Annotated in this window: 43 protein-coding genes and 2 pseudogenes (1 of these 45 only partly in view); 33 read left to right on the top strand and 12 right to left on the bottom strand. The window is 38.5% G+C overall.

Translation table 11 applies throughout. The annotated features are described in order from the left end of the window. The 5 genes from OOA_RS06400 to rnd all read left to right on the top strand — a co-directional run. Positions 1–980: the 3' portion of a DNA repair helicase YoaA gene (locus tag OOA_RS06400; RefSeq protein ID WP_008911324.1), read on the top strand. The gene continues 946 nt to the left of window position 1, outside the view; 980 of the gene's 1,926 nt are visible here — the last part of the coding sequence; the start codon falls outside the window, past its left edge; it ends in the stop codon at positions 978–980. A 123-nt stretch (positions 981–1,103) separates the two neighbouring features. Beyond that, positions 1,104–1,799 carry a tRNA (adenosine(37)-N6)-threonylcarbamoyltransferase complex dimerization subunit type 1 TsaB gene (gene tsaB, locus OOA_RS06395; protein WP_008911323.1) on the top strand — a complete coding sequence of 232 codons (696 nt, stop codon included), beginning with the start codon at positions 1,104–1,106 and terminating at the stop codon, positions 1,797–1,799. A gap of 417 nt (positions 1,800–2,216) precedes the next feature. Beyond that, positions 2,217–2,813 carry a Slp family lipoprotein gene (locus tag OOA_RS06390; RefSeq protein WP_008911322.1) on the top strand — a complete coding sequence of 199 codons (597 nt, stop codon included), beginning with the start codon at positions 2,217–2,219 and terminating at the stop codon, positions 2,811–2,813. A 472-nt stretch (positions 2,814–3,285) separates the two neighbouring features. Then, positions 3,286–4,974 carry a long-chain-fatty-acid--CoA ligase FadD gene (gene fadD / locus OOA_RS06385; protein WP_008911321.1) on the top strand — a complete coding sequence of 563 codons (1,689 nt, stop codon included), beginning with the start codon at positions 3,286–3,288 and terminating at the stop codon, positions 4,972–4,974. An 87-nt stretch (positions 4,975–5,061) separates the two neighbouring features. Continuing rightward, complete coding sequence (rnd, locus tag OOA_RS06380; protein ID WP_008911320.1) at positions 5,062–6,186, top strand: ribonuclease D; 1,125 nt, start codon at positions 5,062–5,064, stop codon at positions 6,184–6,186. Between the two features lie 693 nt (positions 6,187–6,879). Here the strand turns inward: rnd and minE are convergent. Genes minE through minC form a run of 3 tightly spaced genes read right to left on the bottom strand, consistent with a single transcriptional unit; the run spans position 6,880 to position 8,720 of the window. Beyond that, complete coding sequence (gene minE, locus OOA_RS06375; protein WP_008911319.1) at positions 6,880–7,158, bottom strand: cell division topological specificity factor MinE; 279 nt, start codon at positions 7,156–7,158, stop codon at positions 6,880–6,882. Positions 7,159–7,161: 3 nt separating this feature from the next. Beyond that, positions 7,162–7,977 (bottom strand): septum site-determining protein MinD, encoded by an 816-nt coding sequence (gene minD, locus OOA_RS06370; protein WP_008911318.1) that lies wholly within the window; start codon positions 7,975–7,977, stop codon positions 7,162–7,164. A 23-nt stretch (positions 7,978–8,000) separates the two neighbouring features. Beyond that, positions 8,001–8,720 (bottom strand): septum site-determining protein MinC, encoded by a 720-nt coding sequence (minC, locus tag OOA_RS06365; protein ID WP_008911317.1) that lies wholly within the window; start codon positions 8,718–8,720, stop codon positions 8,001–8,003. Positions 8,721–8,849: 129 nt separating this feature from the next. On the opposite strand from minC, the gene OOA_RS06360 reads away from it, so the two are divergent. The 9 genes and pseudogenes from OOA_RS06360 (at position 8,850) to OOA_RS06320 (ending at position 18,002) form a co-directional block, all read left to right on the top strand. Continuing rightward, positions 8,850–9,122 carry a YcgL domain-containing protein gene (locus tag OOA_RS06360; protein ID WP_008911316.1) on the top strand — a complete coding sequence of 91 codons (273 nt, stop codon included), beginning with the start codon at positions 8,850–8,852 and terminating at the stop codon, positions 9,120–9,122. Between the two features lie 46 nt (positions 9,123–9,168). Continuing rightward, entirely contained in the window at positions 9,169–10,257 is a 1,089-nt protein-coding gene (locus tag OOA_RS06355; RefSeq protein WP_008911315.1) for a lytic murein transglycosylase, read from the top strand. A 20-nt stretch (positions 10,258–10,277) separates the two neighbouring features. Continuing rightward, the gene (locus OOA_RS06350) at positions 10,278–10,934 is read left to right on the top strand and encodes a fumarylacetoacetate hydrolase family protein (RefSeq protein ID WP_008911314.1); all 657 of its coding nucleotides are present in this window, start codon (positions 10,278–10,280) and stop codon (positions 10,932–10,934) included. A gap of 17 nt (positions 10,935–10,951) precedes the next feature. Next, positions 10,952–11,398, top strand: a complete 447-nt coding sequence (locus OOA_RS06345) for a YcgN family cysteine cluster protein (RefSeq protein WP_148284499.1) — start codon at positions 10,952–10,954, stop codon at positions 11,396–11,398. 801 nt (positions 11,399–12,199) lie between these two features. Continuing rightward, the gene (locus OOA_RS21250; protein ID WP_008911312.1) at positions 12,200–12,565 is read left to right on the top strand and encodes a hypothetical protein; all 366 of its coding nucleotides are present in this window, start codon (positions 12,200–12,202) and stop codon (positions 12,563–12,565) included. 10 nt (positions 12,566–12,575) lie between these two features. Further along, the gene (locus OOA_RS06335) at positions 12,576–12,980 is read left to right on the top strand and encodes an ASCH domain-containing protein (protein WP_040691178.1); all 405 of its coding nucleotides are present in this window, start codon (positions 12,576–12,578) and stop codon (positions 12,978–12,980) included. A gap of 827 nt (positions 12,981–13,807) precedes the next feature. Next, positions 13,808–15,226, top strand: coding sequence for an NAD(P)/FAD-dependent oxidoreductase (locus OOA_RS06330; RefSeq protein ID WP_008911310.1), 1,419 nt, complete (start codon positions 13,808–13,810; stop codon positions 15,224–15,226). Positions 15,227–15,369: 143 nt separating this feature from the next. Further along, positions 15,370–16,830: pseudogene (locus OOA_RS06325) on the top strand (IS1182 family transposase). A gap of 659 nt (positions 16,831–17,489) precedes the next feature. Continuing rightward, on the top strand, positions 17,490–18,002 hold the full coding sequence (locus OOA_RS06320; protein WP_008911309.1) for a membrane lipoprotein lipid attachment site-containing protein: 513 nt from the start codon (positions 17,490–17,492) through the stop codon (positions 18,000–18,002). A 381-nt stretch (positions 18,003–18,383) separates the two neighbouring features. Here OOA_RS06320 and chaA read toward each other — a convergent pair whose 3' ends face one another. Further along, positions 18,384–19,478, bottom strand: a complete 1,095-nt coding sequence (gene chaA, locus OOA_RS06315) for a sodium-potassium/proton antiporter ChaA (RefSeq protein WP_419177159.1) — start codon at positions 19,476–19,478, stop codon at positions 18,384–18,386. 470 nt (positions 19,479–19,948) lie between these two features. Here chaA and OOA_RS06310 point away from each other — a divergent pair, with 470 nt between their 5' ends. The 3 genes from OOA_RS06310 to grxB all read left to right on the top strand — a co-directional run bounded on the left by OOA_RS06310 (position 19,949) and on the right by grxB (position 21,515). Beyond that, positions 19,949–20,101 (top strand): hypothetical protein, encoded by a 153-nt coding sequence (locus OOA_RS06310; protein ID WP_040690847.1) that lies wholly within the window; start codon positions 19,949–19,951, stop codon positions 20,099–20,101. Between the two features lie 119 nt (positions 20,102–20,220). Next, the gene (locus tag OOA_RS06305) at positions 20,221–20,628 is read left to right on the top strand and encodes a RidA family protein (RefSeq protein WP_040690845.1); all 408 of its coding nucleotides are present in this window, start codon (positions 20,221–20,223) and stop codon (positions 20,626–20,628) included. A 248-nt stretch (positions 20,629–20,876) separates the two neighbouring features. Further along, positions 20,877–21,515 carry a glutaredoxin 2 gene (grxB, locus tag OOA_RS06300; RefSeq protein ID WP_008911306.1) on the top strand — a complete coding sequence of 213 codons (639 nt, stop codon included), beginning with the start codon at positions 20,877–20,879 and terminating at the stop codon, positions 21,513–21,515. A gap of 208 nt (positions 21,516–21,723) precedes the next feature. Here grxB and OOA_RS06295 read toward each other — a convergent pair whose 3' ends face one another. Continuing rightward, on the bottom strand, positions 21,724–22,164 hold the full coding sequence (locus tag OOA_RS06295) for an META domain-containing protein (protein WP_008911305.1): 441 nt from the start codon (positions 22,162–22,164) through the stop codon (positions 21,724–21,726). Positions 22,165–22,176: 12 nt separating this feature from the next. Continuing rightward, positions 22,177–23,175 carry a 2-hydroxyacid dehydrogenase gene (locus tag OOA_RS06290; protein ID WP_008911304.1) on the bottom strand — a complete coding sequence of 333 codons (999 nt, stop codon included), beginning with the start codon at positions 23,173–23,175 and terminating at the stop codon, positions 22,177–22,179. A gap of 357 nt (positions 23,176–23,532) precedes the next feature. Between OOA_RS06290 and OOA_RS06285 the strand changes: the two genes are divergently transcribed. Genes OOA_RS06285 through OOA_RS06275 form a run of 3 tightly spaced genes read left to right on the top strand, consistent with a single transcriptional unit; the run spans position 23,533 to position 26,661 of the window. After that, positions 23,533–26,121: a YdbH family protein gene (locus OOA_RS06285; RefSeq protein WP_008911303.1), complete on the top strand. Its 2,589-nt coding sequence runs from the start codon at positions 23,533–23,535 to the stop codon at positions 26,119–26,121. Between the two features lie 43 nt (positions 26,122–26,164). Next, positions 26,165–26,338, top strand: coding sequence for a YnbE family lipoprotein (locus OOA_RS06280; protein WP_071524230.1), 174 nt, complete (start codon positions 26,165–26,167; stop codon positions 26,336–26,338). Next, a complete protein-coding gene (locus OOA_RS06275; protein ID WP_008911301.1) occupies positions 26,335–26,661 on the top strand; it encodes a YdbL family probable chaperone protein in 327 nt (108 codons plus the stop codon). Before OOA_RS06280 ends, OOA_RS06275 begins: the two co-directional genes overlap by 4 nt. Positions 26,662–26,722: 61 nt before the next feature. On the opposite strand, the pseudogene OOA_RS06270 reads toward OOA_RS06275, so the two are convergent. Continuing rightward, positions 26,723–27,320: pseudogene (locus tag OOA_RS06270) on the bottom strand (NAD(P)H-dependent oxidoreductase). A gap of 229 nt (positions 27,321–27,549) precedes the next feature. Between OOA_RS06270 and hrpA the strand changes: the two are divergent. Beyond that, the gene (gene hrpA / locus OOA_RS06265) at positions 27,550–31,440 is read left to right on the top strand and encodes an ATP-dependent RNA helicase HrpA (RefSeq protein WP_008911299.1); all 3,891 of its coding nucleotides are present in this window, start codon (positions 27,550–27,552) and stop codon (positions 31,438–31,440) included. A 998-nt stretch (positions 31,441–32,438) separates the two neighbouring features. Here hrpA and OOA_RS06260 read toward each other — a convergent pair. Then, the gene (locus tag OOA_RS06260; RefSeq protein WP_419177165.1) at positions 32,439–33,776 is read right to left on the bottom strand and encodes an amino acid permease; all 1,338 of its coding nucleotides are present in this window, start codon (positions 33,774–33,776) and stop codon (positions 32,439–32,441) included. 552 nt (positions 33,777–34,328) lie between these two features. Next, a complete protein-coding gene (ydgH, locus tag OOA_RS06255) occupies positions 34,329–35,279 on the bottom strand; it encodes a DUF1471 family protein YdgH (RefSeq protein WP_008911297.1) in 951 nt (316 codons plus the stop codon). 384 nt (positions 35,280–35,663) lie between these two features. On the opposite strand from ydgH, the gene pntA reads away from it, so the two are divergent. Both pntA and pntB read left to right on the top strand, forming a co-directional pair. After that, on the top strand, positions 35,664–37,196 hold the full coding sequence (gene pntA / locus OOA_RS06250) for a Re/Si-specific NAD(P)(+) transhydrogenase subunit alpha (RefSeq protein WP_008911296.1): 1,533 nt from the start codon (positions 35,664–35,666) through the stop codon (positions 37,194–37,196). Positions 37,197–37,209: 13 nt separating this feature from the next. Beyond that, positions 37,210–38,598: a Re/Si-specific NAD(P)(+) transhydrogenase subunit beta gene (gene pntB / locus OOA_RS06245; protein WP_008911295.1), complete on the top strand. Its 1,389-nt coding sequence runs from the start codon at positions 37,210–37,212 to the stop codon at positions 38,596–38,598. A 417-nt stretch (positions 38,599–39,015) separates the two neighbouring features. On the opposite strand, the gene uspE is transcribed toward pntB, so the two are convergent. Then, on the bottom strand, positions 39,016–39,960 hold the full coding sequence (gene uspE, locus OOA_RS06240; RefSeq protein WP_008911294.1) for a universal stress protein UspE: 945 nt from the start codon (positions 39,958–39,960) through the stop codon (positions 39,016–39,018). A 129-nt stretch (positions 39,961–40,089) separates the two neighbouring features. Beyond that, positions 40,090–40,845, bottom strand: coding sequence for an FNR family transcription factor (locus OOA_RS06235; protein ID WP_008911293.1), 756 nt, complete (start codon positions 40,843–40,845; stop codon positions 40,090–40,092). Between the two features lie 343 nt (positions 40,846–41,188). Between OOA_RS06235 and OOA_RS06230 the strand changes: the two genes are divergently transcribed. The 4 genes from OOA_RS06230 (at position 41,189) to OOA_RS06215 (ending at position 46,782) form a co-directional block, all read left to right on the top strand. Further along, a complete protein-coding gene (locus OOA_RS06230) occupies positions 41,189–42,199 on the top strand; it encodes an NAD(P)H-quinone oxidoreductase (RefSeq protein WP_008911292.1) in 1,011 nt (336 codons plus the stop codon). A gap of 408 nt (positions 42,200–42,607) precedes the next feature. Beyond that, the gene (locus OOA_RS06225) at positions 42,608–44,548 is read left to right on the top strand and encodes a pyridoxal phosphate-dependent decarboxylase family protein (protein WP_008911291.1); all 1,941 of its coding nucleotides are present in this window, start codon (positions 42,608–42,610) and stop codon (positions 44,546–44,548) included. A 21-nt stretch (positions 44,549–44,569) separates the two neighbouring features. Continuing rightward, positions 44,570–45,778 (top strand): tyrosine transporter TyrP, encoded by a 1,209-nt coding sequence (tyrP, locus tag OOA_RS06220; protein ID WP_008911290.1) that lies wholly within the window; start codon positions 44,570–44,572, stop codon positions 45,776–45,778. Between the two features lie 461 nt (positions 45,779–46,239). Continuing rightward, positions 46,240–46,782 carry a PadR family transcriptional regulator gene (locus OOA_RS06215; protein ID WP_008911289.1) on the top strand — a complete coding sequence of 181 codons (543 nt, stop codon included), beginning with the start codon at positions 46,240–46,242 and terminating at the stop codon, positions 46,780–46,782. A 504-nt stretch (positions 46,783–47,286) separates the two neighbouring features. Here the strand turns inward: OOA_RS06215 and OOA_RS06205 are convergent. Beyond that, positions 47,287–49,032: an ABC-F family ATP-binding cassette domain-containing protein gene (locus OOA_RS06205; RefSeq protein ID WP_008911288.1), complete on the bottom strand. Its 1,746-nt coding sequence runs from the start codon at positions 49,030–49,032 to the stop codon at positions 47,287–47,289. Positions 49,033–49,415: 383 nt separating this feature from the next. On the opposite strand from OOA_RS06205, the gene OOA_RS06200 reads away from it, so the two are divergent. The 6 genes from OOA_RS06200 to ahpF all read left to right on the top strand — a co-directional run bounded on the left by OOA_RS06200 (position 49,416) and on the right by ahpF (position 57,599). Further along, the gene (locus OOA_RS06200; protein WP_008911287.1) at positions 49,416–49,892 is read left to right on the top strand and encodes a GNAT family N-acetyltransferase; all 477 of its coding nucleotides are present in this window, start codon (positions 49,416–49,418) and stop codon (positions 49,890–49,892) included. A gap of 351 nt (positions 49,893–50,243) precedes the next feature. Then, positions 50,244–51,314 carry an HlyD family secretion protein gene (locus tag OOA_RS06195; RefSeq protein WP_008911286.1) on the top strand — a complete coding sequence of 357 codons (1,071 nt, stop codon included), beginning with the start codon at positions 50,244–50,246 and terminating at the stop codon, positions 51,312–51,314. Further along, the gene (gene rbbA, locus OOA_RS06190) at positions 51,311–54,067 is read left to right on the top strand and encodes a ribosome-associated ATPase/putative transporter RbbA (RefSeq protein ID WP_008911285.1); all 2,757 of its coding nucleotides are present in this window, start codon (positions 51,311–51,313) and stop codon (positions 54,065–54,067) included. The genes OOA_RS06195 and rbbA overlap by 4 nt, the downstream gene beginning before the upstream one ends. A 6-nt stretch (positions 54,068–54,073) precedes the next feature. Continuing rightward, positions 54,074–55,198 (top strand): ABC transporter permease, encoded by a 1,125-nt coding sequence (locus OOA_RS06185; protein WP_169316243.1) that lies wholly within the window; start codon positions 54,074–54,076, stop codon positions 55,196–55,198. 180 nt (positions 55,199–55,378) lie between these two features. Beyond that, positions 55,379–55,942 (top strand): alkyl hydroperoxide reductase subunit C, encoded by a 564-nt coding sequence (ahpC, locus tag OOA_RS06180; protein ID WP_008911283.1) that lies wholly within the window; start codon positions 55,379–55,381, stop codon positions 55,940–55,942. Positions 55,943–56,024: 82 nt separating this feature from the next. After that, complete coding sequence (gene ahpF, locus OOA_RS06175; protein WP_008911282.1) at positions 56,025–57,599, top strand: alkyl hydroperoxide reductase subunit F; 1,575 nt, start codon at positions 56,025–56,027, stop codon at positions 57,597–57,599. The last annotated feature ends 72 nt before the right edge of the window (positions 57,600–57,671 follow it).

The following is a 57,671-nucleotide window of genomic DNA, read 5'->3' as shown; positions in this document are numbered from 1 at the left end:
AGCTCTGCTACGAGGTGGTCAAAGCATCATTAGGGCGCTCTCAGAGCTTAGACTCTATTTTTGAACGTGTAACCATGTACCGTAATCGCTTGAATAGGCTTAAAGATGTGACTATTCCAGGCTACAGTTATTGGTTTGAAAGTTATGGACGTCATTTCTTATTAGCTTTAACTCCGCTAACAGTTGCAGATAAATTTGGTGAAATGATAGCAAATACGCCTGCTAGTTGGATTTTTACCTCTGCAACACTGTCTGTTAATGATCAACTCAATTATTTTACTGACAGACTTGGGTTAGCATCAGCAAAAACACTGTTATTAGCAAGCCCATTTGATTATCAAAGCCAAACGTTACTTTGTGTGCCACGCTTTCTACCAGAAACAAATCAGAAAGGAATAGCTCAGAAGCTAGCAGCAATGTTAAGGCCTTTAATTATCAAAAACCAAGGGCGTTGCTTTTTCCTGTGCACGTCCCACATGATGATGCGTGAATTAGCTGAAGAATTTAAATCAACGCTGACCTTACCCGTCTTCATGCAAGGCGAAAGTAGCAAGAATAAATTATTATCCCAATTTATTGCGGCGGGAAACGCGGTGCTAGTGGCAACCAGTAGCTTTTGGGAAGGTGTTGATGTGCGAGGGGATGAGCTTACATGTGTGATCATCGATAAACTACCTTTTACTTCGCCTGATGACCCTCTATTACGTGCGCGTATTGAGGATTGCCAATTACGAGGCGGAGATCCTTTTGCGGATGTCCAGCTTCCTGATGCTGTGATCACATTGAAGCAGGGAGTTGGACGGCTTATTCGTGATACCAGTGATTATGGTGTAATTGTTATTTGTGATAACCGTTTAGTGACGCGCCCTTATGGTGAAACTTTTTTGGGTAGTTTGCCACCGTCACCAAGAACTCGGAGTTTAACAAAAGCAATTGAGTTTCTTGAGAAAAAAAGATCTGAAGTTAATAACAATAGTTAAACCAAAGCAGTAGAATCGTTTTTATGCTGTTTAGCTATTGGTTTATGCTACTATAAACACCCATTTTCAGGTTGCCATGAGAGCGTGGTGACATCAAATTTAATCATTTGCCGGAGTTGTGGCATGTCGAGCCGTATTCTTGCTGTCGATACAGCAACAGAAGCATGTTCAGTCGCACTATTATGCGACGGAGAAATTATTTCTCGTTTTGCAATCTCACCTCGTGAGCATACTCAAAAAGTATTGCCGATGGTTGAGGAAGTACTATTGCAGGCTGGAGTTACATTGAATCAACTTGATGCGTTGGCATTTGGTCGTGGTCCTGGTAGTTTTACGGGCGTGCGTATTGGTGTCGGTATTGCACAGGGGTTAGCATTGGGAGCCAATTTACCTATGATTGGAATCTCATCACTGATGACATTGGCGGAGGGAGCCTACCGCATCAGTGGTCAGTCAAACATATTAACTGCTATTGATGCTCGAATGTCAGAAGTATATTGTGCAAAATACCAGCGTACAGAAAGTGGGATATGGTTGGGTGAGGAAAGCGAAGCTGTCATGAGCCCTGATGTCTTTCGAGATAAAATGACCAGCTTAGAAGGTCTGTGGGGTCATGCAGGTACTGGATGGCAGGCTTATCCACAACTTCAAGATAGCAACCTAACATTAATTGATAGCACAGTAGAACTTCCAGCCGCACAAGATATGTTACCTATTGCCGAGCGTTTATGGCTCGCAGGCACAGTGCAATCCGTTGAAAATGTAGAACCTACTTATTTACGCAATGAAGTGACGTGGAAAAAATTACCAGGTCGTTAATATCTATTGTTATAAAATAACTTTTACATTGGCTATATTTATTTTAAATTTGAGTGAAATATAGCCGATTTTTTATATATATCTATCATATCTAAATATTTTCCTATTGATTAAGCCTAATAATCCTAAATTTATTGATTTAGGATAGCGAAACTTGTTATCTATAGGTATCTGATATACCCATAAATGAATTTCATTCTTCAAAAAATGGGGCATCTGTGATTCCACATCAATTAACGAGTTTTATCAGATGATTAAAATGGTCATTGCAGTCACTCAAAGAAAATCTAATGAGTCTAGTATTGATTTAATCATGGGTTAATTATTACTTTTATTGAACATATCGTGTTATCGTAAATGATATTAATGTTAATATTTAACGTATGAATTTATAATAAAGCTAAACGGAGGTGGTATATGGAAATGAAAATTAACTGCCGCTCTGCACTTAAAGCAGTTTTATTTGTAGGTGTATTAGCGCTAACAGGTTGTGTATCGATACCTTCATCAATTCAGGGGGGATCAGCAGACCCAGCTGTTAGTTTAGAATCAGTCCAAAATGCACCAGAAATGTATATTGGGCAAGAAGGTCGTTTTGGTGGAAAGGTTATTTCTGTATTTAATGAACCTAATAAAACCCGCTTAGAAATCGCAGTTATGCCACTAAGCAAATATGATGCAGCCCCTGAACTTAATACTGCCTCTACAGGCCGTATTTATGCCTATGTAAATCGTTTCTTAGAGCCTGTTGATTTTAAGGGGCGTTATGTCACGGTAGTAGGGACTATTTCTGGCGAACAAATAGGTAAAATTGGTGAAATACCGTACAAATATATTACCTTGAATGTAACAGGCTATCAACGCTGGAATTTAACGCAAAGTGTTGTTTTACCACCTGCGGGTCCTTGGGGATACGGTTATTATAATGACCCTTATTATCATAATTGGGGTTATGGCTATGGATATGGCTACCCTGGCGGGGTTGCGCCCGTTCAAACTTATCTGACGGAATAGATTTTGTTCTCTAAGAAGGGGGGCGATTGCTCTCCTCTTATCTTTTTTACCCATCCTAAATGATATTTGCTTATATCACTCAATCATTAAGATCACTTTATTCACTATATATTTATTCTCTATATTGAGAAAGATTTGCTGATGGCAAATTTATGACTTCCAGTTTTTATACATCTTTTATGACAACACAGACTATCAAGTTTATTCGTTGATATTGCGTGAATTTCTCCAAAACTCGTTGAAAAATGTGTATCATTAAGATATTCAAGCCAGATATCAATCTGGAATAATGTACTAAAAACAGCAGTAGTCGGTATTGATCGTCTACTGCTGTTTTAAATGAATGGAATTTATTTAGTGATAGACCTCTCAACCTTAGCACAGGGTATTTTTCAAACTGGTACGCTGAGTTAATAATTTGTTAAATTGATGTTTGGGGAATATTACTATTTTAAAATTCAGGAGTCATACTTTGGAAAAAATCTGGCTAAAAAATTACCCAAGCGATGTGCCGGAAGAGATCGATCCTGATCGCTTTGCTTCTTTGGCGGAGCTACTTGAAAATTCGGTTTCGCAATATGCAGATCAACCTGCGTTCATTAATATGGGCGCAGTGATGACATACCGTAAATTAGAAGAACGAAGTCGTGCTTTTGCTGCTTATCTACAAAATGGTTTAGGATTAAAAAAAGGCGATAGGGTCGCATTAATGATGCCAAATCTTCTGCAATATCCTATCGCATTATTTGGTGTATTACGTGCCGGTATGGTGGTTGTTAATGTTAATCCACTTTATACACCAAGGGAGTTAGAGCATCAATTAAACGATAGTGGTGCCACTGCCATTGTTATTGTCTCCAACTTTGCACATACTCTTGAAAAAATTGTTTTCAATACGAAAGTTAAGCATGTGATTTTGACGCGGATGGGTGACCAACTTCCTCGTCCGAAAGCGACATTGGTCGATTTCGTTGTCAAATACGTTAAGCGTTTAGTACCAAAGTACAATTTGCCTGATGCTATTTCATTTCGCCGTGCCATGCATTATGGCTACCGTATGCAGTATATAAAGCCTAATATATCAGGTGATGATCTTGCCTTTCTTCAATACACGGGGGGAACTACTGGCGTAGCAAAAGGTGCTATGCTGACTCATCGTAACATGCTGGCTAACATAGAGCAGGCGCGAGCAGCTTATGGCCCTGTATTGAAAACTGGTGCAGAATTTGTTGTCACTGCGTTACCGCTGTATCATGTTTTTGCTTTAATGATTAATTGCTTGTTATTTATTAATGTGGGCGGAGTTAACTTATTAATCACTAATCCACGGGATGTAGCTGGTACGATCAAAGAGTTAGCTCGTTATCCAATCACATCAATAACGGGTGTGAACACTTTATTCAATGCATGGTTGCATAATGCAGAATTTCAAAAATTAGATTTTTCTAAGCTAAGGCTTTCTGTCGGTGGGGGAATGCCGGTTCAAAAAGCAGTTGCTGAGAAATGGCAAAAACTGACAGGTAAGCATTTATTAGAGGGTTATGGGCTAACAGAATGTTCACCGCTGGTCACTGGAAATCCGTATAATCTATCGACTTATAGTGGTAGTATCGGTTTGCCTGTTCCTTCAACAGATATTAAACTGGTCGACGATGATGGCAATGAAGTCGCATTGGGGCAACCCGGTGAAATGTGGGTTAAAGGCCCGCAGGTAATGAAGGGATATTGGAACCGTCCTGATTCTACTGCTGAGATCTTGCAAGATGGCTGGTTAGCAACGGGTGATATCGCTGAGATTGATGATGAAGGGTATATACGCATTGTTGATCGTAAAAAAGATATGATTATTGTTTCTGGTTTTAATGTGTATCCCAACGAAGTCGAAGATGTAGTCTCAGCTCATCCTGATGTGATTGAATGTGCAGCTATTGGCGTGCCCAGCGATAGCACAGGGGAAGTGGTTAAGGTATTTGCGGTAACTAAAAACCCAAGCTTAACTTCGGATGATTTAAAAACCTTTTGTCGCCGTTCACTGACTGCGTATAAAGTACCGAAAATTTTTGAATTTCGTGACGAATTACCTAAGTCTAATGTTGGTAAAATATTGCGTAGAGAACTACGCGATGAAGAAATGAATAAAAAGGATAAATCAATGAGTTAATTTCGATTTGTTGTTTTATCCCCCTGTGAGTAACGCCGGTTTTTACCGGCGTTACTGTGATGAAGAATATAAGAAGAGAAATTTGTTTTGAATTATCGTTTAGTAACAACTGATAGCGAACTTGCACAAGTCTGCTTGCAGGCAAGTGAAACCAAATGGATAGCATTAGATACCGAATTTGTCCGTACTCGAACTTATTACCCTCAATTAGGTTTGCTACAGCTTTATGATGGAAAACAAGTTTCATTGATTGATCCTTTATCTATAAGCGATTTTTCGCCATTTAAAGCTTTGTTGATGAATAAGAGCGTCGTTAAATTTTTACATGCAGGAAGTGAGGATCTTGAAGTTTTTTTGCATGACTTTGAATGCGTTCCAGACCCTATGATTGATACGCAAGTTCTTGCCGCATTTTTAGGCTATCCAATCTCTTGTGGTTTCGCCACCTTAGTTTTAGAGCATCTAGGAATAGAATTAGATAAAAGTGAATCTCGCACCGATTGGTTAGCACGACCACTGAGTGAAAAACAGTGTGATTATGCTACAGCAGATGTTCTATATTTGTTGCCCCTAGCAAAAATGCTAATGCAAAAAGTCGAAGAAGCTGGTTACCATGATGATGCGAAGGAAGAATGCCAAAGAATGGTGTCTCGCAGGCAAAAGGTTGTTGATCCTGCACTTGCATATCGCAGTATTACTAATGCTTCGCAATTAAAAGATGAGCAATTGGCTTGCCTACAGATATTAGCTGAGTGGCGATTAAATCAAGCTAAAGCGCGCGATATGGCAATTAACTTTGTAGTCAAAGAAGAACATCTATGGAAAGTTGCTCGTTATCTACCAGGCTCATTAGGGGAGCTAGATGCGTTAGGGCTGACGGGGCAAGAAATACGTTGTCATGGTAGGCGGTTATTAAGCATTGTGGAACAAGCTCAAAAGATGGATGAGAGTGAGTATCCTCAGCCCATTGCTAATCTTAATGAACAGCCTCAGTATAAAACGTTGTTTAAAGAGATTAAGGCAATTGTCAAAGATATTGCTGAAAACGAGAAATTTAATGCTGAATTACTTGCATCAAGAAGACAAATCAATCAATTACTCTCAGTACATTGGGGGATTAAAGCAATATCTAACCCTCCAGAGCTAATCGACGGTTGGCGTGGAAGATTACTCGCAGAGCCAATTTCAAAATTATTGAGCCCGGCTCACTAATTTTATTTAGTCCAATGTTGAGTATCATTCTGAGCTATCTTGCCGTAATCCCTATCCAATGAGATTAGCGGTTACGGCAAGATAGCTCAAATCTTTGAATTTAAAATCGCATATATCATATAAAAGTATAGAATTAGCTTGAGCTCTAAAAGAATTTAAAGCCATTTCTTATCGAATTTGTGCAAATAGATTACCGTCTAGGAAACAAAAAATCTCGCCCGGCTAAGTTGGTAAAAAATCATAATTGGATAATTAAACCCACTTTTTCTTATATCATATCTATTTAATTCGAGCAGCTAAGTGTCTTAATCTATTTATCACATATAGCTTTTAATAGATGAATGCGATAAATGTGTTATTGGTTATTTTCATATTAAGATGTTCAAAAAGATATAAAGTAAAAGAGTATAAATAATCGAGAAATATCATGATAAGAAAAGAGCTATATAAATAGTGACATTTATATACGACTAGTTTGTTGTTATTTTAAGATGAAACTTCAGCGTTATTTTTTATGATATTCATCACAAAATTTGACCAGAAATACAATTTTAGAGAATAAGAAACCTTAGCCATAAAATAGAAAAATGATAATTCATTTCTATAAAATGACAAAATAAAATTTTGTTGTGTGAAAAATAACAAAAGCAAGCCGCCATTTATAACTCAGTAACAGCGGCTACTTTGCAATGATTATTTTTCTGGAACCTTAATGTCATCACCTTCAGGCAATGTCACATTTAGTTCAAGTACAGAGATATCATCGCCTTTTTGTTCAAATTGCACAGAAAGCATTTCTGGATCAACTTGAACATATTTACAAATAACTTGCAAAATATCTCTTTTCATATCAGCAAGATATGGTGGTTCACTATCTCCACGGCGTCGTTCTGCGACAATGATTTGCAATCGCTCTTTTGCGATATTCGCTGTCGGCTTTTTTCTCGACAGAAAGAAATCCAATAAAGCCATTATTTACCCCCCAAATAGGCGTTTTAAGAAGCCTTTCTTCTCTTCTTCAATGAATCGGATAGGGCGATCTTCACCTAAAATACGGTCAACACAATCACTGTATGCCTGACCTGCATCAGACTCTGCGTCTAGAATAACCGGTTCACCTTGGTTAGATGAACGTAAAACAGACTGATCTTCAGGGATCACGCCAATTAATGGAATACACAATATTTCCAGAACATCTTCCATACTTAACATATCACCGCGGGTTACACGCCCAGGGTTATAGCGAGTTAGAAGTAAGTGCTCTTTAATTGGGTCTTGCCCTTTTTCTGCACGGCGTGATTTTGATGCAAGGATACCTAAAACACGGTCAGAGTCACGAACAGAAGACACTTCCGGGTTGGTAGTAATAATTGCTTCATCAGCAAAGTAAAGTGCCATCAATGCGCCACTTTCAATACCTGCAGGAGAGTCACAGACAACAAAATCAAACGCTAGATCGTTACTTAATTCATCCAGTATTTTTTCAACACCTTCACGGGTAAGGGCATCCTTGTCACGTGTTTGTGATGCAGGAAGAATAAAAAGATTATCTGTGCGTTTATCTTTAATTAATGCTTGGTTTAATGTGGCATCACCTTGAATGACGTTAACGAAGTCATACACTACTCGGCGTTCACACCCCATAATTAGGTCGAGGTTACGTAGACCGATATCAAAATCGATCACAACGGTTTTTTTCCCTCTTTGTGCTAGGCCTGTAGCAATGGCCGCGCTTGAAGTGGTTTTACCAACGCCACCTTTACCAGATGTAACAACAATTATGCGTGCCATGAATAATTCCTTGTAAATAAGGTCTAAATTAAGTTTTCAATATTTAATCTGTTATCAACGAGACGAAGTTTCGCTGCTTTGCCAAGAAATTCAGAAGGGATCTGATCACTCAGCCAGTATTCACCTGCAATAGACACCAATTCGGCTTGCAAATGGATACAATAAATTCGACTTTCAGTATCGCCTGATGCGCCAGCTAATGCACGACCTCGCATAACACCATATATATGAATATTACCATCTGCGAGTAATTCTGCACCTGCGCTAACATTGTTTGTTACAATGAGATCGCTATTTGGCGCATAAATTCGTTGGCCTGAACGAACTGGCGTATTAATAATACGAGTTTTGCGATAATTAAATTCAGGTTCCGATGTTGTAACTGATTCAGTAATAACTCGAACTGGTTCAGATTGAATTTCAGCGGGTTTGTGGCTTTTACCTTCATTCAGAACAGGTAAGCCCGCATCATTGACTTTTTTACGTAATAAAGGGTCGGTGCAACCGCTTACTCCGACTATTCTCAGGCCAACAGAAACAATTGCCTTATGAATACTGTATAAATCAGCTTTTGCCGTTAAATCAGCAATATTAATAACGACTGGCGCATTTTTAAGGAAGTCTGGAGCTTGACTTACTTTATCTTGTAGCGCTTTTTTGATGAGTTTGGGCTCTTCACTTCGTAGGTGAAGAACAGAAAGAGTAAAACTACTGCCTTTGAGTTCTATTGGCGACTGTGACATCTATCCTGGCTCAGCAAATTAAAATATCCGAAACAAACTTCGGGTGACGATATTCTGTAAAACAATAGCATGTTATAGTTACTGTATTCGTCAAGCAAGCCAATGAACTAAGAAAAAGAGTTAAATATAATGATTTGTGCAATATATCGTAGTCCTACCCGTGAACAAACATATCTTTATATTGAGAAGAAAGATGATTTTTCTCGAATTCCAGAGGAGCTGATGAAACAATTTGGTGTTCCTCAGTTTGCTATGATGTTATCGCTATCAAAGCGCGATAAGCTGGCAAACGCAGATATTGAAAAAGTAAAAGCTGATCTCTCTGAGGTTGGTTATTATCTTCAATTCCCACCTCCCGTTGAAAATTTACTCTCAGAATATAGAGAATTATATAACGAGTAAAATTAGGAAAATCCTTAAATAAAAACTAACAGGTGGGAAAGATTATATGAAACCAACTTTATTATTTACCTTATTAGGTAGTATTTTTTTAGCTAGCTGCTCGGCAAAACCACCGGTATCAGCTGCTCCGAAAACCCTAACGGCTCAACAGGATGCCGCTATTGTTAAAGAGGTTGAGGCTTTAGATAAAGCTTTTCCAATTGAAAATCGCGAACCGTCACAATTTCCTGCTTATGTTGAGTTATTGAAAGAACATGCTTTAGCTCAAGGTATCAAACCATCCACTATTGAACGCGGGTTTGCGAATATTCATTTTATTGAGAGAGTAGTTAAAGCTGACAAAGGTCAACCAGAAAAAAGAGCGACCGTCACGCTAGATAGCTACTTAAAAAATGTGTTACCCGCTTCTCGGATTAATGCGGGTGCAGAAAAATATCGGGAAAATGAAGCCCTATTAAATGCGATGAGCAAACGTTATGGCGTTCCACCGCAATATATCGTTTCTTTGTGGGGGCTAGAAAGTGGCTTTGGTCGTTCTCAAGGTAAAGAAGACGTTATTTCAGCATTAGCGACGCTGTCATTTGAAGGGCGCCGCGAAGCATTATTTAGCAAGCAGATACTTGCAGCTTTAGAAATTATGGATAAAGGCTATATCCCAGAGGAACAGCAATTAAAAGGTTCTTGGGCGGGCGCAATGGGGCAGAGCCAATTTATGCCTACATCTTACTTAGCCTATGCCGCAGATGGTGACGGTGATGGTAAAATGGATATCTGGAATAACAAAGCGGACGTGTTTGCGTCGATAGCGAACTACCTTTCTACTGAAGGGTGGCAATCGTCGCTACCTTGGGGTTATCAGGTCAATTTACCTACTAATTTTGATAAACAACTTGAAGGCGTCAAAGCAGAACAGGGTAAAACAGTTGCACAGTGGGAACAACTGGGTGTGAAATTACCTGCATTTATCCAATTATCGCCTGATGTGAAAACATGGGTTGTTATCCCTGATGATCCTCAGGGGCGCACTTATTTAGTTACTGAGAACTTCCGTACCATTATGCATTGGAATCGCTCATATTATTTCGCTTTGAGTGTTTGTTTAATGGCTGATGGCGTTGCTCAAAAAATACAATAACGATAATAGGAGTTACAACTATGTACCAACATCGTGACTGGCAAGGTGCTTTACTTGATTTTCCTGCAAACAAAGTTGTTTGTGTCGGTAGTAACTATGCCAAACATATTAAAGAAATGGGTTCAGCACATCCTGAGGAACCTGTTATTTTTATTAAACCTGAAACGGCATTGTGTGATGCTAATCAGCCTATCGTCATTCCTAAAGATTTAGGTTTAGTTCATCACGAAGTTGAATTAGCGATACTGATTGGCATGCCTTTAAAAAATGCTGATGAAGATAGAGTTTCTCGTTCAATTGCAGGTTTTGCTGTTGCATTAGATTTAACGCTAAGAGACCTACAAGCAAAATTTAAGAAGGCAGGACAGCCTTGGGAAAAAAGTAAATCATTTGATGGCTCATGCCCAATATCAGGTTTTATTCCTGTAAATAGTTTTGGTGATCCTCAAAGTGCTCAGCTTTCCTTGGAAATTAATGGTGAGATTCGCCAGTCCGGTTCGACCCATGATATGATCACACCAATTTTGCCTCTTATTAGCTATATGTCCCGCTTCTTTACCCTGCGTGCAGGGGATATTATTTTGACGGGAACACCAGAAGGCGTCGGACCGTTGACTTCTGGTGATATGTTAAAGCTATCGATTAACGATCACTCGCTGACGACTCGCGTGATTTAAGTATAGGATTAAAGAGTATTATGTCTCAGCCTTTCTGGCAGGTAAAAACGTTAGATGAAATGACCGACAATGAGTGGGAATCTCTGTGTGACGGTTGTGGTCAGTGTTGTTTACATAAATTGATCGATGAAGACACTGATGAAATTTATTTTACTAACGTGGCTTGTAACTTGTTAAATATCAAGTCCTGCCAGTGTAAACACTACGAAAATCGTTTTGATTACGAAGAAGATTGCATCAAGCTTAATCGACACAATTTAGAAACGTTTGAGTGGTTACCACATACATGTGCTTATCGTTTGCTACTTGAAGGTAAAACATTGCCAGCATGGCATCCGTTGAAGACGGGATCAAAGGCTGCGATGCATGGTGAACGAATTTCTGTTCGCCATATCGCTGTCAGAGAAGCCGATGTTGTCGAGTGGGAAGACCACATTTTGAACAAGCCCAAGGGCAGGGGCTAATCTATTGATTTTACTTAGTTAATTAGTTGCTTGTTTGTTACTTGAGGCATGACTGGGGCATTATCTTCAAAACTTTGGTTTAATAATACAGGATGGCTGTCATTTTATCCGATATCCATTTTCATAAGTGTTATAAATCATCTGTGCTGAAGTGTACTCCATTTGATTTGTTATAAAACTGGGATTTGCATCCGAATAAAGAGCCTAGTATGCATCTGTATGCTGTGATTCATAATTTAGGTGTCTAATCCCAGCTTTTTATTGCAGCATGTCACGTTGCAGTTATCGACCCTGCTGAGTAATAGGCTCCGCCAGTATTGTTATTGCGAGATAATATGGGAGGGAATATAAATGTACATATAAATTAAATTCCACATCCCCCTAATCTTTAACATTGTATCTGCTATCTCGTACACTGTTTTAGCAATGTAACTCTCCATCCCTGTTAGCGACGTCAATAGTGGTAACGCAGAAGTGATAATAATTGCATTCATCGCCGCTTTAGCGAATTCATCACGCGCTCGCCATTAACTCAGATTCTTTATCATCATGACGTTACAGCAAGTCATAATCACTGACATCATCAATGCCCGTTACTTCATACTTCCAGCGATGGCTTTTGAACTCGAAAGTTACAGAAGTACCAACTGTTTACGGTCTTGTTTTGAGGGATTTTTCGTTGCTATATTCTTCGCACTCTGGCGAGTTTTTATATACTTTCAGTGTTATTGCCATACACCCTCCGTTATTAACTCAAATACTGATATAACCCATTCAATTTAAATAAATGGATTTATGGTTATGAAATACTTGAATAAGTCTGAATCAAGTAGAATAGATGAAATATCAATTCGAAAAATGATAAGAATAGATTATATTGCTTTGATCATTTTCTTTATTATCCCAGTATTACCGTATATTTTAAATGGAAGCACATTAACAATTTATTCGATATGTATTATGTCTATTTATGTCCTTGGGTATATTTTTTATTTCTGGAAGCAAACAGCAAGATTAAATAATCCATGTCTTAAAAGAAAAACAAGAACACCTGATCAGCAAAATCACTGTGCGTTTTACATTATTTGTATGTTAATTATTACTTTCTTTGTTATCACAGGTATAGCTTGGAGTATCAATGCTATTATTACTATTGAAAAATATTAAGAGATGGATTATGAGTGTTTTAGGTAAATTAAAAGGCAAATATCCCGACGCTTTAGTATGGTCGTTTGGAGATAGCTCTGAGTTAGCGGATGAGCTAGTTAGCCTTGTAATAAGTGGTCGTAAAACTGCATCATGTTGCTCATTGAAATCTTACTTATCCGAAGGCGCGATAATCAAAATTGGCGGTTTGAATATCATTCTTAATGGCAATCAACAGCCAGTATGTGTTATTCGAACTACATCACTAAAACTTGTTAGGTTTAATGATGTAACAGAGGAGTTCGCCAAAAAAGAAGGTGATTTGAGTTTTGAAAACTGGCGAGAGGGACATAAGGATTTTTTCTCTCGTGAGGGCAGTTTTTCTGATGACATGGAATTAGTTGCTGAAGAATTTGAGCTGATAGAGATTACTTAACGACATAAAAACAAAAGCCATAATAACCCGCTAAAAAGTGCGGGTTTTTTATTGGGATAAAAGTTTGAATTCTGTCCCTTTAAAGGGATATCGAAAATCACGAGAACGCTCTCAATTGGAATGTCTTAGTTAATGGGGCGTGGACATTATCGTTTCTATTTATGTATTAGAGATAAATCATAAAGTTCAAAAGCGTTATCAACAGGCTTGTAGCCTAATGTTTTAATGGTTTTTGTCAGACTAAATAGTTTAAATCGATTATTTGATATACCGAAACCTATAAAAAATTGAATAAGTCGCCAAGATCAGCGGCCCCAAGCATTTAGCTATGTAAATTTAAATATACTTAAAGTAGCAGATACAAGTAGTATCGATTCTCACTCCTCTCTTTATTTAATAACTCCAAGAATGTCACTTTAATCCATATATATTATTGATTGAACATGTTACATGTTTGAAGAAATAGATAATTAGTTATTGCGATTTTTTTAAAAAATGAAACTTTCTACTATAGCTTGCATATCAACACACCCGATGTTCGCTGTTAACTCTATTTAGTTTATTAATATCAAGTGCTTACCCTAAGATCTTATCAGTTCATTTAGGTTGGGTGTAGTCTAATTTAGTTCGGTTTTTATATGTTTATGCAATGGGCTTTAGACTCCTATGTTAAATCTATCAATGAATTTCAATTATTTTTAATATCTTGTTGAAATTTTTTAAATTAAATTGATGTTGGTTTACATTGAATTTACAATTATAATAAAAAATATAATAACTATAGAAACAATTGTTATAAATCTATTCAATATAAGGAACTATCAATAATGGCTATTACTAGACGAAAATTTCTTATCGGTGGGACAGTCGTTGCTGTCGCTGCTGGTGCGGGAATTTTAACACCAATGTTAACTCGTGAAGGTAGGTTCGTTCCCGGTTCACCGAGACATGGTTTCGTGGAAGGAACTGAAGGAGCTCTGCCACAACAGGCAGATGTAGTTGTTATTGGTGCTGGAATTTTAGGATTAATGACAGCAATTAACCTAGTAGAACGCGGTTTATCCGTCGTTATTGTTGAAAAAGGTAACATTGCAGGCGAACAATCTTCACGGTTTTATGGTCAAGTAATGACATATAAAATGCCAGATGAAACATTTATGCTTCATCATCTTGGAAAAGAACGTTGGCGAGAAATGAATGCTAAAGTTGGTGCAGATACTAGCTATCGTACACAAGGTCGAGTGGAAGTTCCTCTGGATGAAGAAGATTTAGTTAGTGTCAGAAGCTGGATTGATGAAAGAAGTAAGAATGTAGGCTCGGATATTCCATTCAAAACCAGAATCATTGAAGGTGCAGAGCTAGACCAACGTCTTCGTGGTGCAAAATCAAACTGGACAATTGCTGGTTTTGAAGAAGATTCTGGTAGTCTAGATGCTGAAATTGCCACTTTTGTAATGGCAGATTATGCAAAAAGAATGGGCGTTAAGATTTACACAAATTGTGCAGCAAGAGGTTTAGAAACTCAAGCTGGTGTTATCTCTGATGTCGTTACAGAGAAAGGAGCTATCAAGACTTCGCGAGTTGTTGTTGCAGGAGGAGTATGGTCTAGACTGTTCATGCAAAATCTTAATGTTGATATTCCAACATTGCCAGCATACCAATCTCAACAACTTATTAGCGGTTCTCCTAATGCGCCAGGTGGTAACGTTGCTTTACCAGGTAATATTTTCTTCCGTGAACAAGCGGATGGAACCTACGCAACATCACCTCGAGTTATTGTTGCTCCAGTAGTGAAAGATTCCTTCGTCTATGGATATAAATATATCCCACTGCTGTCTATGCCTGATTTCCCAGTCCATATTTCTTTGAATGAGCAGCTGATTAATTCATTTACACAGCCGACACATTGGAATTTAGATGAGATTTCACCGTTTGAGAAAAATAGGGATATGACTGCATTGCCTGATCTTCCTGAACTAAATTCTTCATTTGAAAAATTAAAAACTGAGTTCCCAGCATTTAATGACTCTAAGTTAATTGATCAATGGAGTGGTGCTATGGCGATAGCACCTGATGAACACCCGATAATTTCAACAGTTAAAGAATACCCTGGACTGGTTATCAATACAGCAACAGGTTGGGGCATGACTGAAAGCCCTGTTTCATCAGAATTGACGGCAGATTTATTACTTGGTAAAGAGCCATCTTTAGATGTAAAACCTTTTAGTCTTTCAAGATTTAGCTAATATTTTTAAAAACAGTTTTAATTTCATTATCGATATAATTAATAGCCCTCAAATAGTGAGGGCTTCAGACTGCTGACAAAGTCCTAGCTTTTTAGTTAGGACTTTGATCTAATAAGGTTAGTACAAATAATGAGCTAACCGATATATTAAAAGAACCTTCTCCCCAACAATATCAATTCGAAACCGTCACACTTGATGAACTCGTTCCTGAAGACCATCTTGTTCGTAAAGTCGATGCCATTATGGATTTCGAATTTATTCGCGATGCCGTTGCTCACCTTTATTGTCCCAATAACGGGCGACCTGCGGTTGACCCTGTTCGATTGATTAAAATGATGTTATTAGGCTATCTGTTTGGTATCCCATCAGAGCGCAAACTGGTTAAAGAAATCCAAGTCAATATGGCTTATCGCTGGTTTTACGCATGGGATTAACGGAAAAAGTGCCAGATGCATCTACCCTTAGCCAAAATCGTATCCGTCGCTTCAATGACAGTGATATTTTCCAACAGATATTTGACCATGTCGTAGAGCAGGCCATCAGTGGTGGCATGGCGAATGGGCGCGTTCTTTACACCGACAGTACTCACTTAAAAGCAGATGCTAACCCGCGTAAAGCCATTAACGAAGAGCGTCCCATTGCACCAAGTGAATATATCGAACAACTCAATGCTGCCGTTGAAAAAGACCGGAAAAACCATGCAAAAAAGCCCTTACCCGACGTAAAAAAACCCAACGAAAACAGCGCCGTCAAAAACACTAAAGTAAGTACAACTGACCCTGAAAGTGGTTTTATGCATCGGGACAATAAACCGAAAGGCTTCTTTTATCTTGACCATCGTACAGTTGATGGCAAACATGGCATCATCATGGATACGCATGTCACGGCCGGCAATGTCCATGATAGTCAACCTTACATTGGTCGATTACAACGACAAATTACTCGCTTCAACCTCAATACAGTGGCCGCAGGTGTGGATGCAGGCTACTTTACCGCCCCTGTTTGTCACCTTGCAAAAGAAATGAGTATCGCGCTTGTTCCTGGTTATCGACGACCAAATAAAGGGAAAAATGATTATCAAAAGAAACACTTCCAGTATGATGCACAGCGCGATGTCTATGTGTGCCCAGCGGGAGAACTACTTACTTACAGTACAACCGATCGCAATGGTTATAAGCATTACAAATCAAACCGCCAGCAATGCCAGCTCTGTGAACATCGTTCATCCTGTACTCAACGAAAAAACCATCACCCGGCATGTATGGGAAGAGGCCAAAGAATGGTCAAATGCGTTAAGGCTGACGAAATGGGGTAAAAAAGTGTATGCAAGGCGAAAAGAGACAGTAGAAAGAAGCTTTGCCGATGCTAAACAACATCATGGTCACCGCTATGCGCGGTTCCGTGGGCTAAGTAAAGTTCAGATGCAATGCTTATTAGCGGCAACGGCGCAAAATATCAAGAAGATGGCGCTACTTTTTTACTTTTTTAGGTTAATGCAAAGGCAATTAAAGGCATATAGAACGGAATATAGCTTGAGAAAGTTATTGATGATGGGATATTTAGAAAAATATCGCGCTCGCGACCTTCGGTCGCTCAAACAATAAACCCCATGCTAAAAACATGGGGTTCGTCAGCAATCTGTAGCCCTCAAATAGTGAGGGCTTTTTTATGGTGCGCCTTGATTGGTGCTGTCTGTTGACTGTGGAGGTTAACAGATGACTTGGAGGTAAAAGTCCTCTATACGCGCGCAAAGAAGTTAATGTTAGCGGATCTAAGCGAGGAGCGCGCAGGGAGTTCAGCATGCAACCAACGAGGAGCGTGGTGGAACTCGGGAGCCAGCCATATGAACCAAGCGATAAAAGTCGCGATGTTACGTAGGGCTGGCTTACTATCATTGTTGGAACAGCAACGGCAGTTCCAGAGTTAACATGAACCGCCGTATACGGAACCGTACGTACGGTGGTGTGAGAGGACGACGGGAGTGATCCCGTCTCCTACTCGATCCTGAATTAACTTAATGTTGATATTGTTATTCAATTGGTTATTTTTAATTGCTCGCTTTTTACGTGGTCATTGATAGTTCAAAAATGGCATTGTAAATATAGAGCATATGGTTCGTTTAACTGCGGTTATTATGCTATTAACTATTCTTGTGATTAGATAAAGAAAAAAGGTTAACAAAATCAAAACGAGGCATTGTCGCCTAGCGTCTTAAGTCTCCACAATTTAGAGTAGGAGATGATGTCAATAAAAGGTATTGGTGATGAAAAGAACATTAATAGCAATTGTATTTGCATTTGTAGTTACTGGATGTGATAACAAATCCGATGCTCCATTCGGTTTAAAGTGGGGTCAACCAGTGGATAGCATCAGTTTTATTAAACAAGATGATTGCCAGAAAGAAGCGGATGTGATGACGTGTAAGTTTACTAACCAAGAGCCATTTAATCCGTGGTCTTGGTCAAATGAATTACAGTTTGACCGTAATGGGTTAGCGCAAATCAAGATATCGATAGTGGGTACAGATGGTTACTCTCCAAGTTTTGATAATTTTAAGGATAATTTACATGATGAACTCAAGTTTTTGTCCGAAAATGGATTTAACAAGGAATCAATCGCAAAAATAGAACAGAGATGTGAAGAAGAAGCATCTTGCGATGGAACTAGTGAAATGGGGCAAACAAATGTTGGCGAGGCTAATATATGGCTCACAACGTTTCCATCAAGTGCAACCCCAGTAGGTATAGTCACAATCTCAAAAAATAATTTAAACTAATTACAAGACTGAATTATCCCTGCCATTCGGTAGGGGTATACTACTTTTGATAATAACCTTATCTAACTGACATTGCTGAATTTTTATGATTAAACTAAATTTATATATTGAGTTTGAAGGTGAAATCGCTTTTGTGATGGCAGATACCAAAAATGATTTTGCTATATCTGATAGCAATAAACAACTGACGGAACAATGGACAGAATGTAGGAAAAAATAATTCTAGCTAAATTGCCCAAACACCAGAAGGATTATTGATCGTTAGGACAGAAAAATAAAAGAGGCGAAATTGGTATAAATAGGGCTTCAAAAGTAAAGTAGATACAGAAGGCGACGTGGAATTAGAAGCCGTTCAATGATGAACGGCTTCAATTAAATGTTTTAATACATAATGGTTAATATATAACCAACGAATAATGCGAGTAGGGAAGCACCATTCAGGCTATTTGTTCTGCCAGAAGAGAATGAAATATGGCATAAAATGAGGGTGGTACTTAGAATCACTATTTGTGGTAATTCAAGACCAAAAACTATTTCCTGATCTGTTAGTACTGAAATTAAAACAACAGCGGGAACAGTTAATGAGATAGTCGCTAGTATAGAACCGAAAAAGATATTCATAGCGCGCTGTACTTGGTTTAGTAAAACAGCTTTGATCGCGCCGAGTCCTTCTGGTGATAGAATTAATAAGGCAATCAGAAAACCTGTGAATTGTTTTGGTGCTTCAACAGTTGTTAATAAGAAATCGAGGTTATCTGCATTGAGTTTTGTGACAGCAATAACTGCAACTAAGTGTATTATTAACCAGAATGCGTGACGCCAATTGCTATGACTAGATGGCTTTCCATGATGAGGGTCACCGTCATCACTGTCATCTTCATATTCATAGACAAATAATTGTTTATGTGTCCTTGTTTGTATTATTAAAAACACAAAGTACATTAAAGCAGATATACAAGCTAAAATGATAGATAAAGATTTATCAACGCCGTTGTCAAGTAAGGAGCTTGGGAATACAAGTATCAGTATTGCTAAAGGAATAATCGCAATTAAGTACTGCTTAATTCCAGCCAAATTGACATACTGTGTCGCAAATTTATATCCACCTAATAGAAGAGAAAAACCGACTAACCCGGTCATTACAATCATCATGATGGAATATAGCGTATCTCTCATTAACTCAGGCTCGGAACTGCCTGTTGCCATTAATGCGGAAATTAAACCCACTTCAAGAATAACGACAGATAGGCTGAGAATTAATGATCCGTAAGGTTCGCCCAATCGATGAGCAAGAACATCTGCATGTCTTACTACGCTAAATGCACTGGAAAGGATGGCAACTAATGATATTAAATTAATAGCAATTGATAGTGTTAATGACTCTGGTGTGCTATTCAAATAAAGATAAATTATAATAATTACAGGGAGTAATAGCGAATATTCTTTATGTCGTGTTTTTGGCATTGATATTTTCATAATTAACCCGATTGCTTGTGTTAACTATAATAGTACCTTAAATTCTATTAATTCATCCAGCCTCAAATTTAATGTTTTTGTCAATATGCCAATTTAGGTTTATTTTTTCATTATTATATTTGCGTAAATTCTTTATGATTTTCATTAATCATCGTATTACATTTTTATGTTTACCATAAGTAACCCCAATATGGCGCCATACGTTAAATCGTAAGGTATGCAAGGTATATATTAGCTCCTCATATAATCCATGCTTTCAATTCTCAGATAAGTTAATAGTATCCATTCGATACTGATATGCAACGCGAATTATTTTGGGTAAATTGCCAGATTTTTATGTTACCTATTAATTTCTTTCTTAGATGACTATTTGTTTCTTTATGTATCATTTTGTAAAAATAAGTAATTAAGACCTGTCCTTTTAATGAATATGGCATGGTTTACACTTCAAAAAAGATAGGTAATATAAAATGAAGACTGAAGTTATCGTTATACGTTTAACCAAGCAAGAAAGAGCTGAGTTAGATGCAAAAAAAACAAAACCAATCCTTTCAGAGTGGCTTAAAGAGCTAGCGTTTGCAGCACCAAGTAATGAAAGTGGGTCTTCAAAAGAATCTAAATAGTTTATGAGGGTGACAAAAATGATTACCATTAGCATTGCAATCAGTAGTGCACTCTCTGAAATGGATAATATTAAACTTAACTATCTGTAATATAAGAATTATTAAAAAGGATATTAAATTTGTCTGATAGGAAAATTATTATCCCATCGTCCATGCAAAATTTAGCTAAACGAGCGGGTTACGCACCAGCTGTTATGGTTGGTAATACGGTTTACTGTGCAGGGCAAGTTGGGCGTACAGAAGATTTGAATGTGATTTTAGATCCTAAAGCTCAGTTTATTGCGTGTTGGGAGAATTTACGTATTGTTCTCGAAGCGGCAGGATGCTCTTTTCAAGATGTAGTTGAAATGACAACTTATCATGTTGATATGAAAAAGCATATGGATATATTTCGTGATGTTAAAGATACAACTTTTCCTCGAGGTCATTGTGCTTGGACATGTATCGGAGTTTCTGAACTAGCTCACTCAGGGTTACTCGTTGAAATTAAATGCATTGCAATTAAACAATCATCAACAACAAGCTAGGTCTATATTTATATATCGGTAAGTAAGTGGATTTGGGTTTATGACTAAATTAGCTACATAAAAGAGCACATTATTATATTGTTGTCATCTCAATCAATCGGTGCAGTAAAATAAGCAGTAAAGTTCAACAATCCTAAGATATTATGACCTTAACGTTTATTTTTCAGCACTGATCTAATGAAAGATTTACAGTCCATATAATAAGGGCTATGTTTAATTGTACTTACTTCACTAAAGAGGCTTCCATAATGAAACTCTATCTTTATGATCATTGTCCATTTTGTGTTCGTGCTAGAATGATTTTTGGTTTTAAAAATCTGGATGTCGAGTCGATATTTTTGATGGATAATGACAATGAAACGCCCACTAAGATGATTGGTCGTAAAATGCTGCCTATCTTACAAAAAGAGGATGGGAGTTACTTACCAGAAAGTTTAGATATTGTGCACTATGTTGACGGCTTAGCTGAACCAAAAATTGCAGAAAATCCAGTTTCACCTGAAATTGAAAAATGGTATAACGCTGTTTCAGATACTATCTATCAGCTTGTTGTACCACGTTTTACTCAAGCAAACTTCCCAGAAATAAACACACCTGAAGCGAGAGCTGCTTATGTTGCGCGTGAAGAGCGAGTGTTTGGTGATCTGAGTATTTTATTGAAAGAAACACATACTTTAATTGTTGAGCTTGAACCACATATGGATACTTTAGATATATGGTTAGATCAGCGTGAAGACACTATTAATATTGATGATTTTATTATCTTTCCAGTATTACGTAGCTTATCAATTGTTAATGATTTACCTTTCAGTACGACAATACTTAAATATATGGAAAACATTTCTAAAACAACAGGTGTTAATTTATTATTCGACCAAGCACGATAAAACAAAAGGGTGTAGGTTTATTAACGGTGCTTTTATAGCGACTCATTGAAACTACCTCGTTGGGTCATACGCTGATACGTCTTGTGATCAAAGCTTCATTCAAAATCATTTAGCGCACACAACAAAACCCCATTATTAATAGATAATAATGGGGTTTATTTTGAGCGTTATTATGGTAGCGTCAATGATTATTGATAAATCAATTTTGCTAATTTACATAATCTTTTAAGGTATAAACAAGCTTAGAACGACCTTGTGATAAGGTTAACTTTTGGTCATTATATGAAATAACTGCGCCATCAGTTAGCATGCGTTTTATCAGTCCATCCCATTTTGATAAATCTTCATCAACACATTCTAGTTCTGTTTTTGACAAATGCTTAACCGTCAAAGCTGCGTTATTGATTCGTCCCATACCGTTAAAATCATTACACATTGTCGCGGAGACAAACATTTTTTCGCCAAATGATATTGTTGGGGTGCTTGCTTTACCAATAATATGCTCCCCGTCAATTTCGGTTAAAACAAAGTTGTGATGCATTAATTGTTGTTCAGTCACATTATCATTGTTGTCCGCATTAACATTCTGTGTTTGGCAAGCTGCTAACAATAACCCTAACAGTGTTAAAGGAATTACCCGTTTCATCATAACTTGTCTCTATTAAGCTTTTACTATATTAGGGCAAGCATCACCATCGATGAGTTGACGGATATTTCCTAAAGTCGTTTCACTGATACTGGTCAGTGCTTCATCGGTTAAAAAGGCTTGGTGCCCAGTAAACAGCACATTATGACATGATGAAAGTCGGCGGAAAATATCATCTTGAATGACATCGTTAGATTTATCTTCAAAGAAAAGCTCACGTTCATTTTCATAAACATCCATACCTAATGAGCCAATCTTCTGTGCTTTAAGTGCATTAATTGCGGCAACTGAATCGATAAGGGCGCCACGACTGGTATTGATGATCATCACACCATTTTTCATTTTATTAAAGGCAACTTCATTTAATAAATGGTGATTCTCTGAAGTGAGTGGGCAGTGTAATGAAATAATATCGGCATTCTCATATAGAGTATCTAAATCGACATATTCAGCGCCTAAATCAAGAACAGCTTGGTTTGGGTATGGGTCATGAGCTAATAAACGCATACCAAAGCCTTTGAGAATACGAAGAGTTGCTTGGCCAATCTTGCCAGTACCAATGATACCGGCAGTACGGTTATGCATATTAAAGCCAGTTAAGCCTTCTAGTGAGAAATTCGCATCACGAGTGCGTTGATATGCGCGATGGATCCTGCGATTAAGGCATAGCATCATACCCACAGCGTGCTCGGCGACAGCTTCTGGAGAATAAGCGGGAACGCGAACGATTTGAATACCAAGTTCTTCGGCGGCAACCAAATCGACATTATTAAACCCTGCACAACGTAATGCAAGAATACCGATATTGAGTGCTGCAAGTTCTTCTAAGACTTCACGGCTTGCATCATCATTAACAAAAATGCAAACAGCATCAGCCCCAACAGCATTTTTTGCTGTTTGTACCGTTAATGGAAAATCAAAGTATTCGATGTCAAAATCAAATGCGGATCCTCGATTGACTTGATCCATATGTTTGCGATCATACTGCTTAGTACTATAAGAAACGATTTTCATCTAAGAAACTCCGTGTACTATTTAGAAATTAGGAACCTGAAATAAGTTGGTAGTTCAAATAAGTTGCTACCAAGAACTCAGGTCAGAATAAGATAATTATTACTGTAAATCACTAAATAAATGACGAAAATTACCTTTGTTGATGCGATGTTCTTTATTATAGCCAGTTAATGGCAAGTGATAGATTGCTTTGATTAATAACTACCAACAATAGTAATTAGTATATACTCGTCAGACTTAAAGTGATATGGCGTGCAATATAGATAGAATGCAGCTGTTTTTTCTCTAATTCATGTCTTTTGCGCTAATATTCAACTTAAATTATTTTGAGTATAGATCAAATAAGGAAGCGGTTTAATGAAAAGGGCACTTAAAATATTACTCTTAGGCATTGGGGGATGTTTTGTGCTCTTATGTGTTTTATGGGTGACGCTCACCCGTTGGATCCCTATTGTTGCAAAAGCATATTTACCTGAGAATGTGTCATTATCATTTAGTCAGCCAGTATTTAGCCATAACCAATTAACCATTGATACCATACAGTTGAAAGCGAGTGATTGTTTATGGTTTGATGCTAAAAATAGCCGATTTTCTTTTTTTCCACTACATTTGAGTATTCATCAATTTACTGAAGATAATCGCTGTTTAAATGAATTACCTGCTCAGGGGCAAAACGATAGTTCGCCACTTTCAGTTTCAGATATAATCAGTAATTTGCCGACATTTTCACTTGTTATTGATGATATAACGGTATCACCTTGGTCAGATTACCAAGGTAGTCTCTGGCTTCATCGTAATAATAAAACGCCCCTTGCCTTAGATTATCGAGGCGATAAATTATCTCTTTCCGCCCATATTACCGCGAATAATCAACTCATCATCGAAAGCCTTTCGGCTCAATTACCGCAGCAAGAACAACGAATAAATTTGAATGGCGAGCTGGCTTTACCATTAACGACCGATACCTTGCCTGAAAATGGTGTGATAACGACTGCGTTTGCATTGACCCAGTCGAAAAAGTTACTTAATGCAAAATTTGAATGGCAGCATGATAAAGGGACATTTACTGTTTTTGATACGCACACAGGAATGGAAATTGTGCATCTCCCTTGGCAAATTGCACCGCAAAAAATCAATATTATCGATGGGCGCTGGTACTGGGAGGAAAAAGGTCTTCCTTTACAAGGCGGTGTTTCGCTGCAAGTCGACAATTGGAATACTGGTCTTGCTGACATGATAATTAGTGGACGCATGAATATGGTGACCGAAGCTCGAAAAGGGAAAGCCAATCTCGTGCTAACGCTGCTACCAAGTAAAATTAATTTGTTGTTTGCCGATATTAGCTTTAGGTTAAATGGGCTGCTTAAATATGATGACATGGTGCTGGATATCAATTTACCGGCGCAAATCTCAAGTCAATTAGTTTCCCCGACAGTTACTTTCCAACCAGGATCACTTTTGAGAGCTTATGGTCGAGTTTCTCCAACGCTATTATTAGAAGAAGCGCGTTTACCTCTTGCTGGGACATCATTGAGTGCTGAAGGGATATCAGGAAGATTACAAGCTATCTTAAAAGTGAAGGAACGCTACTGGGGCAACTTTGCCGTTCATTTAGATGGTCAAGCAAACAAATTTTCTAAAGATAAAGGCAAATGGTTTTGGAATTATTGGGGTAATGCTCAACTTCCATCACTTGCGGCGCGTTGGGATATTCAAGGACGAGGTAGCTGGCAGGATACATTGATTACGCTAAACACGCTAAATACTGGGTTTGATCAAATAAAATATGGTTTGCTATCAATGACCACGACACGGCTAGTGTTGACTAAACCATTAATGTGGCAGCGAAATACCAGTAAAGAAAATTTTGAAGGCGCATTGCAGCTTACCAGTAATCGTATGCAATTTGGGGCAGCTAGCTATTTACCTAAAATAACAGTAAATGCAGATGTTACAGGCAAATCGCCAACCGATTTTCAACTAAAAGCAGATCTCAGCACCAAAGATGTTGGGCCGATCGTTATTTTCAGCCGCTGGGATGGTGAACGGTTGAGAGGAAATGCGCGTTGGCCGGAACAATCAGTTAATGCATTTCAGACATTAATTCCTATTGATTTGGGGATTACACTACGAGAAGGGAAACTCTTTTCTCAAGCTGCATTTTCTATTGCTCCAAAAACAGGGTTTATTGCTGGAGGGCATTGGCGAGTTGAAAATACCCGTTTATGGCTAGAAGATGGTGAAGTGAGAGGGCTCAACTTTGTTTTACCGTGGAAACTGCAAAATAGCATGTGGACCTTAGGAGGCAAATCGCCAGTTAAATTACGCATCAAGCAGTTGACAAACTTATTTGAATTAACCGATATTCGAGCAGATTTGTCAGGTACTTACCCACCAACAGAATCGATGCCGTTAAATCTTAGTGAGGTTGGTTTTAATTTGTTGGGTGGTGAAGTGAAATTAGATTTACTACGTTGGCCACAACAACAGGCGGCGACAATCAGACTTCACCAAATTGATTTGAGTCAGTTATTTACCATACTGAAGGTGAGTCAATTTGCTGTTTCAGGCAAAGTGGATGGTGAGCTTCCTTTTTATCTTGATAATCCCGAATCGATTGTGAAAGATGGTTGGATGGAAAATAGTGGGCCGCTGGCTTTACGCCTTGATCCTCAATTTGTTGAATCTATTAAAGCAGATAATATTTCAGCCGGATCTGCGATAGGTTGGTTACAGTATTTGGAAATATCTCGAAGCCGTACAGATGTCAATATAACTAATTTAGGGTTATTAACGATGAAGACCCTTCTTGAAGGTTTTAATTCTCAAGAAACTAAAAAACGAGAAGTACATCTGAACTATACGCACGAAGAGAATATATTCCAATTATGGCGCAGTTTACGTTTTGGCAGCAATTTGGAAGAGTGGCTGGAAAAAAATCTATAAAGGAATAAGAGTGAAAATACTAACCACGAGCACATTCACATTAATGGCTATAATGTTGACGGGATGTTTAAGAGTTGAAGTAGCAACACCGGATAAGCCAATTAACATCAATATGAATGTGAAAATTGAGCATGAAATACAAATTAAAGCTGACAGGCAGGTCGAAGATTTGTTGAAAGAAAATAGTGACCTTTTTGGTAAGGTAGACGCTAAATGAAATACGTTCATCAAGCTATCATAGTATTGAGTTTGTCTATTTCTTCTGCATTCGCGTTAACAGTGGATGAAGCGAAAACCCAAGGACTGGTAGGTGAAACATTATCGGGGTATTTGGCTATCGTAAATACCAACAATGCGGTTGCCACCGAATTAGTGAATGATATTAATCACGAACGAGAAGCAAAATACGGTGAAATTGCTAAAAAAAATAATCTACAAACTCGTGAGGTAGGAAGAATAGCAGGGCAAAAACTGATTGAACGAGCAAGGACTGGCGAATATGTACGTGGTATTAATGGTCAATGGTTAAAGAAAAAGTAATGTACGCACAATTAGAGTCGTGCGTACTATTGAGTATCTATTCAAAGCAAGATTTTGTGATTTAAGCGATTGCTGTATCAATTGATTGACGAGCAAGCAGTTGTGCTTTTTCTGCAAATTCTGCACCTAATGCGGTGCCTTCAGCAAAAATAAACTCGATATGTTGATACCAACAAAATTAAGAAAAAGTGTCGAATACGGTACCATAGTATCGATAGGGGTATCTTTATGGATACCACCTCGGCTGGTTAACACGAATGCACGCTTGTTTTCGATCAATCCAACAGGACCTTGTTCAGTATATTTAAATGTTTCCCCTGATCTGGCGATAAAATCGAAGTCATTTTTTAACTGGGAGGGGAGCGAAAAATCGCACATAGGGCTGGTGATCACAATAACATCATGTTGTTTTAATTCGTTGATAAGCTGATTTGATAGTGCTAAATATGCTTCTTGTTGCTGAGTTTTGCTGCTCCCAGGCGCGAAAGCTGCTAGAATTTTGGCATCAATTGCTGGAATTAGGTTGTTGACTAAATCGTGTACAGTTATGCTGTCCGCTGGTTTTTTTCCTGTCACTGTTCAATAAAGTAGTCTGCCATTTTATTGCTGTGAGAATAGTCTGCCAGAATACTTGATTTCAACAATAATACTTTACTCATTATTTAACCTTAGAACTGATTGAAAACATATTGCTAATTATTATATAGCCACTGATTATCATTGATATAAAGAAAATTAGACAACTTAAGTCAAAGAAACTGATGATAGTCTTTTTTGTTCTAAAAATAGACAAAAACTAGCCCTAATTCTCGTTGCAATTTTAGCGTGGTTAGATCCATTAAATTGCATGAAATAGTATAAATAATAAGGATTTAAAGAGTGAAATCCATGCTGACGGCCTTAGAAGCGGATATTGGACAAACTTCATTACGTGACCAGTGGTTGCTGAAAAAACGTCTCCAAGGAGCAGCTAAAATTCGTGATGAAAAATCTCGAGTTGCTGTGCTGAATACGATAAAAGTAGATATTGAGACTGCAAAGCAAAAAGTTGCCAGTAAACTGCTTAACCCACCTAAAATCATTTATCCTGAAAACCTCCCTGTTAGCCAGAAAAGACAGGTAATCTATGATGCGATAAAACAACATCAAGTCGTTATTATTGCGGGAGAAACGGGATCAGGGAAAACGACACAAATCCCTAAAATATGCCTAGAGCTTGGTCGAGGTGTAAAGGGTCTTATTGGTCATACGCAGCCAAGAAGATTGGCAGCGCGTGCTGTTGCTACACGTTTAGCGCAAGAGCTTGAAAGTGAATTAGGCACGACGGTTGGTTATAAAGTGCGCTTTAGCGACCAAGTTGGTGATAATACACAAGTCAAACTAATGACTGATGGTATTTTGCTCGCAGAATTACAAAATGACAAACTACTACTACAGTACGATACGATCATTATTGATGAAGCCCATGAACGTAGTTTAAATATTGATTTTATATTGGGTTATCTGCGTCAATTACTGATAAAGCGGCCCGATCTCAAAGTTATTATTACCTCGGCAACCATCGACCCTGAGCGTTTTTCACGCCATTTTAATCATGCACCTATTGTTGAAGTATCAGGTCGTACTTATCCAGTTGAAGTTCGATATCGCCCAATCATAGGCGTTGATAATGACAGTGATAGGGACCAAATAGACGGTATCATCGATGCGGTTAATGAACTGGGGCATGAAAGCCAAGGTGATATTCTTATTTTCATGAGTGGTGAACGTGAAATTCGAGATACAGCAGACGCCTTGTCTAAATTGCAATTACGGCACACAGAGATCTTGCCTTTATTTGCAAGATTGTCGAATAGCGAACAAAACCGAATTTTCCATCCTCATGGTGGCCGACGTATTATTTTAGCGACTAACGTTGCTGAAACCTCGTTGACTGTACCGGGTATTAAATATGTTATTGATACTGGATACGCCAGGATAAGTCGTTATAGCTTTAGAACCAAAGTTCAGCGTCTTCCGGTCGAAGCTATTTCTCAAGCATCAGCAAATCAGCGTAAAGGCCGTTGTGGTCGTGTATCTGATGGTATCTGCATCCGTTTATATTCTGAGGAGGATTTTTTAGGACGTCCAGAATTTACCGATCCTGAAATCTTAAGAACCAACCTTGCTTCTGTTATCTTGCAAATGACTTCAATTGGTTTGGGAGATATTGGTGCATTCCCATTTGTTGAAGCGCCAGATAAACGGAATATCCAAGATGGGGTGAAGTTGCTCGAAGAGTTAGGTGCGATCAAATCCCATAAAGAAACAGAGCGTGGGTATATTCTGACTGATGTTGGGCGTCAATTAGCACAATTACCTGTCGATCCACGTCTTGCCCGTATGGTGATAGAGGCGAGAAAACAGGGCGCTGTTCGTGAAGCAATGGTTATTGTTGCAGCTCTATCCATTCAAGATCCAAGAGAACGCCCGTTAGATAAACAGCAAGCCTCAGATGAGAAGCATCGTCGGTTCCACGATAAGCAATCAGACTTTTTGTCGTTTCTTAATTTATGGAATTACTTAAAAGAACAGCAAGACATTTTATCGAATGCTCAATTTAGGAAAATGTGTCGGCAAGATTTTTTGAATTATTTACGTATTCGAGAATGGCAAGATCTCTACACTCAATTACGACAAGTTGTTAAAGAGCAAGGCTTCCCTGTTAATAGTGTAGAAGCAGATTTCCGTGGTATTCATGTTTCATTGCTTGCAGGTTTGTTGTCTCATATCGGGCAAAAAGATGTCGAAAAGCCTGAGTTCACAGGGGCAAGAAATGCGAGATTTACCATCTTCCCTGGTTCTGGGTTATTTAAAAAACCACCTAAATGGGCAATGGTAGCTGAACTTGTTGAAACATCGAAATTATGGGGAAGGGTTGCAGCATCTATTGAGCCAGAATGGATTGAGCCGTTAGCACAACACCTTATTAAACATCATTATAGCGAGCCACATTGGTCAAAGTCGCAAGGTGCTGTCATGGCATCTGAAAAGGTGACCTTATATGGGTTACCGATTGTTGCGGCACGTCAAATTAATTATGGCGAAATAGATCCCCTATTATGTCGTGAATTATTTATTCGCCATGCTTTGGTTGAAGGTGATTGGGTTACTAGGCATGCTTTCTTTAGGGAAAACCGTAAATTATTAGCCGAAATAGAAGACTTAGAGCATAAATCCCGACGTAGAGATATTCTCGTCGACGATGAAACGCTGTTTGTGTTTTATGATCAACGGATCCCAAATGACGTGATCTCCTCACGTCATTTTGATAGTTGGTGGAAAAACGCCTCGAAACAACAGCCTGATTTGCTTAATTTTGAAAAAAATATGCTGATTAAGGAAGATGCGGCGAATGTTTCATTACTTGATTACCCTAACCATTGGTATCAAGGTGAGCTTAAGTTCCGTTTAAGCTATCAGTTTGAACCCGGGACAGATGCAGATGGCGTCACAGTTCATATTCCACTTGCGATACTCAATCAGGTTCAAAATACTGGCTTTGATTGGCAAGTACCGGGTTTACGTCAAGAGCTTGTGATCGCGTTGATTAAATCACTGCCTAAGCCTATTCGCCGTAACTTTGTGCCAGCACCTAATTATGCTTCAGCATTCCTTGAGCGGGTGGCCACGCCTGATGGCAGTATTCTGGATAAACTTGAGCGTGAATTGCGTCGAATGACCGGTGTCACCGTGGATCGCGAGTCTTGGCAACTAGACCAGCTTCCAGTCCACTTAAGAATGAATTACCGTGTTGTTAATGAGAAGAATAAAACAATTGCTGAAGGTCAAGACCTTGATGCATTAAAAAATAGCTTAAAGGAGAAAGTTCAAGAGACACTTTCTGAAGTCGTCGACGATGGTATCGAGCAAAATGGTCTGCATATCTGGAGCTTCGGTGAGTTACCTCAGCGCTATGAGCAAAAACGTGGCGGTTATTCAGTAAAAGCTTACCCCGCCTTAGTTGATGAAAAAAATAGTGTAGGGATACGCGTTTTTGAAACCGAGTTTGAACAACAGCAAGCCATGTGGGGGGGAGTACGTCGGCTATTATTATTAAATATTCCATCTCCGATTAAGTATTTACATGAGAAATTACCCAATAAATCTAAGCTTGGGTTGTATTTCAATCCATATGGCAAGGTTTTAGAGTTAATTGATGATTGTATTGCCTGCGGTATAGATCAACTTATTGCCAAATATGGTGGGCCTGTTTGGAATGAAGAAGGCTTTAGCAAGTTACAAGATTTCGTACGCGCTGAGCTCAATGATGCTGTTGTACAAATTGCTAAACAAGTTGAACAGATACTGACAGCTGTATTTGCAATCAATAAACATTTGAAAGGGCGGGTTGATTTTTCAATGGCAATGGCGCTTTCCGACATTAAAGGACAGTTGTCTGGTTTAGTATTCAAAGGCTTTGTGACGGCCCATAGCTGGAAACGTCTTCCTGATGTGCTGCGCTATTTGAATGGTATTGAACGCCGATTTGAAAAACTGGCTATTGATCCGAATAAAGACCGAGCTCAAATGAATAAAGTAGAACATGTCACTAATATGTGGCAACAATGGAAAGCAAAGCTGACTCCTGCTCAACAATTATTACCAGAAGTACAAGACATTCGTTGGATGATTGAGGAGTTGCGCATCAGCTTATTTGCACAGCAGCTTGGAACGCCTTATCCAATCTCAGATAAACGGATCATTCAATCGATGGATAGCCTTGCTCAGAAACTCTAATGTTTATGAGCAAAATATAAAGATCACAATCAAAAAACACCCCAAATGCTGTTTTCAACTTAGGGGTGTTTTTTATTAATGAATACAGTTTAAATATAATGTGAACTGTTTTATTCGATAAATATGTTTCAATCGGTCAGATAAATTAATTGTCTATGACAAATCATACTTATGAATTCTATCGATGGATTCTAATATATTCACGCACTTTGTTTTAGTTACAACATACTATCTATGTTATAAAAATATAAACTCATGTAACATCTGAGTCAAATACAATAGCCAAATTCAAAACAAGCTCGCTAGTTGATGAAGGGAACAATTGAGTACTTATTTAATAATTAACCTAATTAACTATAAAAAGTAAAGCATAATAAATAATAAGAAATTTCTGTTCGTCCATGAATGAGCTGGCTTTTATGGCGAGGTAACGTAATAATTTGGATGCGAGATAACAAGGGGGAGCGAAAAGTAAAGTTTTTGATAGCTAGTGGGTTTATTTACTTTTTTATAATGGGGATTTGAATGATGCTATAATTATTTTAAATAATGGTGACTGAAAAGAGTATCATGATAAAGATGTAATCAACTGAAAAAATAGAATTATTCTTGAATTCTCACGCTATGAAAAATATTTTCCACCAAAAAACGTGACATGTCACTACAACATAATTATCAACAAAATCGCATTTTCACCATCTTATTACGATCGCCTCGTTCACGCCCATAACGGAAATAGAATTATATCTTCATCTTATTGGGAGAGGGTTTACAGGCGACTAACTAAATTCATGTTAATAATATTTTCGCTGATGTCTTAAGTTTATTTAAGGTTAAATAATTACTTTTAATTGGTCATATTGCTAGTTCATTTGTGCATTAGCGGCTTCAATCACTGAAACAATGAATTGATTCGGGTAGCCCTTAGTTCATAACCAATGTATATGTTGAATGCCTTGGAGGACAGGACATATTAAACGCCCTCCAAGAAAAACGCACTAGATAAGATAATAGGTTGCAGGGATAGCACCAACAAAAATAATAAAAGCAGTAATTTTTTCGAACAATTTTAACGGTACTTGTTTTGATTGTTGTGAACGAGCGTATAAGAATACTAAAATACCTGGAGCATATAGTACAACAGATAACAGCAGATTAAGAATGCCTGACGCATAAAGCAACCATAACCCGTAAATACTTGCAACTAAACCGACCATAAGTAATGGTTTATTATGCCGTTCGAACGCAACCTTCATTAAAAAAGCGCCCACTAAAAAGTAAGGGACAAGTATCATCTCGGAAGCAATGGTTAGCAAGGTGTTGTAGTTACTGCCACTTAACCAGATTAGTACTAATGAGAGCTGTACAGCTGCGTTAGTCAACCATAAAGATGAAGAGGGGGCATCATTCTTATTTAGCTTATTAAATATTTTTGGAAACGACTGATGCTGCGCTGCGATATAGGGAACTTCCGCAGCCATAATCGTCCAACTGAGATAGGCACCACATACCGAAATAATCAGACCAGCAGCAATGATTATTTCACCACTTGAACCAATCAAGCTGACCATCAAAGTGGCCATTGATGGGTTTTTGATTTCAGCCAACTCAGCTCTAGGCATAATACCTAATGAAAGTAGCGTAACTAGTATATAAATTATCAATGCTGAGCTGACAGCGAAAATAGTTGCAAGCCCAACATCACGGCGATTTCTAGCTCGAGCAGAAACGACAACTGCACCTTCGATGCCAATAAATACCCATAAGGTAATTAACATGGTATTTTTTACTTGCTCCCAGACCGGTACTTCAAGGGAAATACCGCTAAAATCAGCATCAAAAATATCAAGTTTGAAAGCTAAAAAGGCCAGAACGATAAATAACCCGAGAGGAATTAATTTAGCCATCGTTGCGAGTTTGTTGATACCCGCCGCTGTTTGTACACCGCGTAAAACTAAATAATGAACAAACCATAGTAAAATGGATTCACCAATCAAAGCTTGCCAAGTATTGCCATCACCAAAAATAACGTTGTCGGAAGTATCAGTAAAAAAGCTGATCGCAGCAAAGACAATCACTAAGTAAGAGACGTTAGCAATAACAGCGCATAGCCAGTATCCCCATGCAGAACAAAATCCTACCAGTTCACCAAAACCTTCTTTTGCATAGGTGAATATACCGCCATCAAGGTCGGGGCGAATTCGTGATAGTAGCAGCAACGAAAATGCCAAGAATAGAATACCAACACCCGTAATCGACCAGCCAATAATCAATGCTAAAGGGCTGGCTACTTCAGCCATATTCTGTGGGAGGCTAAAGACACCAGCTCCTACCATTGAGCTAAGTACGAGTGCAGTGAGTGCAGTAAGACTGAGTGTGTGTTTCAATGTATATCCTGGTTATTCTGCAATCATAGGTTAAATTAACGTTAAATCTAAAATTTTTATGTGTAATTAAACTAGTTAATTTTCAAATTATAGAGTGTTCATCTGTTAGTTCAGAAAAGAGGGTGAATTCTACGAATGAAACGGCGGATATGCAATGGGAAACTATGCACTTTGTTGAGATTTTTATTCAGTTATGTCGTCAGCTGAATAAGCTTGATTGATTCGAACAATTATAATCACAAATGAGATTTTGCGTTATATATATTGCCTTAAGAATTTGGCCAAAGTCATGGGTTAACACGGTTAAAATCGTGAATTTATATCAATCCAATTTTCGATGTGGTGCAACATTAAAATGCCCATCATTGATAATCAATTTTGCTCAGAGATTAATATAGCGTTTGGCATTATCTAAAAGAAAAAACCCTTGTCAGCATAAAACTTACAAGGGCATTTAATTAAGCCAGTCTTTTGAGGCTCAGACCAGCTAGTAGATTGTCATTATTTGAATAAGTCGGCGCTGATAGTAACACTACCACCATTAGACTGCCATTCACGTGTGATATGGTAGTATTTTGCACCTTTTGCTTCAGCGCGTTTCGCGACTTGATAACGAACTTCTGGTGTGTTGGTGTAATAACCAGAAAATGTCACTGAATCAAATGGAACCATTTGAGCTGCGGCCATTTTATTAATTTCTTCAATAACATAACCATTTGGTAACGTGACGCTAGTTTTTCCTGGGGCACTGCTTGAAGTTTCAAAGAAACGTCCAACAGCAACAGTAGGCTCTTCAGATGAAGCTACACCTGGAATACGCACTTTTTTAGCCGCTTCGCCACCTTCAGCTAGCAATGCACGACCAGCGTCCGAGTCAGCTGGCACAACAGCTTCTTCAAGTTGGACTTTACGTTTAGGAGCATCTTTTTTATAAACATATGCGGTTGCAAGAGTATTGCCGCCATCGTTCAGTGCAATATTACGAACGATATAGAATGAGGCAGCATCTTTCTCTTTTGCTTTTTTCGCTAGAGCTTCATAAAGGTCAGGCTGAGAAGAGTAGAAGCCACTGACAGTAACCGCATCAAATGGCTCAAATTGAGCTGCATCTTCTTTAGTCATTTCCTCAACGCCACCAAATACGCGACGTTTATTTTCTTCCGCAGGCTTAGCATCCTTTTGGTAAAGGTCTGCTACAACGCGCATATTACCGCTATCACCTACATCATCAAGGCTTTGGATATAAAAAGCGTAAGCGCCTTCTTTGTCAGCTTTACGGGAGACTGCATCTGATGCTTCGTAAATGGCATTAAAGCGCCCGGTAACTGTTATGCGTTCATAAGGTTTTAACTCTTCGGCCTGCTTTGGCGTCAGTTCAACAGCTGCCTGTACCGCAGTAATACTCGTTAATGACAACACCGCGGCTGCGATGGCTGTGGTTTTCAGCTTCATACAAAATCCTTCCGACTTGCGCAATTTATTATAAAAGTGCTGAATCTTAGTTGTATCACATGTACCTGATTATTACACGTAACCAATCGAGTTGTCTCATGATTTTATTTTTATAAGAAATAAATAATCATTGACTAGTCATATTTACCATAATTTTTAGGCTATCCAGTATTTTATTGACCTAAAACTAAGATTTCCATTGTAGATTCCATTTACTGTTTAAGAATCGATATAAATTATGGATCAAAATGCTTATTTTCAGTAGCTTATTAGAACGCTTTACAACTATTTTGGTTAAAACTAAGACTTTTCCATCGAAAATGACCAGTCTTTAGTAAACTTAATAAATACAACATTACTTTAAGCTTTAAAAAAGGGAACATTATGCGTATTGGTATACCAAGAGAAAAACTTGCCAATGAAGCTCGTGTTGCTGCTACACCTTCGACTGTAACTCAACTACTTAAGTTAGGTTTTAGTGTTTGTATCGAAAGGGATGCAGGGCATTTAGCCAGTTTTGATGATGTGGCTTATGAGCAAGTCGGCGCTGAAATTGTTGATCGTGATACCGCATTTGCGGCGGATATTGTATTTAAAGTGAATGCTCCATTTGATGATGAAATCCCATTACTCAAAGAAGGCGCAACGCTAGTAAGTTTTATCTGGCCTGCTCAAAATGCTGAATTGATGGATGAATTAAAAGCAAGAAACATCAATGTGATGGCAATGGATGCGGTACCACGTATCTCCCGAGCCCAGTCACTTGATGCATTAAGCTCAATGGCAAATATTGCAGGTTATCGAGCGATTGTTGAAGCGGCTCATGAGTTTGGTCGCTTTTTCACAGGGCAAATTACGGCTGCGGGTAAAGTACCACCAGCAAAAGTGATGATCATTGGTGCGGGTGTCGCAGGTTTAGCTGCGATTGGTGCAGCAGGTAGCCTAGGGGCGATTGTTCGGGCGTTTGATACTCGCCCAGAAGTTAAAGAACAAGTTCAGAGTATGGGTGCTGAATTTCTTGAATTAGATTTTAAGGAAGAAGCGGGCAGTGGCGATGGTTACGCGAAAGTGATGTCTGAAGCTTTTATTAAGGCGGAAATGGCATTATTTTCTGCGCAAGCACAAGAAGTTGACATCATCGTGACAACAGCCTTAATTCCGGGACGTCCTGCACCTAAATTGATTACCAAAGAAATGGTTGAATCGATGAAACCGGGTAGTGTGATTGTTGATTTAGCGGCTCAAACGGGTGGAAACTGCGAGTTAACTGAAGCTGATAAGTTAGTGGTAACAAAGAATGGCGTGAAAATCATCGGTTATACTGATTTACCAAGCCGTTTACCAACGCAATCATCACAGTTATATGGCACAAACCTTGTTAACTTGATGAAATTGCTGTGTAAAGAGAAGAATGGCGAAATCGATATTGATTTTGATGATTTAGTGATCCGCGGTGTTACTGTAATCAAACAAGGTGAAATTACTTGGCCTGCACCACCCATTCAAGTATCTGCTCAGCCGCAAGCGAAGCCTCAAGCGATTGAGAAAGCGAAAGCGCCTGAGAAGAAAAAGATGTCGCCTGTAACCAAATACGGGTTAATGGCTTTAGCGATTATTTTATTCGGTTGGTTTGCAAACTCAGCACCAAAAGAGTTTTTATCGCACTTTACTGTATTTGCGCTTGCTTGTGTTGTTGGTTACTACGTTGTCTGGAACGTTTCACATGCATTACATACACCGTTGATGTCTGTAACGAACGCTATTTCCGGCATTATTGTTGTTGGGGCGGTATTGCAGATCGGTAGTGGAGGATGGGTTAGTTTCTTATCTTTTATTGCTATATTGATCGCAAGTATCAATATTTTCGGTGGGTTTACTGTTACCCAGCGTATGTTAAAAATGTTTCGTAAAGGATAAGGGGTAACTTATGTTGTCTAGTGGAATTGTGACAGCAGCATACATTGTTGCTGCTATCCTATTTATTTTCAGTCTAGCAGGACTATCTCGCCATGAGAGCTCTCAACGGGGTAATAGCTATGGTATAGCAGGGATGGCAATTGCTTTAATTGCAACAATCCTTGGCCCAGATAGCGCGAATATTGGCTGGATGATAGTCGCGATGGTTATTGGTGCAGTGATTGGTATCCGTTTAGCAAAAAAAGTTGAAATGACTGAAATGCCGGAACTGGTTGCTATTTTACATAGTTTCGTTGGTTTAGCTGCAGTATTAGTTGGTTTCAATAGCTTTATTGCGAGTGAAGGCCATGTTGATGCCGTTATGGAGAATATTCATTTAACGGAAGTTTTCCTTGGTATTTTCATTGGCGCAGTGACCTTTACTGGTTCGATTGTTGCCTATGGTAAGCTATCAGGAAAAATGTCATCAAAACCATTAGCGCTGCCAAATCGTCATAAATTAAATTTAGCAGCGTTAGTTGTTTCATTTATTTTATTAATCATTTTTGTGAAAACTGAAAGCGTTGGCTTGCAAGTTTTCACCATGTTGATTATGACAATAATTGCATTAGCGTTTGGTTGGCATTTAGTCGCTTCAATTGGTGGCGCTGATATGCCTGTTGTTGTTTCGATGCTGAACTCTTATTCAGGTTGGGCCGCTGCGGCGGCTGGTTTCATGTTAAGCAATGACCTGTTAATTGTTACTGGTGCATTAGTCGGTTCTTCAGGTGCTATTCTGTCTTATATTATGTGTAAGGCGATGAACCGTTCATTCTTCAGTGTTATCGCAGGTGGCTTTGGTACAGATGGCACATCTACCGGCAATGCTGAAGAAATGGGTGAATATCGTGAAACAACAGCGGAAGATGTTGCTGAATTATTGAAAAATTCCACTTCTGTTATTATCACTCCGGGTTATGGTTTGGCTGTTGCTCAGGCACAATATCCTGTTCATGATATTACGGCTAAGCTACGTGAACGTGGTATCAAAGTTCGTTTTGGTATTCATCCGGTTGCAGGTCGTTTGCCGGGTCATATGAACGTTCTATTAGCTGAAGCAAAAGTACCTTATGACATCGTACTGGAAATGGATGAAATCAATGATGATTTCACTGATACAGATACTGTACTGGTTATTGGTGCTAACGATACAGTTAACCCAGCAGCACAAGAAGATCCAGGTAGTCCAATTGCAGGTATGCCAGTTCTTGAAGTTTGGAAAGCGAGCAATGTCATTGTGTTTAAACGCTCGATGAATACCGGATATGCAGGTGTTCAAAACCCATTATTCTTCAAAGAAAATACCCAGATGTTATTTGGTGATGCCAAAGCTAGTGTGGATGCAATTTTGAAAGCGCTGTAATTATTAATTACTTCTGATTATTTAAAGCCCTGTTTTCAGGGCTTTATTCTATCTACTACATCGTATTTTCTTGTTATTTCTATATCTGAATATCGGATTAATATAATATTAATAATGACATTGAGTGCGGGTTTTATGGTATCGAATTTGGCATTATTTATTAGCTAGTTGGGGGCAGAATAAAATTATTGTTTTTTGTAAATAACTGCGTTTAAATCAAAATATATTTATTCTTGATATTATTAATTAAAATGATTTTCACCTATTTTGCAAAAAAATAAATTTATCTTGTCGCTATCAATAAAATTCGATAGATATCATGACCAAATATAAAAATCACCAATGACATACATAAAAAGACCGATAATTTTAAAAACTATCGGTCTAGATAAGGTTATTTAAATGGTTTTGTTGCGATTAATCGTCATCAACAGTGATAGGGCAAACAAAGCCATCTGGTTTAATCACTAATAAATCACACTTCAATTTATCAATAACATGCTCTGCGGTATTACCAAGAAATGCGGCTGAAATACCCGTTCGGCCTAAAATTCCAAGCACGACAACACCTGCTTGTAGTTCTTCACACATGTCAGGAATGATTTTTTCAGGTAAACCTTCACGGACATGAGTATATTTTTCATCAATACTAAATTTTTGGCGCAATTCTTTCATGGCGATAAGGTGTTGCCCACGCAATGCATTGTTATAAAGGTTTGGATCAAAATCCGGAAGTTCGATTGCAATGTTCATTGGCGCAATAGGATAGGCACTGACCAAGTGAATGTCTTGTTCTTTGACAATGCGAGTTGCCAAATCTTTGGTTTTTTCGACTAATTTGATATTCAAATTATCATGGTAAGACTCTTCATTCGACAGATTAACAGCGACAACAACAGAACCATGATCTGGCCAAACCTTATCTTTAACCATCCAGACTGGGGAAGGGCATTTTCTTAATAAATGCCAATCAAGTGGTGTGAAAATAATGGATTCAAAGTTATCAGTTTGGTGAGCCATCTTTAAAAGTAGGTCATGCTCACCACTTATCACTTCCTGAATAATGGCTTCATAAGGCTTGTTATGCCAAATAACTTTTATTTCTATCTCAATACCCGCTTCGAGATAAAAATGAGCCTGTTGTTTTATCCAGGCTGCTTTTTGGTTAATCACACCTTTTCTCATTGCATCACGCTCTTCAGGTGATAACAACGTAGTCATATCGTAGGAGACATCATAGATAGGTAAGAAAGCTTTTATCCGGCCACCATTACGTTGCACTATGTAGACAGCACGTCGTAATGCTGGTTGATCATCCTGATTTGGGTCAATTGCAACTAGGAGATTTTTATAGCTTGCCATATTAATATCCTCATAACGGCTGGACACGTCGTAACTAAAGATAAACTAAGGTATTGAGAAAAAATAGGCAAGAATTGATCAAAAATAATAGCGGCTCACAAATGTTATGCTCCGCTATTCAGGATAGGATTAACAAGAAATTGGTGACGTTTTACCCGAAATTTCAGTGATTTTTTCCATGTCTTCGATAGTAATATACTTACCTTTGACACTTAACATACCGCTTTTTTGGAAACGTCCTAATAGCCGGCTAATTGTTTCGACAGTAAGCCCTAAGTAGTTACCGATATCACCACGTGTCATGGTTAAACGAAATTCTCTTGGCGAGAAACCACGTTCAGCAAAGCGGTGAGATAGATTAAGGATAAATGCGGCTAAACGCTCTTCTGCATTTTTCTTCGATAATAAAAGGATCATTTCCTGATCGCCTTTTATTTCTCCACTCATCAAACGCATAATTTGTTGGCGAAGATTTGGCATTTTGCCGGATAAATCGTCTAGTGTTTCGAATGGAATTTCACAAACCATAGATGTTTCTAGTGCTTGTGCAAAACTTGGATGCTGTGTATTTAAAATTGCATCAAAACCGACTAGGTCACCTGCAAGGTGAAAACCAGTAATTTGCTCATCACCTTCTTCAGTGATGGTATAGCTTTTGATTGTTCCCGAGCGGATGGCATATAAAGAACGTAATTCATCACCAGCTTTAAACAAAGCTTGGCCTTTTTGAATCGGTTTTTTACGTTCAATGATATTATCAAGTTGATCCAGTTCGTGTTCATTCAGCGTGAATGGAATGCATAATTGGCTAATACTGCAGTCCTGACAATGAATAGCACAACCGCCAGACTGGATGCGACGAACAACTCTTTTTTCTGGGATCATATTAAATGCTCAATCAAGTTAGAATTATTGATATGAGTCAATTTTAACATAAGATAATGCTACTGGTAAGTAAAAATATGAAACAGAGTTGCCTGAATATAAAATCACATCAAAATAAGATTGTCAGGACTAAATATAGCAACGCAGAATATAATGTAACAATATCCTTTACTTAAGTCAGATTAAAAGATTGTAAGTGAGTTGGATAATAGTTCAAAGAGGTTATATCTTAAATATCTATTTAAAATATATATTTCTTTCATTTAATATTAACAATATTTTTAATATTTAAACAATTATGCAATATTCAATTTTAAAATTGATAATTTCATAGGAGCTGAAGATGGAAAATAAACAATTGATAATTCCGACATCCATGAAAATTATAAATATAATTGAGCCTGGGGGAGCAGATAAACTGCAAATAATTGAACAGCCGTTACCTGTGCTATCGACCGGATACTTGTTAGTCAAAGTCGAGGCTGCTGGGGTTAATCGACCAGATGTTTTGCAACGTAAAGGTGATTATCCACCGCCTGCCGATGCATCACCTATTCTAGGCTTAGAAATTGCTGGCTCAGTTGTGGCGAAAGCAGATGATGTTGAACAGTGGCAAGTTGGAGATAAAGTTTGTGCACTCGTTGCGGGTGGTGGTTATGCTGAATATTGCTTAGTGCACAAAGATATTGCATTACCATTAGGCCATTTATCATTTGTTGATGGAGCTGCAATACCTGAGAATTTTTTTACCGTGTGGGCCAATGTGTTTCAAATTGGTAAGTTAAAAAAAGATGAGACTGTTTTAATTCATGGTGGAACATCAGGGATTGGTTCTGTCGCTATTATGCTTGCGAAATCATTTGGAGCGACGGTTATTACGACTGTAGGGTCGGTCGAGAAAGTGAAAATCGCAAAATCACTCGGTGCTGATTGTGTTATTAATTATCGAAACGAGGATTTTGTTCAGCATACGCTGGATTATACGGATTCACGCGGTGTTGATATGGTTGTGGATATTATTGGCGGTGACTATATTGCTAAAAACTACCTTGTTGCTGCGAAATTTGGTCGTATTATTCAAATTGGGATGATGAAAGGTAATCCAATCAATCTCAATTTAATGCCTCTAATGATAAAACGCTTAGTACATACGGGCTCAACTATGCGTTCACGCTCTGTAGCAGAAAAAGCTAACATTGCAGTAGAGTTAAAAGAGCAAGTTTGGGGTATGTTACAAAACGGTAAAATAAAACCATTCATTAACAAAGTGTATCCATTAGACCAAGCTGCTGATGCGCATCGATATATGGAATCTGGTGATTTATTTGGTAAAATAGTTTTATTGAACAGTTAGTTAATTATTTTTTGGTGTTTTTAAGCCATTTGAAAAGTGAGTTCACATGGCTTAAAGAATAACCTCAATATAACAAATATTTTACATTATCAAGTTGTTTTAGCGTAAATATCTCTTTACAACAGACAATTTTTCGGAATTTTGTTCTCGCGCACAAATCTGATTGAAAAAAATACGAGTTTATTAATATTTTAATGATTTTGGATTATACCTATAATCAAGTTGGCTCTTTAACGGCATGTCTATTACCTAAGTATTTAAATAATGATAAAGATAACAATAGTATGAATATATTGTTGTCTTTTTAAGGCATGTGTTCCGTTATATCACTTTCCAATGATAATAATAAGTTAACTAACTTAAATATAGCTAGAGTCATGTTAGCTATCATTTAAAGGTGTAGTGATAATGACAAATTTTAATAACTCGAAAATGAATGTGGATGCTTTATTTCTTGGGCCAAAATCTGAAAATGCAGTTTTTTTCAAAGAAATGATGGAGTATTCGGTAACAGAACATATGCATTGGCGTTCTGGATACCACCCTGAAGATCCGGAATATTTAACAACTGTAGATCGTTACGCGCCAGAATACCGAGATACGCTATATCGGACCGAAGGTATTTTAACTCAACTATCTTCTAAATTAAAAACAACATCAATTCCTTGGTTTTCACCTCGCTATATGGGTCATATGAATGCGGATACGTTAATGATATCCAATCTCGCTTATGTCATGGCTATGATGTATAACCCAAACAACTGTGCTCAAGAGTCATCACCCACAACAACGGTACTCGAACTGGAAGCTGGATTAGATTTGTGCGCCATGTTTGGTTATAACGTTCATCAATCTTGGGGGCACATTACTTCGGGCGGCACAGTCGCTAATTATGAAGGATTGTGGGTTGCTCGTAATATTAAAACCTTACCATTAGCAATAGCGAAGCATCCTCAAGCGAAAAAATTAATCAAAGATAAATCAGAAAGTGCATTATTGAATATGCAAACTTCAGCTGTTCTTGATCTTATCGATGAATTGAAAAAACAAAAACTATTTGAAGAAGTGCGTGATTTGACCTGCCGTGGTGAAGGGGTAGAACAAGGTAAATTAGGTAAGTTATTGGTTCCTCAATCAAAACATTATTCATGGATGAAAGCGATGGATATTTTGGGATTGGGGCAACAAAATATTGTGCAATTGCCTGTTAATGCAAGCTATCGTACTGATATTACGCAGATGAGGCAGATAGTTTTTTCATTGATTGAGAAGGGAGAACCTATTTTGGCTGTTGTTGCCGTTGTAGGTACGACGGAAACAGGTGCAATTGATAATGTTGCTGAGTTGGTTACATTGCGCCGAGAATGCGAAATATGCTTTGGGGTTTCTTTTTATATTCACGTCGACGCCGCTTATGCTGGATATGCTTGTGCAATGTTCCGCGATGAAAACAACCAATTTATTGAATATGAAACATTAATCAAACGTTACCATACTGAAGGCATTTTCCCTCAGGATGTGACTTGGCCAAAGCCGGATGTTTACCAAAGCTTTAAAGCACTACAGGAAGTTGATTCAATTACGGTCGATCCGCATAAGGTAGGCTTTATTCCTTATGCTGCGGGAGCCATTTGTATGAAAGACAAACGTATCGTAGATCTTATTTCTTATCATGCTGCATATGTTTTTGAGGAAGTCGCTGAAAAAAACAATAAAACAGACAAACAGCAAAACGTTTTATTGGGATCTTCAATCATGGAAGGGTCTAAAGCGGGAGCTACAGCCGCAGCCGTTTGGGCCGCCCATCGTTTGGTACCATTAAATATCTTAGGTTACGGCAAAGTCATTGCCGCTGGTGTCACGACAGCAAATTGGATGATTGAAGGGATGAATGCCAGTGAAGCATTTGAGGTTGATGGGCGAAGATTTGAAATTTGTGCGATGTCGTCACCTGATTTTCATATGGTCAATTTTATGTTTAAAGAAGCGGGTAATACTTCTTTAGAGAAGCAAAATCAGCTCAATAAACGGCTTTATGAATTGTGCTCTTTTGCTGCGGGTCGTTCTTATACTAATGATTTTCTAACGTCGTCAACTTCATTAACTTTTGAGGAATATGGCGATAATCCAAGAAATTTCTGCCGTGAGGCAGGTTTTAGCGATCAAGAATGGCAAAAAGTACATTCATTATATGTTCTAAGAGCGGCAATCATGACCCATTGCCTACGCGATAAACAGCATTTTGCTGATTTTTGGGCGGAACTGAGACATATTTTTTCAGGCAAGCTGCAACAGCTTATCGATGAAGAAAATAAACAGAGTCATTCCAAACAAAAAATAACTATTTAAAACTGTCGCTAGGGTCTCAATATGAAAAATCGCACGCTAGGTAGTGTTCTTATTGTCGCAGGTACCACTATTGGTGCCGGTATGCTTGCTATGCCTATAGCAGCTGCTGGTAATGGTTTTGGGGTGAGCATTGTGATGTTGTTCGTACTTTGGGCATTGATGTGTTATACCGCGCTATTATTAGTTGAGGTATACCAACATGAATCCTCAGAAACGGGTATAGGCAGTGTCGCTCAACGATATTTAGGCTCTGGTGGTAAATATATCACCGGTTTTAGCATGATGTTCTTAATGTATGCACTGACAGCTGCTTATGTTAGCGGTGCGGGTGAAATTATTACTTCTAATCTAAAAAGTACATTAGCGATTGAAATGGAAGATTGGATAGGAATTATTTTATTTACAGTTATTGGTGGTGGTATCGTTTGTTTTGGTACTTCATCTGTCGATTTTATTAATCGTATTTTATTTGCCGCTAAAATTGTCTTTCTCGTGATTATTTTGGCGCTGATGATGCCTCATGTTGAACAGCAAAACTTACTCTCTGCGCCGACTGAAAAAGTATTGATATTATCTGCAATCCCCGTATTTTTTACCTCATTTGGCTTCCATGGTAGTGTGCCAAGTATCGTGAAATATATGGGCGGCAATGTAAAAAAACTGCGGGTCATCTTTATTATCGGTAGTGCTATTCCATTGTTTGCTTATATTTTATGGCAAATCGCTACACTGGGTAGTATTAGCACGACAACTTTTGTCGGAATTTTGGCTGAAAATTCGGGATTAAACGGCTTGTTAGATGCCATTCGTAACGTAGTAATGTCAGGTAGAACGGAATTTATTGCTCAAATGTTTATGAGCCTGGCTTTAGGGACATCATTCCTTGGTGTAGCTTTAGGTTTATTTGATTTCTTAGCGGATTTCTTCAAACGGCAAGATAATTTCGCTGGTCGCCTACAAACTGGAATACTGACATTTTTACCTCCACTTGTTTTCGCTCTGTTTTATCCACGAGGTTTTGTCATGGCGTTAGGATTTGCAGCGATTGCTTTATCAATTCTCGCGCTACTATTACCGAGCGCAATGGTATTTAAATCAAGATTGGTGAATGACCGTAAATACCAAGTCAAAGGTGGAGTACCTGCATTATTAATCGTATTCCTGTGCGGTATCATCGTCATCGGTATTCAATTAGGAATTGCATTTAGTATTCTGCCAAATATTGGCTAACTTCAAGGCTACATTAAATTGAGCCAAGCCAGTCATGTTTATCAACAGACTGGCTTTTTTCGATAAAAACAAAACGCAATAACCTATTAATTTAAACAGTTGATAACCATCACGCAGTTTTGACAAAGATTAGGATTATCCGCAAATAATATAAAACTATTGCTTATAATAGAACCAATCTATTGAAGAAATTGAATGTATGAGACATTGCTATCGAATTGATAGGTGTTGACGTGAACATATTTTAGTTACTATCTCTTAAAAGATTTACTTCAATGAGAACAGCCGTGTTGAAAACATTCATGGTTTAGTAACTGTTGCTTACGTTACTTATATAATAATAATTATCATTAGCATTTTATGTAAAGGAACCGATATATCTAAACTGGTTATTCTCTACGAAATCTACTATCATGTTAGATATATCGGTTTTGAAGTTAAATAGATAACTGAGAGCAGGAATGACGAATGAACAACAGGCAGGTCAATGTACCTGCGATGGCAAAAGCTTAAGTCGCATGTTTAACCCAAAGCAATTGCGTGTCTATATTCTCTATTTGCTAGCCGATGGGTCTAATTATGGCTATGAGCTGATAAAAAAAATAGGGCTAGAAACAGCAGGTTTTTATTGCCCAAGCCCTGGTGTGATATACCCAACACTGACTTTGTTGGAGGAGTTAGGCTTTATTGTTGCGCAAAAAGAGCAGGGAAAAGGGCGTAAATGCTATTCACTGACACCGGAAGGTAAATGTTGTTTACTGCTGCAAGCTGATATGCTCGCAGAAGTAAAATTAAAACTGAGCTATGCGCAAGAACTTAAAGCGGGCAATCAATTTGCTAAAGAAGTCGAACTTGCGGTTGATAAATTTAAGTCGCTGTTACGGCATAAAATTGTTTTGCAAGAGCTGACAAAAGAACAATCAACCCGAGTTGTTGAGATTATTAATAGTGCAGTAGAACGGATTGAGCAGGTTAACTTGGTATTGACAGCTAAAGGTCGTTAACATAGCTAATACTAACGATATTATTCAAGCGAAAGAGTCTTTTTATATGAACGATACAGTGAAAAAAACATCTGAAGGTAGTACTGACGAGACAGACGTCAAAAAGGAAGAAATTTTAATTAAAAAAACAACGTTCAAAGAACTTGTTTGCCCTAATGTGCCCAGTTCATATTTTAAGAGAGCTAAGCGCCAACGGACTAAGTAAATTAGATGGATAATTTATAAATTTATTATTCATGGCATGACTTTTTTGTGAGTCAAAATAGGTGTCATCCCTATTTACTATCGCGTTAAAAGGCCATGAAAATAAAAAACATCCCTATTTTGTATGAGTAGGCATGATGAGATTAATGACTGCCAGTCAATGAAATTATTTTATTTCATCAATTTATTGCTAATCAATAGTCTATAGCGCCAGCAACAAACCAGCATCTTAAACATAATGAACATAGATCCCCTGATGTAATTTATTGAGATAAATAAAATTTGCATCAAGGGATTTTTTTATAGGCTAAGTTGCGCTTTTATTTTTTTTATTCTATCAATCCACAGTTGTTGAAGTTGTGGTTTTTGGTGAGCCAATTTACGTTGCCTATCAGCGTGTAATTTATCCTCAAGTGATAGCAATGTTTCCAATAATTCATCTTCATGAGGAATAGCCTGAGATTCAGCCTCATGAAGATTGGATAAATATGTTGTATCACTCGCTGGCGTATCACTTTGGAATCGAGATTGCAGCTCAATTCTCTGATAAATATCGTCAACATCGAGATACTCTTCCAATTTATTATCGTTGATATACCAAAAGCGCTGGCAACTATTTTCAATCAACCACTTATCATGACTAACGACAAGCAAGGCGCCTTCAAACTGCGAAATTTGTTCACTAAGTGCTTCTTTGCCTTCAAGATCAAGGTGGTTAGTGGGTTCATCAAGCAAAATGAGTTCATATTGAGCTAGACTCAGACCAATAAATAATAATCTTGCACGTTCACCACCACTCAGAGTGGACACTTTTTGCTGATGACGAAGGTAAGCAAATCCGGCACCTATTAATGCCATTTTTCGTTGTTCATCGACTAAACTGGCAAATGGCCTTAACGCTTCTAACAAACTGTCATTATCGTTAAGTTGTTGAAGCTGTTGGTCATAATAGCCTGTACTGATAGATGGGTGGAATTTCAATTGTGAGTTATAGCGGATATCATCTTGAAAACACTGCCACAACAACCGTAGTAACGTTGATTTTCCACAAGCATTGGCACCAATAATTGCTATACGATCACCACTTTTAACTTGATGAAAACCAGTGGTAAAAAGCATTCTCCCATCTTGCGTAGCTACGGTTGCATGATCTAACTCAAAGACTCTATCTGCAGGAATTAATTTACCATTTAACGCCAATTTCCATTGGTAACCTTCCGTTAGCTCAGTCTGGACTTGTTTAAGCCTATCAATATGTTTTTCCATCTGTTTAGCTTTACGAGAGAGACCCTCGTTATCATAAACATGACCCCATATTGCTAAGCGCTTAGCACTGGATGCAACCCGATCAATCTCTTTTTGTTCTGCTTGATATCGTTTTTCATCACTAATATCTTTCTGACTGAGTGCTTGTCGGGCTGCGGAACAAGAAAGTTGGAAGAAATGCAACGTTTTATCTCGCAAGATCCACGTGCAATTTGTGACATTATCCAGTAGTTGTTGATCATGAGAAACTAATACAAAACTGCCTTTCCACTGACGCAAAAAATTACCTAACCAAATAAGAGTAGGCAAATCTAGATGGTTGCTAGGTTCATCTAACAACATTAAATCAGGTTGTTGAATTAATGCTCTCCCTAAAAGTAATCTAGTGTGCTGACCACCACTAATCTCATTAGTTTTTTGTGTCCACTGATCTTCGATAAAGCCTAAATCTGTGAGCAAAACTTCTGCCCGCCAGCGCTCAGCAAGACGCTCTTGCGAAGGGATTTTTTGCATAATGGCATCGATTAAGGGTAAGTCTGCGACCTCAATTGGGATATGTTGCTCAATATAGGCCGTGACGCACTGATTTGAATAAGTGATGTTACCGCTATTGGGGGCTAATTGGTGGGTTAAAAGTTTCAGTAATGTACTTTTACCACTGCCATTATGACCAATAAGGCCAATACGATCGCCGCTTTGTAGACTGAACGTAATGTCATTGAATAGAATGTTTGTAGAGGTGTTATAGCTTAGTGATTTTACAGATAATAATGTGCGCATAGAGCTTACTCAATTTTTAGGTATAGAAATACCTAGGATTCGTCAGGACGACAACCCAGTAAGCTGAGAAAAATCTCTTTAATAGCTTCTCTCTGGCAGGGTTATCGCAGTATATAACTGTGAAATCCCTGCCAGGCAATCACCAAAGAAGTGTGAGTATTTAATAAGAACACACAACATAATAATTAGCCTCCTTTTTTATCTACTGTTGAACAATGTTTGCATCATAGCAAATGAGAACAATTAGTATCAATTAAAAATTATCGATAACAAGCATAAATTATTTTAATTATCGTAATGATATTATGAATAAAATTGCTGGCTGCTGTGTGGCATAGAACGATTAGCGTAAAATTATGCCTTAAACGAAAAGGGAATAGAAAATGAAAGTCGAAATAAAACCAGCAACCATTAAAGATGCTCAACTCATTCTTGAGATGATCATTGAATTAGCTGATTATGAGAAAGCGCGTCATGAAGTTAAAGCCTCAGTTACTGATATCGAAATCTCGCTATTTGGTGAAAACTCCAATACTGAAGCATTAATTTGTTATGTAGATGATAAGCCTGCTGGTTATGCGGTCTTTTTTACCAGTTACTCGACTTGGTTGGGTAACAATGGAATTTATTTAGAGGATTTGTATGTGTCACCAGAATATCGTGGAGCAGGGGCAGGTAAAAAATTACTAAAACACATTGCAATAATTGCCTGTGAAAGAAAGTGTCAGAGATTAGAGTGGAGCGTATTAGATTGGAATCAGCCCGCAATAGACTTTTATAAAAGTATTGGTGCGCAACCACAAGATGAATGGGTGCGTTATCGTATGGATGAGCAAACTATTGCTAAATTCGCTAACTAAAAAAACAATTAATAATATATAACATAATAATGCTAACAAAATTCTTTGTTAGCATTATTTCTTGCATTAAAAAAACAATAAACACTAAAAAGTAATTTTATATTTAAAATATTATTTTTTGTGATGCTAGGCTGTTTAACCTAAAGTTAAATGAGTTAAAATACTGAAAAATTAAATAGATAGAGTAATCGCATGCATGTCATCATAAAAAATGATATTTAATTTTGATTTTTAATAAATCATTTTTTATTTTACTGAGTTGATTGTTTTTAGACGAAATTAAAAAAATGAATTTTTATATTTTAATTGGAAATTAACTGTTTTCTTCATAAGAGAAAAAAGAAGGGTGGTATGAAAATAAATAAGCAAAAAATGGTTTTTTATGTCGCTATTATCTTAATTATTATTGCAGGTGGTTTTTATTATTGGAATGTAAATGCTAGCAATTTACCTGCCGGTTTTGCGCAAAGTAATGGCCGTATAGAAGCAACTGAAATTGATATCGCGACGAAAACTGCTGGGAGAATAGAGGCTATTACGGTGAGGGAAGGCGATTTTGTTAAGGAAGGGCAAGTTCTTGCTAAAATGGATACTCGGGCACTACAAGAACAACTTCATGAGGTTCAAGCGCAATTACGTCAAGCTATCAGCTCTGTTGTCACTGCTGAGTCAAGTTTAACTCAGCGTCAAAGTGAAAAGCTTGCAGCGCAAGCAGTTGTTCATCAGCGCGAAGCTGAACTTGATGCTACACAAAAACGGCTTAATCGTTCTCGCGCATTAGTTAAAACTAATGCAGTTTCGCAACAGCAAGTTGATGATGATACAGCTCAAATGCAAGGATCTAAAGCGGCGCTTGAAGCTGCAAAAGCACAAGTAGCCGCTTCTGTTGCTGCAATTGATTCTGCCAAGGCAGGTATTGTTCAAGCCAAAACACGTGTTGAGGCGGCAACAGCAACTGAACGACGTATTACGGCGGATTTAGATGATAGTGTACTGAAAGCACCGCGTGATGGGCGTATCCAATATCGAGTTGCTGAACCCGGTGAAGTATTGGGTGCAGGGGGGCGTGTCTTGAATATGGTCGATCTTAGTGATGTTTATATGACGTTTTTCTTGCCGACTGAAGAGGCAGGAAAGGTCGCATTAGGCGGTCAGGTTCATATCGTATTAGATGCAGCACCAAATATTGTCATCCCAGCAAAAACAACTTTTGTCGCTAGCGTCGCACAATTCACACCAAAAACAGTAGAAACTCAGAATGAGCGTTTGAAGTTGATGTTCCGAGTTCGTGCCCGTATTTCCCCTGAGTTATTGGAAAAGCACCTAGAATATGTCAAAACGGGTTTACCCGGTAAAGCATATGTCCGTTTAGATCCTAGTGCGCAATGGCCAACTGATCTTGAGGTGAAATTACCACAATGACCTATAAATTGATGGATGATGTGATAGTTGATATAAACCATGTCAGCCAATATTACGGTAATAATTGTGCGTTGGATGATATTACGTTAACAATTCCAGCCAGAAAAATGGTTGGCTTAATTGGCCCTGACGGTGTTGGTAAATCAAGCCTGATTTCATTAATTGCAGGTGCGAGAAAAATCCAGCAAGGCAAAGTCATTGTGCTAGATGGGGATATGGCTGGTGAAGAACATCGCCGCGCCGTATGTCCAAGAATTGCCTATATGCCTCAAGGGTTAGGCAAAAACTTGTATCACACACTGTCTGTTTATGAAAATGTCGACTTTTTTGGGCGTTTATTTGGTCAATCTAAAGAAGAGCGTCAATACCGTATTCAAGATTTATTGAAAAGTACCGGATTAGCACCATTTAAAGATAGACCTGCTGGAAAGCTTTCGGGAGGGATGAAACAGAAACTGGGTCTTTGTTGTGCATTAATCCATGACCCTGAATTATTGATCCTTGATGAGCCGACAACGGGTGTTGATCCATTATCACGCGCACAGTTTTGGGATTTGATCGACCGTATCCGTGAACGGCAAACCAATATGAGTGTGTTGGTGGCAACGGCTTATATGGAAGAAGCTGAGCGTTTCGATTGGTTAGTTGCAATGGATGATGGGAAGGTTATGGCAACAGGTCATGCATCCGAGCTGAAATCTCAAACTCAATGCGATGATCTTGAAGCGGCTTTTATTGCATTATTACCAGAAGACAAGCGTAGCGGACATAAAAAAGTCGTTATTCCGCCTCGTGATACTTCTGATGATAATGTTATTGCTATCGAAGCTCAAGATTTAACCATGCGCTTTGGGCAATTTGTGGCCGTCGATCATGTCAATTTTAAAATTCCAAAAGGTGAAATATTCGGTTTTTTAGGATCTAACGGTTGTGGTAAATCCACCACCATGAAAATGTTAACGGGGCTATTACCGGCGAGTGAAGGGCAAGCTTGGTTATTTGGCCAAGAAATCGATCCGAAAGATATTGAAACCCGAAAGCGTGTCGGCTACATGTCACAAGCATTTTCACTTTATAGTGAGCTGACAGTTGAACAAAACTTAGTGTTACATGCCAAGTTGTTTCACATTCCTGAAAACCAGATTAGTGAGCGCATTAATGAAATGTGCCAACGATTTGATTTGGAAGATGTTCGCGATACCATGCCAGATGATTTGCCATTAGGCATTCGTCAACGACTATCCTTAGCCGTCGCAGTCATTCATCGCCCAGAAATGTTGATACTCGATGAGCCGACATCAGGAGTTGACCCTGTAGCGCGCGATATGTTTTGGAATTTGATGGTAGACCTTTCCAGACGTGACGGCGTCACTATTTTCATCTCAACCCACTTTATGAATGAAGCGGAGCGTTGTGACCGTATTTCATTGATGCATGCGGGTAAAGTACTTGATTGCGACACACCAAATAATCTGATCAAGAAGCGAGGCCTTGAGACGCTTGAAGAAACCTTTATTGCTTATTTGCAAGATGCAGTGGGTGAAGCGGGGACAACTAAAGACACTGCGCCAGAATTCCATGTTGATCCTGAATTGAAAAAACAAGCAGATGAAGCGCTAAAGAGTCGTTTTAGTTTACGTCGATTATTTAGCTACAGTATTCGTGAAGGAATGGAGCTTCGTCGAGACCCCGTACGTTCGACACTTGCATTATTAGGGACGGTGATCTTGATGTTTATCATGGGTTACGGTATCAGTATGGACGTGGAAAATTTACGTTTTTCCGTACTAGATCGCGACCAAACAGGGTTAAGTCAAGGATATACACTAAATCTTGCAGGTTCTCGTTACTTTATCGAACAACCCCCACTGCAAGATTATGATGAGCTCGAGATAGCATTACGCAGTGGTGAAGTCAGTGTAGCAATAGAAATTCCCCCGAATTTTGCGCGCGATGTTGCCAGAGGTCATTCCGTAAAAATTGGCGTGTGGGTTGATGGCGCGATGCCGAACCGTGCAGAAACCGTGAGAGGTTACATTCAAGCAATGCATCTAGCATGGTTAAGTACCATGGCGGCTAAACAACCAGCAGGAGTTGCCGGAATCCCTGTTATTGATATCCAAACACGTTATCGCTATAACCCTGACGTTAAAAGCTTACCAGCGATAGTTCCTGCGGTTATTCCACTGCTATTAATGATGATCCCAGCAATGCTAAGTGCATTAAGCGTGGTGAGAGAAAAAGAACTCGGCTCGATGATTAACCTCTATGTTACCCCGATCACCAAATTAGAATTTTTGTTGGGAAAACAACTGCCTTACATCATGTTAGGCATGTTTAACTTTTTGATGCTCTGTTTACTTAGTGTGTTTGTGTTTGGCGTGAGTTTTAAAGGCAGTTTTTTAACGCTGACATTGGCGGCATTTCTATATATCACCATCGCAACGGGAATGGGGCTGCTAATATCTTGCTTTATGAAGAGTCAAATCGCCGCAATATTTGGTACGGCTATCATCACGTTAATTCCAGCAACCCAATTTTCAGGCATGATTGACCCAGTATCTTCACTAGAAGGGGTTGGACGTTGGGTTGGGATGATTTATCCAACTTCTCACTTTCTGACAATAACTCGAGGTACCTTTTCTAAAGGATTAAACTTGTTTGATTTACAAACCTCTTTTATCCCACTATTGATTACGATCCCTATTGTGATTGGTCTCAGTGTTGTTTTTCTGAAAAAACAGGAGTCCTAACTAATGATACGGAAGATACAGAATATATTTAACTTGGGAGTTAAGGAATTACGCAGCTTGGGTCGTGATAAGGCGATGCTAGCATTGATTGTATTTGCTTTCACTGTATCGATTTATTCATCAGCGACTGTAACACCGGGCTCTTTGCATAATGCACCAATAGCCATTGCTGATCAGGATAAATCACAGTTATCTAATCGTATTATTAATAGCTTTTATCCACCTTACTTTAATACGCCCGCGGATATTTCTTATGCGCAAATTGATAGCGCACTAGATCGAGGTACTTATACTTTTGCCTTGGATATTCCGCCTAATTTTCAAAAGGATGTCCTTGCTGGGCGTCATCCTGAAATTCAAGTCAATATCGATGCCACACGAATGAGCCAAGCGTTCTTAGGGAATAGCTATATTCAAAATATTATGCTCGGTGAAGTGAATGAATTTCTAGCGAAAACACGCAGTAATGCGAGCTTGCCTGTTGATCTTGAAGTGCGAATGCGATTTAACCCAAATCTTAATCAGTCATGGTTTGGGTCAGTTATGGCGATAATTAACAATATCACAATGCTATCAATAGTGCTTACAGGGGCTGCATTAATCCGCGAAAGAGAGCACGGAACCGTTGAACATCTAATGGTGATGCCATTAACGCCATTTGAAATCATGCTCTCCAAGATTTGGTCAATGGGATTAGTGGTGCTCATTGCGTCGGTTGTTTCGTTATTGCTGGTGGTTAAAACATTACTTCAAGTCCCTATTGAAGGCTCGATAATGTTGTTTATCAGTGGTGTGGCCTTGAGTCTCTTTGCGACGACCTCAATCGGAATTTTTATGGGAACGATTGCGCGATCAATGCCTCAATTTGGTTTGTTGATGATTTTAGTGTTACTCCCTTTAAATATGCTTTCAGGCGGAATGACAGCGCGCGAAAGTATGCCTCAATTAGTGCAAGATATTATGTTGACCATGCCTACAACTCATTTTGTTAGCCTTGCTCAAGCAATATTGTATAGAGGAGCAGGTTTTCAAATAGTTTGGCCGCAATTTGTTATCTTATTTATTATCGGTAGTGTGTTCTTTTTATTAGCATTAATTCGTTTTCGTAAAACAATTGCAACCATGGCATAGCTCACCACTATGGCATAAGTGCAAAAAGAGTTGCTGAGTGGTTGAGGAAAAGATTTAATATATAACCTATCAATTAATTCTTATTGTTAGGTGGTACCTATCAAATTGATAGTATCAACTGATTGGCTAAAAAGGGAGTAAACCAGTAACTTAATAAGCAACCAAACAGGAGAAAACAATATGTCTTTAATTAATACTAAAATCAAACCATTCCAAAACCAAGCATTTAAAGATGGTAAATTCATCGAAGTCAGCGACAAAGACGTCGAAGGAAAATGGAGTGTATTTTTCTTCTATCCAGCAGATTTTACATTTGTATGCCCAACTGAACTTGGTGATGTTGCAGACCACTATGCAGAGTTTCAAAAAATGGGCGTTGAAATTTTCTCTGTTTCAACTGACACCCACTTTACTCATAAAGCATGGCATGCAAGTTCAGACACTATCGGCAAAATCAAATATGCCATGATCGGTGACCCAACTGGTCAACTGACTCGTAACTTTGAAAACATGCGTGAAGCAGAAGGCTTAGCTGACCGTGGTACATTCGTCGTTGATCCACAAGGTATCATCCAAGCTATCGAAGTTACCGCTGAAGGTATTGGTCGTGATGCTTCTGACCTGTTACGTAAAGTTAAAGCTGCACAGTATGTTGCTAGCCACCCAGGCGAAGTTTGTCCTGCTAAATGGAAAGAAGGTGAAGCAACACTGTCTCCTTCACTAGACTTAGTCGGCAAAATCTAAATCGAAGCGTAATCTCGATAGTACGAAATCATACTGATGTTATCGGGTGCTGTGCACCCGATTTTATGACCAAGGGGATCATATGCTCGATAACAATATGCAAGCTCAACTAAAAGCTTATTTAGAAAGATTAACAAAACCTGTTGAATTAGTGGCTAATTTAGATGGCAGTGATAAATCTAATGAAATCAAACAACTTCTAAATCAAATTGCCGCGCTATCCGACAAAATTACTGTTCGTGAAACAAATGACAGTAATGAAAGAATACCTTCATTTTTGATCACTAACCCTGGTGTTGATAGCGGACTGCGTTTTGCGGGTTCTCCACTGGGACATGAATTTACGTCTCTTGTGCTTGCGTTATTGCAAATTGGCGGACATCCGTCTAAAGAAGCACAAGAATTATTAGACCAAGTGAAAGCCCTTGATGGCGAATTTCACTTCGAAACTTATTATTCATTATCTTGCCATAACTGCCCAGATGTTGTGCAGGCGCTTAACTTAATGGCAGTCTTGAACCCAAATATCAGCCATACAGCCATTGATGGTGCTATCTATCAAAACGAAATTGAAGAACGCAACATCATGGGTGTTCCCGCTGTTTTCTTGAATGGAAAAGAGTTTGGTCAAGGTCGTCTGACATTAAGTGAGATCGTCAATAAAGTTGATAGCAATGCTGATGCGCGTGCAGCTAAAGCATTGACTGAACGTGATCCATACGAAGTATTGATTATTGGTAGTGGTCCTGCGGGTGCATCTGCTGCCATTTACACTGCACGTAAAGGTATTCGTACTGGTGTTGTCGGTGAGCGTTTTGGTGGTCAAGTTATGGATACCGTTGATATCGAAAATTATATTTCTGTGATTAAAACAGAAGGGGCGATATTTGCGGGTGCATTGAAAAATCACGTTGATGATTACAGTGTTGATGTGATTGATGGGCAATCGGTAACTAAGTTAATTCCAGCTGCTGAGCTTGGTGGATTACACCAAATCGAAACCGCATCAGGCGGTGTGATGAAATCACGCAGTATTATCATCGCAACGGGTGCACGCTGGCGTAATATGGGCGTACCGGGTGAGCAAGAGTATCGCACCAAGGGTGTGACATTCTGTCCACACTGTGATGGTCCATTATTTAAAGGTAAACGCGTTGCTGTAATTGGTGGCGGTAACTCTGGTATTGAAGCCGCAATTGATTTAGCGGGTATTGTTGAACATGTTACCGTATTGGAATTTGCCCCTGAGCTGAAAGCAGACTCAGTGCTGCAAGAAAAAGCACGTAGCCTGAAAAATGTCGACATTATTGTGAATGCTCAGACCTTAGAAGTTAAAGGTGATGGCAGTAAAATGACTAGCCTTGAATACAAAAATCGCACAGACGAAAGTATTCATTCATTAGAAGTTGCTGGTGCATTCGTACAGATAGGTCTGTTACCTAACACGAATTGGTTAGGCGATACAGTAGCACGTAACCGTATGGGTGAAATTGAAGTGGATGCTCGCGGTGAAACTAGTGTGAAAGGTGTATTCGCTGCTGGTGACTGTACCACTGTGCCATATAAACAAATTATTATTTCAGCCGGAGAAGGCGCGAAAGCTGCATTAAGCGCATTCGATTACCTAATCCGCACAAGTACCAGAACCGCTGCATAATAGTATTTTACTATAAATTCAGTGAGTTGTAGTCAAAAGGCACTCGGGGGCGAGTGCCTTTTTTTGTGTATA

This window comes from Providencia burhodogranariea DSM 19968 (genome assembly GCF_000314855.2).
In the GTDB taxonomy this organism is placed as follows: domain Bacteria; phylum Pseudomonadota; class Gammaproteobacteria; order Enterobacterales; family Enterobacteriaceae; genus Providencia; species Providencia burhodogranariea.
Note: the sequence above shows the minus strand (reverse complement) of the source record. Positions and strands in the feature narration are given on the sequence as shown.

What these genes read in the sequence shown, in the direction of transcription:
- OOA_RS06330 (WP_008911310.1), top strand. Translation starts at nt 13,808, where the DNA reads ATGGCTATTACTAGACGAAAATTTCTTATCGGTGGGACAGTCGTTGCT.
- OOA_RS06260 (WP_419177165.1), bottom strand. Translation starts at nt 33,776, where the DNA reads ATGGTAGGAGCTGGTGTCTTTAGCCTCCCACAGAATATGGCTGAAGTA.
- uspE (WP_008911294.1), bottom strand. Translation starts at nt 39,960, where the DNA reads ATGGCAAGCTATAAAAATCTCCTAGTTGCAATTGACCCAAATCAGGAT.
- rbbA (WP_008911285.1), top strand. Translation starts at nt 51,311, where the DNA reads ATGACCTATAAATTGATGGATGATGTGATAGTTGATATAAACCATGTC.
- ydgH (WP_008911297.1), bottom strand. Translation starts at nt 35,279, where the DNA reads ATGAAGCTGAAAACCACAGCCATCGCAGCCGCGGTGTTGTCATTAACG.
- OOA_RS06205 (WP_008911288.1), bottom strand. Translation starts at nt 49,032, where the DNA reads ATGCGCACATTATTATCTGTAAAATCACTAAGCTATAACACCTCTACA.
- OOA_RS06355 (WP_008911315.1), top strand. Translation starts at nt 9,169, where the DNA reads ATGAAACCAACTTTATTATTTACCTTATTAGGTAGTATTTTTTTAGCT.
- hrpA (WP_008911299.1), top strand. Translation starts at nt 27,550, where the DNA reads ATGCTGACGGCCTTAGAAGCGGATATTGGACAAACTTCATTACGTGAC.
- OOA_RS06310 (WP_040690847.1), top strand. Translation starts at nt 19,949, where the DNA reads ATGAAGACTGAAGTTATCGTTATACGTTTAACCAAGCAAGAAAGAGCT.
- OOA_RS06350 (WP_008911314.1), top strand. Translation starts at nt 10,278, where the DNA reads ATGTACCAACATCGTGACTGGCAAGGTGCTTTACTTGATTTTCCTGCA.
- OOA_RS06390 (WP_008911322.1), top strand. Translation starts at nt 2,217, where the DNA reads ATGGAAATGAAAATTAACTGCCGCTCTGCACTTAAAGCAGTTTTATTT.
- OOA_RS06360 (WP_008911316.1), top strand. Translation starts at nt 8,850, where the DNA reads ATGATTTGTGCAATATATCGTAGTCCTACCCGTGAACAAACATATCTT.
- minD (WP_008911318.1), bottom strand. Translation starts at nt 7,977, where the DNA reads ATGGCACGCATAATTGTTGTTACATCTGGTAAAGGTGGCGTTGGTAAA.
- OOA_RS06275 (WP_008911301.1), top strand. Translation starts at nt 26,335, where the DNA reads ATGAAATACGTTCATCAAGCTATCATAGTATTGAGTTTGTCTATTTCT.
- OOA_RS06230 (WP_008911292.1), top strand. Translation starts at nt 41,189, where the DNA reads ATGGAAAATAAACAATTGATAATTCCGACATCCATGAAAATTATAAAT.
- tsaB (WP_008911323.1), top strand. Translation starts at nt 1,104, where the DNA reads ATGTCGAGCCGTATTCTTGCTGTCGATACAGCAACAGAAGCATGTTCA.
- OOA_RS06215 (WP_008911289.1), top strand. Translation starts at nt 46,240, where the DNA reads ATGACGAATGAACAACAGGCAGGTCAATGTACCTGCGATGGCAAAAGC.
- OOA_RS06285 (WP_008911303.1), top strand. Translation starts at nt 23,533, where the DNA reads ATGAAAAGGGCACTTAAAATATTACTCTTAGGCATTGGGGGATGTTTT.
- minC (WP_008911317.1), bottom strand. Translation starts at nt 8,720, where the DNA reads ATGTCACAGTCGCCAATAGAACTCAAAGGCAGTAGTTTTACTCTTTCT.
- OOA_RS06195 (WP_008911286.1), top strand. Translation starts at nt 50,244, where the DNA reads ATGAAAATAAATAAGCAAAAAATGGTTTTTTATGTCGCTATTATCTTA.
- OOA_RS06235 (WP_008911293.1), bottom strand. Translation starts at nt 40,845, where the DNA reads ATGATCCCAGAAAAAAGAGTTGTTCGTCGCATCCAGTCTGGCGGTTGT.
- ahpF (WP_008911282.1), top strand. Translation starts at nt 56,025, where the DNA reads ATGCTCGATAACAATATGCAAGCTCAACTAAAAGCTTATTTAGAAAGA.
- pntA (WP_008911296.1), top strand. Translation starts at nt 35,664, where the DNA reads ATGCGTATTGGTATACCAAGAGAAAAACTTGCCAATGAAGCTCGTGTT.
- OOA_RS06290 (WP_008911304.1), bottom strand. Translation starts at nt 23,175, where the DNA reads ATGAAAATCGTTTCTTATAGTACTAAGCAGTATGATCGCAAACATATG.
- OOA_RS06295 (WP_008911305.1), bottom strand. Translation starts at nt 22,164, where the DNA reads ATGATGAAACGGGTAATTCCTTTAACACTGTTAGGGTTATTGTTAGCA.
- OOA_RS06320 (WP_008911309.1), top strand. Translation starts at nt 17,490, where the DNA reads ATGAAAAGAACATTAATAGCAATTGTATTTGCATTTGTAGTTACTGGA.
- OOA_RS06335 (WP_040691178.1), top strand. Translation starts at nt 12,576, where the DNA reads ATGAGTGTTTTAGGTAAATTAAAAGGCAAATATCCCGACGCTTTAGTA.
- grxB (WP_008911306.1), top strand. Translation starts at nt 20,877, where the DNA reads ATGAAACTCTATCTTTATGATCATTGTCCATTTTGTGTTCGTGCTAGA.
- minE (WP_008911319.1), bottom strand. Translation starts at nt 7,158, where the DNA reads ATGGCTTTATTGGATTTCTTTCTGTCGAGAAAAAAGCCGACAGCGAAT.
- chaA (WP_419177159.1), bottom strand. Translation starts at nt 19,478, where the DNA reads ATGAAAATATCAATGCCAAAAACACGACATAAAGAATATTCGCTATTA.
- OOA_RS21250 (WP_008911312.1), top strand. Translation starts at nt 12,200, where the DNA reads ATGAAATACTTGAATAAGTCTGAATCAAGTAGAATAGATGAAATATCA.
- OOA_RS06200 (WP_008911287.1), top strand. Translation starts at nt 49,416, where the DNA reads ATGAAAGTCGAAATAAAACCAGCAACCATTAAAGATGCTCAACTCATT.
- OOA_RS06225 (WP_008911291.1), top strand. Translation starts at nt 42,608, where the DNA reads ATGACAAATTTTAATAACTCGAAAATGAATGTGGATGCTTTATTTCTT.
- OOA_RS06280 (WP_071524230.1), top strand. Translation starts at nt 26,165, where the DNA reads ATGGCTATAATGTTGACGGGATGTTTAAGAGTTGAAGTAGCAACACCG.
- tyrP (WP_008911290.1), top strand. Translation starts at nt 44,570, where the DNA reads ATGAAAAATCGCACGCTAGGTAGTGTTCTTATTGTCGCAGGTACCACT.
- ahpC (WP_008911283.1), top strand. Translation starts at nt 55,379, where the DNA reads ATGTCTTTAATTAATACTAAAATCAAACCATTCCAAAACCAAGCATTT.